55 protein-coding genes and 1 tRNA gene (2 of these 56 cut by a window edge) are annotated in these 55,130 nt (G+C 69.6%); 17 read left to right on the top strand and 39 right to left on the bottom strand.

The genetic code is table 11. The features are described from left to right. Window positions 1-945, bottom strand: partial view of a cyanophycinase gene (locus ACG0Z3_RS01035; RefSeq protein WP_394394575.1) — the 5' portion only. It extends 255 nt beyond the left edge of the window; 945 of the gene's 1,200 nt are visible here — the first part of the coding sequence; it begins with the start codon at window positions 943-945; its stop codon lies beyond the left edge, outside the window. Between the two features lie 124 nt (window positions 946-1,069). Next, complete coding sequence (locus tag ACG0Z3_RS01030) at window positions 1,070-2,545, bottom strand: cyanophycinase (protein ID WP_394394573.1); 1,476 nt, start codon at window positions 2,543-2,545, stop codon at window positions 1,070-1,072. A gap of 175 nt (window positions 2,546-2,720) precedes the next feature. Here ACG0Z3_RS01030 and ACG0Z3_RS01025 point away from each other — a divergent pair, with 175 nt between their 5' ends. The 3 genes from ACG0Z3_RS01025 to ACG0Z3_RS01015 all read left to right on the top strand — a co-directional run bounded on the left by ACG0Z3_RS01025 (window position 2,721) and on the right by ACG0Z3_RS01015 (window position 7,166). Continuing rightward, the gene (locus ACG0Z3_RS01025; protein WP_394394571.1) at window positions 2,721-5,474 is read left to right on the top strand and encodes a TonB-dependent receptor; all 2,754 of its coding nucleotides are present in this window, start codon (window positions 2,721-2,723) and stop codon (window positions 5,472-5,474) included. Window positions 5,475-5,603: 129 nt separating this feature from the next. Further along, window positions 5,604-6,221, top strand: coding sequence for a glutathione S-transferase family protein (locus tag ACG0Z3_RS01020; protein ID WP_394395359.1), 618 nt, complete (start codon window positions 5,604-5,606; stop codon window positions 6,219-6,221). A 3-nt stretch (window positions 6,222-6,224) separates the two neighbouring features. Further along, the gene (locus ACG0Z3_RS01015) at window positions 6,225-7,166 is read left to right on the top strand and encodes a pyridoxamine 5'-phosphate oxidase family protein (protein WP_394394570.1); all 942 of its coding nucleotides are present in this window, start codon (window positions 6,225-6,227) and stop codon (window positions 7,164-7,166) included. Here the strand turns inward: ACG0Z3_RS01015 and ACG0Z3_RS01010 are convergent. The 4 genes from ACG0Z3_RS01010 to ACG0Z3_RS00995 are packed head-to-tail and all read right to left on the bottom strand — an operon-like array spanning window position 7,141 to window position 9,900. Then, on the bottom strand, window positions 7,141-8,043 hold the full coding sequence (locus tag ACG0Z3_RS01010) for a LysR family transcriptional regulator (protein ID WP_394394569.1): 903 nt from the start codon (window positions 8,041-8,043) through the stop codon (window positions 7,141-7,143). The two genes, ACG0Z3_RS01015 and ACG0Z3_RS01010, sit on opposite strands and share 26 nt — an antisense overlap. Window positions 8,044-8,050: 7 nt before the next feature. Continuing rightward, window positions 8,051-8,470, bottom strand: a complete 420-nt coding sequence (locus ACG0Z3_RS01005; protein WP_394394568.1) for an acyl-CoA thioesterase — start codon at window positions 8,468-8,470, stop codon at window positions 8,051-8,053. Further along, a complete protein-coding gene (locus ACG0Z3_RS01000) occupies window positions 8,467-9,111 on the bottom strand; it encodes a YceH family protein (protein ID WP_394394567.1) in 645 nt (214 codons plus the stop codon). Before ACG0Z3_RS01000 ends, ACG0Z3_RS01005 begins: the two co-directional genes overlap by 4 nt. 6 nt (window positions 9,112-9,117) lie before the next feature. Continuing rightward, window positions 9,118-9,900 (bottom strand): SDR family oxidoreductase, encoded by a 783-nt coding sequence (locus ACG0Z3_RS00995; protein ID WP_394394566.1) that lies wholly within the window; start codon window positions 9,898-9,900, stop codon window positions 9,118-9,120. Between the two features lie 130 nt (window positions 9,901-10,030). On the opposite strand from ACG0Z3_RS00995, the gene ACG0Z3_RS00990 reads away from it, so the two are divergent. Further along, on the top strand, window positions 10,031-11,707 hold the full coding sequence (locus tag ACG0Z3_RS00990; RefSeq protein WP_394394565.1) for an electron transfer flavoprotein-ubiquinone oxidoreductase: 1,677 nt from the start codon (window positions 10,031-10,033) through the stop codon (window positions 11,705-11,707). A 98-nt stretch (window positions 11,708-11,805) separates the two neighbouring features. After that, window positions 11,806-12,393, top strand: coding sequence for a DUF72 domain-containing protein (locus ACG0Z3_RS00985; RefSeq protein ID WP_394394563.1), 588 nt, complete (start codon window positions 11,806-11,808; stop codon window positions 12,391-12,393). A 1-nt stretch (window position 12,394) separates the two neighbouring features. Here ACG0Z3_RS00985 and ACG0Z3_RS00980 read toward each other — a convergent pair whose 3' ends face one another. After that, window positions 12,395-15,274, bottom strand: a complete 2,880-nt coding sequence (locus tag ACG0Z3_RS00980) for a M16 family metallopeptidase (RefSeq protein WP_394394562.1) — start codon at window positions 15,272-15,274, stop codon at window positions 12,395-12,397. Window positions 15,275-15,389: 115 nt separating this feature from the next. Beyond that, window positions 15,390-16,007, bottom strand: a complete 618-nt coding sequence (locus ACG0Z3_RS00975; RefSeq protein ID WP_394394560.1) for an FMN-binding negative transcriptional regulator — start codon at window positions 16,005-16,007, stop codon at window positions 15,390-15,392. Window positions 16,008-16,077: 70 nt separating this feature from the next. Between ACG0Z3_RS00975 and fdhD the strand changes: the two genes are divergently transcribed. Next, a complete protein-coding gene (gene fdhD / locus ACG0Z3_RS00970) occupies window positions 16,078-16,839 on the top strand; it encodes a formate dehydrogenase accessory sulfurtransferase FdhD (RefSeq protein WP_394394558.1) in 762 nt (253 codons plus the stop codon). A 63-nt stretch (window positions 16,840-16,902) separates the two neighbouring features. Here the strand turns inward: fdhD and ACG0Z3_RS00965 are convergent. From ACG0Z3_RS00965 to cysS, 6 genes are all read right to left on the bottom strand, one after another. Continuing rightward, window positions 16,903-16,995 (bottom strand) — tRNA-Ser (locus tag ACG0Z3_RS00965). 48 nt (window positions 16,996-17,043) lie between these two features. Continuing rightward, complete coding sequence (locus ACG0Z3_RS00960; RefSeq protein ID WP_394394556.1) at window positions 17,044-18,318, bottom strand: aspartate kinase; 1,275 nt, start codon at window positions 18,316-18,318, stop codon at window positions 17,044-17,046. Window positions 18,319-18,377: 59 nt separating this feature from the next. Further along, the gene (tilS, locus tag ACG0Z3_RS00955) at window positions 18,378-19,682 is read right to left on the bottom strand and encodes a tRNA lysidine(34) synthetase TilS (protein ID WP_394394554.1); all 1,305 of its coding nucleotides are present in this window, start codon (window positions 19,680-19,682) and stop codon (window positions 18,378-18,380) included. After that, window positions 19,651-20,622 carry an acetyl-CoA carboxylase carboxyltransferase subunit alpha gene (locus ACG0Z3_RS00950; RefSeq protein ID WP_394394552.1) on the bottom strand — a complete coding sequence of 324 codons (972 nt, stop codon included), beginning with the start codon at window positions 20,620-20,622 and terminating at the stop codon, window positions 19,651-19,653. Before ACG0Z3_RS00950 ends, tilS begins: the two co-directional genes overlap by 32 nt. Continuing rightward, the gene (locus ACG0Z3_RS00945; RefSeq protein ID WP_394394550.1) at window positions 20,622-21,263 is read right to left on the bottom strand and encodes a DNA-3-methyladenine glycosylase family protein; all 642 of its coding nucleotides are present in this window, start codon (window positions 21,261-21,263) and stop codon (window positions 20,622-20,624) included. The genes ACG0Z3_RS00950 and ACG0Z3_RS00945 overlap by 1 nt, the downstream gene beginning before the upstream one ends. Next, a complete protein-coding gene (gene cysS, locus ACG0Z3_RS00940) occupies window positions 21,263-22,636 on the bottom strand; it encodes a cysteine--tRNA ligase (RefSeq protein WP_394394548.1) in 1,374 nt (457 codons plus the stop codon). Before cysS ends, ACG0Z3_RS00945 begins: the two co-directional genes overlap by 1 nt. A 133-nt stretch (window positions 22,637-22,769) precedes the next feature. Here cysS and ACG0Z3_RS00935 point away from each other — a divergent pair, with 133 nt between their 5' ends. The 5 genes from ACG0Z3_RS00935 to ACG0Z3_RS00915 are packed head-to-tail and all read left to right on the top strand — an operon-like array spanning window position 22,770 to window position 25,864. Further along, entirely contained in the window at window positions 22,770-23,285 is a 516-nt protein-coding gene (locus ACG0Z3_RS00935; RefSeq protein WP_394394546.1) for a tetratricopeptide repeat protein, read from the top strand. A gap of 8 nt (window positions 23,286-23,293) precedes the next feature. Continuing rightward, a complete protein-coding gene (locus ACG0Z3_RS00930) occupies window positions 23,294-23,854 on the top strand; it encodes a peptidylprolyl isomerase (protein ID WP_394394544.1) in 561 nt (186 codons plus the stop codon). Next, the gene (locus ACG0Z3_RS00925; protein ID WP_394394543.1) at window positions 23,851-24,348 is read left to right on the top strand and encodes a peptidylprolyl isomerase; all 498 of its coding nucleotides are present in this window, start codon (window positions 23,851-23,853) and stop codon (window positions 24,346-24,348) included. Before ACG0Z3_RS00930 ends, ACG0Z3_RS00925 begins: the two co-directional genes overlap by 4 nt. Then, entirely contained in the window at window positions 24,345-25,091 is a 747-nt protein-coding gene (locus ACG0Z3_RS00920; protein ID WP_394394541.1) for a UDP-2,3-diacylglucosamine diphosphatase, read from the top strand. The genes ACG0Z3_RS00925 and ACG0Z3_RS00920 overlap by 4 nt, the downstream gene beginning before the upstream one ends. Beyond that, entirely contained in the window at window positions 25,091-25,864 is a 774-nt protein-coding gene (locus tag ACG0Z3_RS00915; protein WP_394395357.1) for a M90 family metallopeptidase, read from the top strand. The genes ACG0Z3_RS00920 and ACG0Z3_RS00915 overlap by 1 nt, the downstream gene beginning before the upstream one ends. A gap of 50 nt (window positions 25,865-25,914) precedes the next feature. On the opposite strand, the gene clpA is transcribed toward ACG0Z3_RS00915, so the two are convergent. Both clpA and clpS read right to left on the bottom strand, forming a co-directional pair. Continuing rightward, window positions 25,915-28,239 (bottom strand): ATP-dependent Clp protease ATP-binding subunit ClpA, encoded by a 2,325-nt coding sequence (gene clpA, locus ACG0Z3_RS00910; RefSeq protein ID WP_394394540.1) that lies wholly within the window; start codon window positions 28,237-28,239, stop codon window positions 25,915-25,917. Further along, a complete protein-coding gene (gene clpS / locus ACG0Z3_RS00905) occupies window positions 28,236-28,616 on the bottom strand; it encodes an ATP-dependent Clp protease adapter ClpS (protein ID WP_394394539.1) in 381 nt (126 codons plus the stop codon). The genes clpA and clpS overlap by 4 nt, the downstream gene beginning before the upstream one ends. A gap of 182 nt (window positions 28,617-28,798) precedes the next feature. Here clpS and ACG0Z3_RS00900 point away from each other — a divergent pair, with 182 nt between their 5' ends. Further along, window positions 28,799-29,041, top strand: a complete 243-nt coding sequence (locus ACG0Z3_RS00900) for a cold shock domain-containing protein (RefSeq protein ID WP_268169059.1) — start codon at window positions 28,799-28,801, stop codon at window positions 29,039-29,041. Window positions 29,042-29,237: 196 nt separating this feature from the next. After that, window positions 29,238-31,475: an NADP-dependent isocitrate dehydrogenase gene (locus tag ACG0Z3_RS00895; protein WP_394394538.1), complete on the top strand. Its 2,238-nt coding sequence runs from the start codon at window positions 29,238-29,240 to the stop codon at window positions 31,473-31,475. Window positions 31,476-31,581: 106 nt separating this feature from the next. Here ACG0Z3_RS00895 and ACG0Z3_RS00890 read toward each other — a convergent pair whose 3' ends face one another. From ACG0Z3_RS00890 to ACG0Z3_RS00860, 7 genes are all read right to left on the bottom strand, one after another. After that, entirely contained in the window at window positions 31,582-32,298 is a 717-nt protein-coding gene (locus tag ACG0Z3_RS00890) for an anaerobic ribonucleoside-triphosphate reductase activating protein (protein ID WP_394394537.1), read from the bottom strand. Next, window positions 32,295-32,531: an anaerobic ribonucleoside-triphosphate reductase gene (gene nrdD, locus ACG0Z3_RS00885; protein ID WP_394394535.1), complete on the bottom strand. Its 237-nt coding sequence runs from the start codon at window positions 32,529-32,531 to the stop codon at window positions 32,295-32,297. Before nrdD ends, ACG0Z3_RS00890 begins: the two co-directional genes overlap by 4 nt. 11 nt (window positions 32,532-32,542) lie before the next feature. Then, complete coding sequence (locus ACG0Z3_RS00880; RefSeq protein WP_394394534.1) at window positions 32,543-34,546, bottom strand: ribonucleoside triphosphate reductase; 2,004 nt, start codon at window positions 34,544-34,546, stop codon at window positions 32,543-32,545. Window positions 34,547-34,637: 91 nt separating this feature from the next. Continuing rightward, a complete protein-coding gene (locus ACG0Z3_RS00875) occupies window positions 34,638-35,708 on the bottom strand; it encodes a hypothetical protein (protein ID WP_394394533.1) in 1,071 nt (356 codons plus the stop codon). A gap of 10 nt (window positions 35,709-35,718) precedes the next feature. Then, a complete protein-coding gene (locus ACG0Z3_RS00870) occupies window positions 35,719-36,060 on the bottom strand; it encodes a metal-sulfur cluster assembly factor (RefSeq protein ID WP_394394532.1) in 342 nt (113 codons plus the stop codon). Beyond that, window positions 36,053-36,358, bottom strand: coding sequence for a DUF2249 domain-containing protein (locus ACG0Z3_RS00865; RefSeq protein WP_394394531.1), 306 nt, complete (start codon window positions 36,356-36,358; stop codon window positions 36,053-36,055). Before ACG0Z3_RS00865 ends, ACG0Z3_RS00870 begins: the two co-directional genes overlap by 8 nt. Before the next feature lie 47 nt (window positions 36,359-36,405). Beyond that, a complete protein-coding gene (locus tag ACG0Z3_RS00860; RefSeq protein ID WP_394394529.1) occupies window positions 36,406-36,915 on the bottom strand; it encodes a hemerythrin domain-containing protein in 510 nt (169 codons plus the stop codon). A 200-nt stretch (window positions 36,916-37,115) separates the two neighbouring features. Here ACG0Z3_RS00860 and ACG0Z3_RS00855 point away from each other — a divergent pair, with 200 nt between their 5' ends. Continuing rightward, window positions 37,116-37,994, top strand: a complete 879-nt coding sequence (locus tag ACG0Z3_RS00855; RefSeq protein WP_394394528.1) for a hypothetical protein — start codon at window positions 37,116-37,118, stop codon at window positions 37,992-37,994. A 16-nt stretch (window positions 37,995-38,010) separates the two neighbouring features. Here the strand turns inward: ACG0Z3_RS00855 and ACG0Z3_RS00850 are convergent, their stop codons facing one another. The 6 genes from ACG0Z3_RS00850 to hemN all read right to left on the bottom strand — a co-directional run bounded on the left by ACG0Z3_RS00850 (window position 38,011) and on the right by hemN (window position 44,287). Continuing rightward, window positions 38,011-39,237, bottom strand: coding sequence for an NnrS family protein (locus tag ACG0Z3_RS00850; RefSeq protein ID WP_394394527.1), 1,227 nt, complete (start codon window positions 39,235-39,237; stop codon window positions 38,011-38,013). Further along, the gene (locus ACG0Z3_RS00845) at window positions 39,234-40,436 is read right to left on the bottom strand and encodes an NAD(P)H-dependent flavin oxidoreductase (RefSeq protein WP_394394526.1); all 1,203 of its coding nucleotides are present in this window, start codon (window positions 40,434-40,436) and stop codon (window positions 39,234-39,236) included. The genes ACG0Z3_RS00850 and ACG0Z3_RS00845 overlap by 4 nt, the downstream gene beginning before the upstream one ends. 119 nt (window positions 40,437-40,555) lie before the next feature. After that, window positions 40,556-40,924 carry a carboxymuconolactone decarboxylase family protein gene (locus tag ACG0Z3_RS00840; protein ID WP_394394524.1) on the bottom strand — a complete coding sequence of 123 codons (369 nt, stop codon included), beginning with the start codon at window positions 40,922-40,924 and terminating at the stop codon, window positions 40,556-40,558. Between the two features lie 31 nt (window positions 40,925-40,955). Next, window positions 40,956-42,212: an NADP-dependent isocitrate dehydrogenase gene (gene icd, locus ACG0Z3_RS00835; protein WP_394394523.1), complete on the bottom strand. Its 1,257-nt coding sequence runs from the start codon at window positions 42,210-42,212 to the stop codon at window positions 40,956-40,958. A 62-nt stretch (window positions 42,213-42,274) separates the two neighbouring features. Beyond that, window positions 42,275-42,895 (bottom strand): urease accessory protein UreH domain-containing protein, encoded by a 621-nt coding sequence (locus tag ACG0Z3_RS00830; protein WP_394394522.1) that lies wholly within the window; start codon window positions 42,893-42,895, stop codon window positions 42,275-42,277. Window positions 42,896-42,904: 9 nt separating this feature from the next. Next, window positions 42,905-44,287, bottom strand: coding sequence for an oxygen-independent coproporphyrinogen III oxidase (gene hemN, locus ACG0Z3_RS00825; RefSeq protein ID WP_394394521.1), 1,383 nt, complete (start codon window positions 44,285-44,287; stop codon window positions 42,905-42,907). A 116-nt stretch (window positions 44,288-44,403) separates the two neighbouring features. Between hemN and fnr the strand changes: the two genes are divergently transcribed. Beyond that, window positions 44,404-45,165: a fumarate/nitrate reduction transcriptional regulator Fnr gene (fnr, locus tag ACG0Z3_RS00820; protein ID WP_394395354.1), complete on the top strand. Its 762-nt coding sequence runs from the start codon at window positions 44,404-44,406 to the stop codon at window positions 45,163-45,165. A gap of 76 nt (window positions 45,166-45,241) precedes the next feature. Next, entirely contained in the window at window positions 45,242-46,597 is a 1,356-nt protein-coding gene (locus ACG0Z3_RS00815) for an NAD(P)/FAD-dependent oxidoreductase (protein WP_394394519.1), read from the top strand. Here ACG0Z3_RS00815 and ACG0Z3_RS00810 read toward each other — a convergent pair. Genes ACG0Z3_RS00810 through ACG0Z3_RS00770 form a run of 9 tightly spaced genes read right to left on the bottom strand, consistent with a single transcriptional unit; the run spans window position 46,539 to window position 54,092 of the window. Continuing rightward, window positions 46,539-46,832 carry a hypothetical protein gene (locus tag ACG0Z3_RS00810; RefSeq protein WP_394394518.1) on the bottom strand — a complete coding sequence of 98 codons (294 nt, stop codon included), beginning with the start codon at window positions 46,830-46,832 and terminating at the stop codon, window positions 46,539-46,541. The two genes, ACG0Z3_RS00815 and ACG0Z3_RS00810, sit on opposite strands and share 59 nt — an antisense overlap. Then, a complete protein-coding gene (locus ACG0Z3_RS00805; protein ID WP_394394517.1) occupies window positions 46,829-47,095 on the bottom strand; it encodes a hypothetical protein in 267 nt (88 codons plus the stop codon). The genes ACG0Z3_RS00810 and ACG0Z3_RS00805 overlap by 4 nt, the downstream gene beginning before the upstream one ends. A 16-nt stretch (window positions 47,096-47,111) precedes the next feature. Continuing rightward, complete coding sequence (gene ccoG, locus ACG0Z3_RS00800; RefSeq protein WP_394394516.1) at window positions 47,112-48,542, bottom strand: cytochrome c oxidase accessory protein CcoG; 1,431 nt, start codon at window positions 48,540-48,542, stop codon at window positions 47,112-47,114. 4 nt (window positions 48,543-48,546) lie between these two features. Further along, window positions 48,547-49,464, bottom strand: coding sequence for a cytochrome-c oxidase, cbb3-type subunit III (ccoP, locus tag ACG0Z3_RS00795; protein WP_394394515.1), 918 nt, complete (start codon window positions 49,462-49,464; stop codon window positions 48,547-48,549). Continuing rightward, window positions 49,461-49,592 (bottom strand): cbb3-type cytochrome oxidase subunit 3, encoded by a 132-nt coding sequence (locus tag ACG0Z3_RS00790; RefSeq protein ID WP_268169044.1) that lies wholly within the window; start codon window positions 49,590-49,592, stop codon window positions 49,461-49,463. Before ACG0Z3_RS00790 ends, ccoP begins: the two co-directional genes overlap by 4 nt. A 12-nt stretch (window positions 49,593-49,604) precedes the next feature. Continuing rightward, complete coding sequence (gene ccoO, locus ACG0Z3_RS00785; RefSeq protein ID WP_394394512.1) at window positions 49,605-50,228, bottom strand: cytochrome-c oxidase, cbb3-type subunit II; 624 nt, start codon at window positions 50,226-50,228, stop codon at window positions 49,605-49,607. A gap of 10 nt (window positions 50,229-50,238) precedes the next feature. After that, window positions 50,239-51,687, bottom strand: coding sequence for a cytochrome-c oxidase, cbb3-type subunit I (ccoN, locus tag ACG0Z3_RS00780; RefSeq protein WP_394394510.1), 1,449 nt, complete (start codon window positions 51,685-51,687; stop codon window positions 50,239-50,241). Window positions 51,688-51,733: 46 nt separating this feature from the next. Next, entirely contained in the window at window positions 51,734-51,883 is a 150-nt protein-coding gene (ccoS, locus tag ACG0Z3_RS00775) for a cbb3-type cytochrome oxidase assembly protein CcoS (RefSeq protein WP_268169041.1), read from the bottom strand. A 1-nt stretch (window position 51,884) separates the two neighbouring features. Then, the gene (locus ACG0Z3_RS00770) at window positions 51,885-54,092 is read right to left on the bottom strand and encodes a heavy metal translocating P-type ATPase (RefSeq protein WP_394394508.1); all 2,208 of its coding nucleotides are present in this window, start codon (window positions 54,090-54,092) and stop codon (window positions 51,885-51,887) included. 129 nt (window positions 54,093-54,221) lie between these two features. Between ACG0Z3_RS00770 and ACG0Z3_RS00765 the strand changes: the two genes are divergently transcribed. Next, entirely contained in the window at window positions 54,222-54,665 is a 444-nt protein-coding gene (locus ACG0Z3_RS00765; protein WP_394394506.1) for a cupin domain-containing protein, read from the top strand. Window positions 54,666-54,680: 15 nt separating this feature from the next. Here ACG0Z3_RS00765 and ACG0Z3_RS00760 read toward each other — a convergent pair whose 3' ends face one another. Next, on the bottom strand, window positions 54,681-55,130 hold the 3' portion of the coding sequence (locus tag ACG0Z3_RS00760) for a glutathione S-transferase family protein (RefSeq protein WP_394394504.1). It continues 273 nt past the right edge of the window; 450 of the gene's 723 nt are visible here — the last part of the coding sequence; its start codon lies beyond the right edge, outside the window; its stop codon occupies window positions 54,681-54,683.

The raw sequence follows: 55,130 nt of genomic DNA, 5'->3' as shown, positions 1-55,130 counted from the left end.
TGCCTCCCGCAGGCAGCCATCGCCGAGGATGTCGAGGAAGTAACGCCCGCTGCCCAGGCGCGGCGAAAAGTGCGCGGCGTGCGGCGCGATGCGCGGCACGCCGCGCTTGCGCGCAGCCGGCGTGGTGACGCCGCTGGCCAGGTCGTGGCAGTCACCGGCGCCCAGGTAGGAGAGGCGCGCCCCCCGCAGGTTGAACGCCGGCAGCGCGGCATCACGCGTGGCCTCGCCCATGTCCACCAGCACGGCGCCGCTACCGCCGATCACCTCCAGCACCGAGCCGCGGACCAGCACGGCCGCATCCTCGTCCACGCCCAGCCCGAGCCGGCAGCCCAGCGCCTGCAGCGCCGGCAGCATGCGCCCGATGCGGCCGCGTTTCAAGAAGTGCTGGTCCACCAGCAGCCCGGGCGGCAGCAGGCCCAGGCCGCGGTCGTACTCCTGGCCGGCCCGCCAACGCCCCCGCAGTACGGCGAGGTTGTCCATCGCGTCGCGGAACATCCACTGGCTCATCACCGCCGCGCCCGCGCTGGTGCCGGCCACCACGCCGCCGGCCGCGAAGACCGACTGCACCGCCTGCAGCATGGGCGTGGCCTGGCCCTGCGGCTGCAGGGTGTCGACGATGTACTCCTGAGCGCCACCGGAGAAGAACACCGCGCGGCTGGCCGCCACGCGGGCGATCAGCGCGGGGTCGTGCAGACGGGCATGCAGGTCCACGCCGGCCAGGTGGGGCGCGACAGGGATGACCTCGGGCCGCGCGCCGCAACGGCCCAGCGCCGCGACGATCTGCTCGGAGATACGCTCGGGCTCGTAGGCTGCGGTCGGGAACACGGCGACGGACGCGCCGGGGCCGCCCGCCTCGTCGACGAGGCGCTGCCAGACGGCATCGCTGCCGGCGCGCAGCGCGCCGCCGATGACGACGACCGTGCCGGCTTGGGAAGAGGTGTGCAAGATCAGCAGGCTAGCCCGGCACGGCAGCCGTGCGGGCGCAGATTCATGAAGACGACATGGTGGCAGGCCCCGGCGGGCGCCGGCAATGGGTCAAGCCCGCAACGGGCGGCGCGGGGAACGCGCGCTAGGGCGGCGGCACGCCTGCCGGCGCTGAGGCTGGCACTGCGGCCTTGGCCGGCCCGCTCCACCCGCCGTACAGCGGCATGGGCAGCCGCACAGGGCTGATGTCCAGGTAGAGGTTGGTCACCGTGAACTGCTCGCCGCCGAACTCCTCGGTGCTCCAGCCCAGCGAGTCCGAGCCCTTGTAGATGCGGAACAGGAAGCCCAGCTCCGCCAGCGGATCGTTGGTGCGGGGCAGCACATCGAAGGCCAGGCCCTTGACCTCCTTGCGCACGCTGTCGATGAGGCGGCTCATCGCGTTGGAGACGGTGGAGTCGCCCAGCATGTCGAGGTGGAACACGTCCTCGGTGTAGTAGGGCTTGAAGTTGGGCGACTCGGCGTCGTGCTGCTCGCCGCGCAGCTTGGGGGCCGAGGGCGTCGTCGAGCGCGCGCGCATGTGGTAACGGTCGCCATGCTCCAGGTAGGACAGCCGCGCGCCCTGCACGTTGAACGCGCCGAGCGTGGCATCGCTGCCGGCCTCGGTCAGGTCCACGATGAGGCAGCCCCGGTCGCCGATGACCTCGATCTCGTCGCCGCGGATGATGGCTGCCGTGTTCTCGTCCACGCCCAGGCCCAGCTTGTAGCCCTTGGCCATCATCAGCGGGATCATGCGGCCGAAGCGGCCGCGCTTCAGGAAGTGCTGGTCCACGAACAGGTGCGGGCCGACGAAGCCCAGGCCGCGGTCCACCTGCTTGCCATCGGCGAAGCGGCCCTTCAGCACGTTCATCACGCTGGGCGCGTCGCGGAACATGATGGTGCTCATGATGGCCGCGCCGGCCGAGGTGCCAGCCACGACACCGCCCTTGCGGTAGACGTCCCAGATGGCCTCCAGCATGGGCGTGCTCTGGCCGCCGGGCTGCAGCACGTCGACGATGCGCTCCTGCACGCCACCGGTGAAGAAGATGCCCTTGGCGGCCTTGACCTTGGCGATCAGCGCGGGGTCACGCACCACTTTGTTCAGGTCCACCCACAAGAACTTGGGCGCCACCGGTAGCGCCTCGGCCACCGCGCCGCGGCGCTGCAGCAGGTCCACCACCTGCTTGGCGCTGGCCTCGGGGTCTTCGCTGGCCGTGCCGAAGACGACGAAGCGCGCCCCCTTGCCGCCAGCCAGCTGCACGATGCGCTGCCAGACCTCGTCGTTGTCCGCCTTCAGCGCGCCGCCGATGGGCACCGCGTAGCCGCGAATGGGCGGCTCGGCCTCGACCGCCGCAGGCAGCGGCGCCAGGGCAGACGAAGGCGCGGGCGCAGACACTGCCGCCGGCGTGGCCCGGGCCGGCGCCGGCTGCGCCGCGCGCGGCGGCGTCGCGGCCGCGCGCTGCGTGCGCGCCGCCTGGGCCACCGTCACCGCAGCAGGCGCCTCGGCCGCCGCCTGCACGGCCGTCTGCGCGCTCGCGGCCGTCATCACCACCATTGCCCAACCCGCCGCTATCCATGCCCTCATGCGCGCAACCCTCCTTGGTCCAGGACGTGGATCATGACAGAGCCTCGTGGCGACTCCTGTCCCCCAAAACGCCAACGCCGGCGTGGCGTGCAAGAGACGTTTGACGTCCTGGGGAGGCTGGCCCTGCCGCCACCGTGCCTAGACTGCACCAGCACCCCGTACAGGAGAGACCCCGATGAACGCACCCCGCCCCTCCCGCCTCGCCGCAGCCGTGGCGCTGCTGGTTCTGTCCCAGATGGCTCAGTCGCAATCGCAGCTGCAGCGCGTCGAGGTCACCGGCACCGCCATCAAGCGCATCGAGGGCGAGACAGCGCTGCCGGTGCAGGTCATCACGCGGGACGAGATCGACAAGGCCGGCGTGACGACGGCGGCAGAGATCATTGCGCGGCTCAGCGCCGGCGCGAACAACCTGACCGACGGCGGCAGCGTTGCCTTCGGTGGCTTCCGCGACCAGATGGGCCTGAACGCCGCCAACCTGCGCGGGCTGGGCGTGTCGTCCACGCTCGTGCTGCTCAACGGCCGGCGCATGGCCAACTTCGCTTCACCCGGTGACGCCGCAGGCGTGGACCTGAACAGCATCCCCGCCGCCGCCATCCAGCGCGTGGAGGTGCTGCTGGACGGCGCCTCGTCGCTGTACGGCTCGGACGCCATCGGCGGCGTCATCAACTTCATCACCCGCAAGGACTTCGCCGGCGTGGACGTCAATGTGCTGGCCGGCAAGACCTCGGAAGGCGGAGGCGGTAAGCGCTCGGCCACGCTGGCCGGCGGCATTGGCGACTACGGCCGCGACGGCTTCAACATCATCGGCGTGCTGGACGTGCAGCACACCAGCAGCCTGAACGCCTCGCAACGCAAGTTCATCAAGGAGCTGGACATCCCCGGACGGCTGCCCGACCTGCTCTCCAGCGCCGGCTTTCCCGGCAACATCCTGCTCGACCAGAACCTGCCAGGCTCCGAGCAGCGCGACCTGTTGATCGCCGAGGGCTTCAAGGCAAACGGCAAGGACGTGATCAGCAAGTACACGATCAACCCCGCTGCAGCCACCGGCTGCAACGCGCCGGCCACGCTGTACCTGCCAGCCGGCATCGGCGGTGTGGACGGTTGCACCTTCGACTACATGCGCGACATCGAGCTGTACCCGAAGTCCAACAAGAGCAGCCTGTTCGGCCGGGGCTCGTTCAACCTGGGTGGCGGCCACCAGCTGTTTGTCGAAGCCTCGCTGGCCCGCGCCCGCACCTACTACACCGGCACGCCCAACCGCGTCGACGCCGAGATGGACGTCTCGCTGGTGCCGGCCCTCAAAGGCACCGGCATCGCCGCCTTCCCCGCCAACGACGAGCGCCGCATCATCGTCGTGCGCACCCGACTGCAGGAGGCCGGCCTGCGCACCAGCGAGCTGGTGTCGTCGACCAACCGCGTCGTCGTCGGCACCAACGGCCAACTGGCCGGCTGGGACTACGAGTGGGCACTGAACCACAGCACCAGCAAGGTCTCGGACCGCGACCACCAGGGCTACCTCGACGAGAAGAAGATCATGGACGGCTTCGCGGCCGGCACGCTCAATGCCTTCGGGCCCTCGGGCGCGGCCGGGCTGAAGCTGTACGAGGAGGCGCAGATCCGCGGCGAGGTGCGCCGCGCCACCGGCACCATGGACAGCCTGGACTTCCGCATGTCCCGTGGCCTGGCCCAGTTGCCCGGCGGCGAGCTGGCCCTGGCGCTTGGCGGCGAACTGCGCCGCGAGAAGCAGAACTACCGCCAGTCCGACGCGCTGAAGAACGACGAGATCCTGGGCGAATCCTCGCAAGGCCCGGACACCGACTTCAGCCGCTCGCGCCGCGTGGGCGCCACCTTCGCCGAGATCAGCGCGCCGGTCACCAAGCAGCTGGAGCTGCAGGCGGCGCTGCGCTACGAGCGCTACCAGGTCAGCGGCGGCGCAGCCAGCCCCAAGCTCGGGCTGAAGTACGTGCCCAGCCCGGAGCTGCTGCTGCGCGCCTCCGTGGGCAAAGGCTTCCGCGCGCCCAGCCTGACCGACCTGTACCGGCCGCTGAAGCAAGGTAAGTCCGCCACCGTGACCGACCCGCTGTGCCTGGCCGACGACCCGGACAACACCGTCACCGACTGCGCCGACCTCTGGACCACGCTGCACTACAGCAACCCCAAGCTCAAGCCCGAGAAGTCCAACCAGTTCTCGGCCGGCGTCGTGTTCGAGCCCAGCCGCGGGGTCACGCTGAACGCGGACTACTGGTACATCCAGAAGAGCAATCTGATCAGCACACTGGGCGTGGATGTCATCCTGTCCAACCCGACCAAGTACGGCGCGCTGGTGCACCGCTACTACGACACCACCAACCTGCCGGCCGACTGCGTCGAAGACTACGACCCTGATGACTACGGCATCTGCGCCATCGACCTCGTCAAGGAGAACCGCGGCAAGCAGCGCATCTCCGGCCTGGACCTGGGCGTCAGCCTGAGCGGCCTGAAGACCGGCTTCGGTGAGTTTGGCCTCAAGCTCAACGGCACGCTGACACTGAAGTCGCAGCAGCAGACGGGCGACGGCGACCCCTTCATCAGCAACCTCGGCCGCTTCGTCAACGATGGCGTCGTGCAGCGCTGGCGACACACGGTCAGCGTGGACTGGGCGCACGGCCCGTTCTCAGCCACGGTGTCCAACAACTTCCTGTCGGGCTACGACGACCACCACATCATCGGCAAGCCCGACCGCAAGGTCGGCGCCTATTCGCTGTGGAACCTGTCGGCCGGCTGGGAAGCCACCAAGTCGCTGACCGTGCGCGCCGGCGTGCAGAACCTCTTCGACAAGGCACCGCCGTTTTCGCAGCAGGCCTGGTTCTTCCTGAGCGGCTACGACCCGAGCTACACCGACCCGCGCGGCCGCTACGGCTACGTGAGCGCGAAGTACACGTTCCGCTGATCGCAGCGGCGTTGTTGCAGCCGCCGAAAGACTGACTTTCGGCCGGCGCGGATTCACGCGCCGGGGCGGGCTGGGCACAGTGAAGGCCTCACCTCACTGCCCTGCCCCGCCATGACAACGCGCCGCCCGATCAAGCTCTATCACCACCCCATCTCCGGCCACGCCCACCGCGCGCAGCTGGCGCTGAGCCTGCTGGGCCTGCCGCATGAGCTGATCCACGTCGACCTCGCCAACCGCGCGCACAAGGCGCCCGAGTTCATCGCGATGAACCCGTTCGGCCAGATCCCGGTGCTGGATGACGACGGCACCGTCGTGCCGGACAGCGGCGCCATCCTGGTCTACCTGGCCGAGCGCTACGACGCGGACGGCAAGTGGATTCCTCGCGACGCCGCGGGCCGCGCCCGCGTGCAGGCATGGCTGTCGGCTGCGGCCGGGCCCATCGCCTACGGCGTGTCGGCGGCGCGGCTCATCCACGTCGTGTCGGCCCGCTTCAACCCGGACGAGGTCATCCCGCGCGCCCACGCGCTGCTGACCGTCGTGGAGCGCGAGCTGCAACAACGGCCTTTCCTCATCGGCGACCAGCCCAGCTTCGCCGACGTGGCGGCCTACAGCTACATCGCCAACGCGCCGGAAGGCAACGTCGACTTGACCGACTACCCGGCGCTGCGCAGTTGGCTGGCCCGCATCGAGGCGCTGCCCGGCTTCGTTCCCTTTGCGCAGAGCCCCGTGGGCCTGCGCGCGGCCTGAGCCATGGGCGCATTCCACGCCGGCGAGCGGGCCATGCACGAACGGCTGGGCATTGCTCAGCGCATGGGCGAGATCGGTTCGCGCGTCATTCGCGACCACATGCCCGACCAGCACCGCCAGTTCTACGCGCAGCTGCCGTTCGTACTCGTCGGCTCGGTGGACGCCGCGCTGCGCCCCTGGGCTTCCCTGCTGGTGGGCCAGCCGGGCTTTCTCGGCACACCGGACGCGCTGCATCTCGCCAGCACGGCGCTGCCCCTCCCCGGCGACCCGCTGGCCCGCAACCTGGCGCCCGGTGCGGCGCTGGGCCTGCTGGGCATCGAGCTGCCCACGCGCCGGCGCAACCGCGTCAACGGCCACGTGGCGCACGTCGACTGCAGCGGCTGGCTGCTGGACGTGGAAGAGACGACCGGCAACTGCCCGCAGTACATCCAGCAGCGCGAGCTGACCTGGCGCCGCGCCCCGGCCGACCTGAATCCCCGCGCTGTGCAGCCGCTGACGGCGCTGGACACCGAGGCACAGGCGCTGATCACGGGTGCGGACACCTTGTTCGTCGCCAGCCACGCGCATGGCCGCAGCGACGTATCGCACCGCGGTGGCCGCGCCGGCTTCGTGCGCGTGGACGGCCCGCGGCGACTGCTGGTGCCCGACTTCAGCGGCAACCAGTTCTTCATGACGCTGGGCAACTTCGTCAGCCATCCGCGCGCCGGCCTGCTGTTCATCGACTTCGAGCGCGGCGACCTGCTGAGCCTGACCGGCCGCGTCGAGCTGGTGTTTGACGGCCCCGACGTCGAGCGGCTGGACGGCGCCGAGCGTGCCTGGCGTTTCATGCTGGACGAAGGGCTGCGGCTGCGCGACGCGCTGCCGCTGGGCTTCGACTTCAAGAGCTGGTCACCGCGCAGCCTGGCGGCCGGGTCGTGGACTACTGCAGCTCCGGGTCAGCCCTGAAGCGCTCTGCCGCCAGCTCGACGAAGGCACGCAGCTTGGCCGTCGCGTGTCGGCCCTCGTGGTGCACGAGGTGGATGGGCAGCGGCGCGGGTTCGAATCCTTGCAGCACGCGCACCAGCCGGCCGTCGCGCAGCAGCGGCGCGGCCTGGTAGCTGAGCAGCCGTGTGAGCCCCAGGCCAGCCTCGGCCGCGGTCATGGCCGCGCCCACCGTCGTCGAGCGCAGCCGCGCCGCGATGCGCTGCACCAGCGGCTTGCCACGCGGGCCGGCAAAGCGCCATTCCGGCGCCGGGCTGGCGCCGGTTGACGCAATCAGCAGGTGGCTGTCCAGCTCGGCCGGCGTGGCCGGCTCGCCATGCGCCTTCAGGTAGGCCGGCGATGCGACGACGACGCGCCGCACCTGGCCCACGCGGCGTGCCTGCAGTGACGAGTCGGGCAGCTCACCGATGCGCACAGCCACGTCCAACCCCTCCTCGACGAGATTGACGATGCGGTCGACGAACACGCAGTGCGCGTCCACCTCCGGGTGGTGCCTCAGGTAGTCCACCAGCACCGGCGTCACGTAGTACTGGCCGAACAGCACCGGCGCCGTCAGGCTCAGCGTGCCGCGCGGCTGCAGGTTCTGCGCGCCGGCCTCGGCTTCGGCGCGGGCGATGTCGGCCAGTATGCGGCGGCACTCGGCGGCGTAGCGCTCGCCGGCCTCGGTCACGCGCACGACGCGCGTGGTGCGCGTCAGCAGCCGCTGGCCGAGGTGCTGCTCCAGGTCCGCCACGGCGCGCGTGACGACCGGCGGCGACAGCGCGAGCTGGCGCGCCGCGCTGGCGAAGCCGCCGTGCTCCACCACGGCGACGAAGATGCCCATGGCCTGCAGCCGGTCCACGCGCCCCTCAGCTGACGAGTCCGCGCACCCGGTCCGGCAGCGCGATGGCCTTGTCGGTCTGCGCGTCGAACCACAGCGTCGTCGCACCACCCTCGGCATAGATGACACCAGGCTCGTCAACGCGCTCCAGCGTGATCCAGGTCTCGAAGCTGGTGCGGCCCGGGTCGCTGACGTAGTGCTTCGCCAGCACCTCGCCAGGGCACTTGAGCTGCCGGTAGAAGTTGCAGAACGCGTTGACGATGACCGGCCCCTGCCCACCCGGGTTGGGTGGCGCGCCGATGCTCGTCAGCCAGTCCACGCGCGCCATCTCCAGATAGCGGAAGTACAGCGTGTTGTTGACATGGCCCATCGCGTCCATGTCGCCCCAGCGCATCTGAATGCGCAACTCGAAGGTCAGCTTCTTGGTCGCCGGGACGGTGTATCTCATGGTTCGATGCCGAGCTCGGCGGCCATGCGATGGACGAGCTGGCGCAGTGATGCCACCTCGGCGCGCAGCGCGGCCAGTTCCGCCTTCTGCACGGCGACCTCCTCGTCGCGCGGCTGCGCGGCGGCCACGGCATGGTCCACCGACGCGACTGGCCCGCACAGCAGCTGCGCCCAGCGCGCCTCGCGGGCGCCCGGCGCCTTCGGCAACTTGATGGCGAAAGCCGGCTCGCGCTCGGCCAGTTCCTCCAGGAAGCCTTCCACCGACGACACGTCGGCAAAGCGGTGCAGTCGTTCCGTGTTCTGGCGCAGCTCGGCCGCAGTCTGCGGGCCGCGCAGCATCAGCTGCGTCAACAGGGCCATCGCCGCGCCGGGCACGCCCAGGCCGCGTGCGAAGTTGTGCTCGTAGCGCAGAACACGGCTGCCGCTGACGGTGTTGACCAGCGACAGCGTCTTCAGCTCCTCCACGGTGGCCAGCACCTCGGCCTCGGACACGTCCATGACCGGGTCACGCGCCGTCTTCTGGTTGCAACCCGCGGTCAGCGAGTTGGACGACAGCGGGTAGCTGTCCGGCACGGTGGATTCCTTCTCGACGAGGACGGCGAGGACGCGGGCTTCGAGTGGGGTCAGGTCACGTTTCAACATCGGCGCTCAGACTCCAAACCCATCATCGGCCTGAATGACGGCGCCATTGATGAAATGGCTCTCGTTGGCGCACAGCATCAGCAGCGCCGTGTCCAGGTCCTGGGGCTGGCCCACACGCTTGCGCGGCAGCAGGTCGATGAGCTTCTTGCCCTGCTCGGTGCTCCAGTGGTGATGGTTGATCTCGGTGTCGATGTAGCCGGGGCAGATCGCATTCACGTTGATGCCGTACTTGCCCCATTCCAGCGCCATTGCGCGCGTCATGTGGATGACGGCGGCCTTGCTCATCGCGTAGACGCCGATCTGGCCCAGCACACGCAGCCCCGCCATCGACGCCACATTGACGATGCGCCCGCCAACGAACGAGCCCGGCGCTGCGCCGCGCGCACGCGCCAGCATGCGCTTACCCACCTCCTGCGCGACGAAGAACGCGCCGCGCGTGTTGGTGTCCATCACGAAGTCGTAGTCGTTTTCGGTCACGTCGGTGAGCCGCTGCGTGGTGCTGACGCCGGAGTTGTTGATGAGGATGTCCAGCGTGCCGACCTCGGTCTCGGCGTGCGCCACGGCAGCCCTGATGCTGGCGACGTCGGTGACGTCCAGCTGCACGACGTGGGCGTCGCCGCCGTTGCCTTCGATCTCGGCGCGCAAATCCTTCAGCCGCTCGATGCGGCGACCGGCCAGCACGACGCAGGCGCCGGCCTGCGACAGCGTGCGCGCGAACTGCGCACCCAGCCCGCTGGACGCCCCGGTGACGAGGGCCACACGGCCTTCGAGATTGATGGAGTAACTCATGAGACTGCCTTGTGAGTGAGCTGCGGCCATCCTACCGGTCTAGAGATCGGCCACTAGAAAAGCACGACCGTTCTATTTTCAACTCCACCTCCTTAGAATCGCGCCCAATTTCAAAGTCCGGAGACTCGGCATGACCTCAGAAGAAATCCTCGCCCAGTTCGGCCCGCGCGAGTCCATGGAGTACGACGTTGTCGTCGTCGGTGGCGGCCCGGCCGGCCTGGCCACGGCCATCCGCCTCAAGCAGATCAAGCCCGACGCCAACATCGTCGTTCTCGAGAAGGGCTCGGAGCCCGGCGCCCACATCCTGTCAGGCGCCGTGATGGACCCGCGCGCCATCACCGAGCTGTTCCCGAACTGGCAGGAGCTGGGCGCCCCGCTGAACCAGCAGGTCACCGGCGACGATGTGCTGTTCCTCAGCGAGACCGGCAGCACGCGCACGCCCAACGCCCTGGTGCCGCGCAACTTCCACAACGACGGCTGCTACGTCATCAGCCTGAGCGACGTCGTCAAGTGGATGGCGCAGCAGGCCGAAAGCCTGGGCATCGAGATCTTCCCCGGCTTCGCTGCAGCCGAGGTGGTCTACGACGAGCAGGGCCGCGTGAAGGGCGTGGCCACGGGCAACATGGGCATCACCAAGGAAGGCGAGCCCGGCGACAACTTCCAGCTCGGCATGGAACTGCTGGGCAAGTACACCGTCTTCGCCGAAGGCGCGCGCGGCCACCTGGGCAAGCAGCTGCTGGCCAAGTACGACCTGACCGCGGGCAAGGACACGCAGACCTTTGCCATCGGCATCAAGGAACTGTGGGAGATCCCGGCTGACAAGGCGCAGCCCGGCAAGGTCGTGCACACGGCCGGCTGGCCGATGGAAGGCGACACCTTCGGCGGCGGCTTCCTGTACCACCTGGACGGCAACAAGGTCACGCTGGGCTTCGTCATCGGCCTGGACTACGACAACCCCTACCTGAGCCCCTTCGAGGAGATGCAGCGCTGGAAGACCCACCCGGCCATCCGCGCCCACATCGAAGGCGGCAAGCGCATCGGCTACGGTGCACGTGCCATCAACAACGGCACGCCGCAGGCCCTGCCCAAGACGGTGTTCCCAGGCGGCTGCCTGATCGGCTGCGACGCCGGCTACCTGAACGCCGCCCGCATCAAGGGCAGCCATGCAGCCATCAAGAGCGGCATGCTGGCCGCCGAAGCGCTGGCCCCGGCGCTGGACGCCGGTCGCGCGCAGGACGAGCTGACGGCCTACCCCGAAGCCTTCGAGAAGAGCTGGTTGAACGAGGAGCTGCAGCAGACCCGCAACTTCAAGCTCTGGTTCAAGAAGGGTCAGACGGTGGGCAAGCTGATGACCGGCATCGAGCAGTGGCTGCTGCCCAAGCTGGGCGTCGCCACGCCGCCATGGACGCTGCACAACCACAAGGCCGACCACCTGGCCCTGCGCCCCGCTGCCGAGTGCCAGCCCATCGCCTACCCCAAGCCGGACGGCAAACTGAGCTTCGACCGCCTGTCGTCGGTGTTCATCTCCAACACCAACCACGAGGAGAACCAGCCCGCCCACCTGACGCTGAAGAGCGACGCGGTGCCGGTGCAGATCAACCTCGCGAAGTTCGCCGGCCCGGAGAGCCGGTACTGCCCCGCCGGCGTGTACGAGTACGTGCCCAACGAAGGCGGCAGCGGCGAGCGCCTGCAGATCAACGCGCAGAACTGCGTGCACTGCAAGACCTGCGACATCAAAGACCCGACGCAGAACATCGTCTGGGTCACGCCCGAGGGCGGCGGCGGGCCGAACTACGCGGGTATGTAAGCCCCAATCTCGAAGCCGGCTCAACGCCGGCTTTTTTGTGTCACGCGGCAGCATGCCGATAAACTGGCTTTCCATACAGCCATCGGCGCGGAGGCAGCGTGAGCGAAGGAAAGATCCGGGTCGGCATCGGCGGCTGGAACTTCGAGCCCTGGCGCGACAACTTCTATCCCAAGGGCTGGCCGCAGGCGCGCGAGCTGGAGTACGCCAGCCGCCGGCTCACTGCCATCGAGATCAACAGCACCTACTACGGAGCGCAGAAGCCAGCCACTTTTGCCAAGTGGCGCCAGGAATCGCCCGACAGCTTCCAGTTCTCGCTGAAGGCGATCCGCTTCGCGACGCAGCGCCGCGTGCTGGCGCGGCAGCACCGGGTGGCAACGGTGTTCACGGAGTCCGACGACTACCCGGCCATCGCCGAGCCCACGGCCGACTTCGTCTACACCCGCATCATGCGCACGGTCTCCAACGAGCCGTTGGGCTGCCAGCCCGAGGTCTTCCCCGCGCTGGCCGCCGCAGCGCAAACCTGGGCGGCGGGTGGCGAGCCCGCGGGCCTGCCGCGCATCGAACTACCGGCACCGATGACAGCGCCACGCGACGTGTTCCTGTTCTTCATCAGCGGCGCCAAGGAACGCGCACCGCACGCCGCCATGGCTTTGCGGCGTGCGCTGGGCGAGGCGGTCCAGCCTTGAGCTAAGACCCGGCAGCGCGGGCGAGCACCTCGACGGGCGCGCGCGCCGCGATGTGATCCCGGAAGTAGGCCTGCACGCTGGCCGCCGTCACGGCACGCAGGCCTGCGACCTCGTCCTGCATCGCGGCCTTCATGCGCGGGTCGGCCTGGATACGGGCCAACCAGTTGACCCAGTACGCCGGGTTCTCGGGCTCTTTCAACGCGCTCTCCAGCCGGGGCTGCAACGCGCGTTGCAGCTCGTCGGCGCTAACAGGCTGGCTGGCCAGCTCCTGCAGTTGCGCGCGGAGCCAATCGCGCACAGCGTCAAACTTCTCGGGCGCCAATTCGAGGCTCACGAAAAAGCGCCCCGCGCCCGGCACGTCCATCGATGCAAAGCCCCCCGCCAGCGGCGAGTAGGTGAGGCCGAGTCGGGCGCGCACGCTGTCCGTCAGGCGGGCCCGCAGCAGCGCGCCGGCCACTTGGCCGGTGTAGGCGAGTGCCGGGTCGGCCCAGTGGTCCGGCATGGCCCAGTACCAGCCCAGCACCGCCTGGTCAGCCCGACCGCGATGCGTGACCACGTAGGGCGCGCCGCCGCCCGCCACGGGATCGGCCTTCAGCACGGCACGCGGCAGCCTCGGCCGCTCGTCGCCCGCGCCGAAGGTGGCCTGCACGGCGGCGATGGCGGCCTCTGCCGTCACGTCGCCGACGATGACGATGTCAGGGGCGCTGTCCAGCGCCGGCTTCAGCAGGGCGGGCAACTGGTCGGCCCGCGTGGCCCTCACATCGGCGGCGCGAGGCGAGAGGCCCAGACGCGCATCGCCCCGGTTCATGACGCGCGCCACCTCGCGCGCATGCACGGCGGCGGGCTGATCCTCCAGCGACGCCACCTGCGAGCCGCCGAGCGCGGCCAGCTTCTCACCAAACTCCGGCCGGAAGCCGGGCTCGCGCACATGCGCGGCCAGCAGCTGCAGCTGGCTCATCAGGTCAGCGGGGCGGGTCGTGCCCGACAGCGTGAAGGCGTGCTGCCCCACACCGGCGCTGAGTTCCGTGCGCTGGCCGCTGCGCTGCCGCCACTGCCGGATCTCCGCGGCCGACCGCTGCGCGGTGCCGCCCATGGGCAGCGCATAGCCCAGCGCCCAGATAGCGTGCCAATCCTTGGCCGCGATGCCGGCGCGCCCCTGGCCCAGCTGCACCCGCACGTCCACCCGGTCCTTATGCACCGAGCTGCTCTTGATGACCAGGCGCGTGCCGTTGGCGAACTGGACATGGGTCGTGCCCAGTTCGGCGTCCTGCGCGCGGGTCACGATGGCGCTGGGCGGGCCGAAGTCCGTGTAGGGCCAGTCCGCGACCGCGGCGAGCGCCGGTTCGGCGATCGGCCGCGTCATCGCCTCGGTCAGCCGCTGCGCCACCTTCTCCACCCCGAAGGCACCGGACTTGTCGCTGCGGAACAGCAGCGGCCCGGCGCCCCCGAAGCAGCGTTGCAGCGCGGCGGTCAGCTCCTCTGGCTGCAGCGTCACCAGCAGAGGCTCCGTCTCGGCCAGCGCCTGCTGCGCGCTCAGGTAGGGTACTTGCGGGTGGACCGCGTTGAGCAGCCGGTCCGCAATGGCCGCATGCGGCCGCGTCGGCTCCTGCGCCAGCCGGGTCTGCATCTGGCTGCGCAAGCCCGGCAGCAGGCGCTGCATGTCGGCCGCCGTCACGCCATGGGCCAGCAGTTGCCGCAACTCGGCCACGGCCGCGTCCAGCGCGTCAGTCCAGCGCCCCGGCTGGGCCCGCACCGACAGCTGGGCCAGACCCGTGACGCCGTAGACGGACGCCTGCACGCTGGCCACAGCACCGAGCAGCGGGCTGCCCGGCTGCTGCGCGCGATCGCTCAGGCGCTGGTTGAGCGCGCTGACGGCCAGCCCCTGCACGAGGAACTCGCGCGACACCGCCGGCGTGTGCGGCCGCACGTCCAGCGGCAGCAGCCAGCTGAGCGTGAGCGCACCAGGCGCGTCTGCGGCCACGTACTCGACGACGGGCCGCGTCGGCGTGGCCACGCCCAGGTCGGGCGCGTCGGGCGGCGTGGCGTTGCGCCAATCGGCAAAGTGCTCGCGGATCTGGCGCTCCACCGCGTCCACGTCGATGTTGCCCACGACGATCAACGTGGCGTTGTCGGGCCGGTAGTTGGCCGTGTAGTAGCGGCGCAGGCGCTCGGCGGTGGCCGCCTGGACGGTCTCGGTGCGGCCCATGGGCAGGCGCTGCGCCACGCGCGTGCCTTCTAACTGCTGCTGCGCTTGCGCGAGTGCTGCGCGGCGCATGGGCACGTCGCGCACCCGCTCCTCGGCCAGGATGACGCCCTTCTCCTGCTCGATGAGCTGCGGGTCCAGCGTCAGCCGGTCGCCGATCTCGCGGAACAGCATCAGCCCCGTCTCCAGCGCGGCGGCGTCGGCCTTGGGAAAGTTGAAGTGGTAGATCGTCTGGTCCAGCCCTGTGGAGGCGTTGGTGTCGGCCCCGAAACGCAGACCCTGGCGCTCCAGCTTGCGCACCACCTCGCCGTCCGGCACGAATGCACTGCCGCGAAAGGCCATGTGCTCCAGGAAGTGGGACAGCCCGCGCTCCTCGTCGCGCTCCTGCAGCGCGCCCGAGCCGATGCGCAGGCGCATGGCCACACCGTCCTTGGGCGTCTCGTTGTGCTGCAGGGCGTAGCGCAGCCCGTTAGGCAGGCGGCCGAAACGCACGGCCGGGTCGGGCGTGCGATGCGACAGCTCGAAGCCCCAGCGCGGCCCGGTGTCTGCCAGGGCGGCCGCCGGCGCAGCGACCGCGCCGGCGGCCCTCACAAACGGCACCGGCAAGGCCAGGGCCAGTGCGGCGGCCAGCACCAAGCTGCGGCAACGCAGGGCCTGTGGGCGGGCGGTCTCGTTCATGCGCGTTCTCGTTCGTCCTGCCAGATGGCGAGCGGACGGTAGCGCCCCGGCCGGCCAGCATCGGCTCAGGCCGCTGAGCGATTGCCGGGCACTATTCCCTCGGGCAGCTGCCGGCTCAGCCCGCCAGCCGCGCCATCCACTCGGCGACCCGCCTGTCGTCCGCAGACGCCGACGCCCCCAGCGCCTCGCGGATGCGCTGGCGCTCCGTGGCCGCGCGGTTCTGACTCATCTTCAGCTTCAGCTCCCAGCGCGTCACGCGGAGGCGAAAGCCCACGATGGCGCCCAGCAGCTGGTGCTGGTAGGCCTCGGGCAAGCCCCGCCACTGCTCGGCGTAGTCGGGCTCGAAGCGGGCGATCAGCCGCTTCAGCAGGGCGTCCTTGTCGGCAGCACCGTCGATCAACTCGATGTCGCCGTAAGCATGCAAAGCTGCGTAGTTCCATGTCGGCACATTCTTCAGTGCGTCGTAGTGACAGGGGCTCACGTAGGCGCTGGGGCCGCTGAACACGGCCAGCAGCGAGCGCTGCTGCGACAGCCAGCCCCAGTGCGGGTTGGCACGCGCCATGTGGCCCTCCAGCACCAGGCCGTCGTCGGCGGGCACGGCCACCAGCGGCAGATGGCTGCCAAAGCTCTCTCCCGCCGCATCCGGGCCGACGATCAGCGCCAGCGGGTGCTCCGCGACGAGGCGCAGCGCGTGATCGAGATCGGCAGAGGCGAAGTGCTGGGGTAGGTACACGGCGTCGAGCAGTCGGAGCGATGGGCCCGCCCATCATCGCAGCGCATCCGCGCCTCCTATCATGGCGGCCATGCACACCCCCGCCCTGCTCCGCCTGCGCCCCGCCGGCGCCGCGGACAACGAGGACGTGGCGGTGGAAATGCCCGTGGCACTGACGGTCAACGGCATCTCCCAGGCCGTCATGCTCGCCACACCGGCCGACCTGGAAGACTTCGCGCTGGGCTTCGGCATCGCCGAGGGCTGGTTCGCGTCGCGCCACGAGTTGCTGGAACTGGAGGTCAGCCCGCAGCCCGAGGGCCTCGAACTGGCGATGACCGTGACGGCAGCCTGCGAGCAGCGCCTGAAACAGCGCCGCCGCACCCTGGCGGGCCGCACCGGCTGCGGCCTGTGCGGCATAGAGAGCCTGGCGCAGCTGACTGCGGTGCGCCCCGGCCCGGTCACGCCACCGCTACTGGCTGACGACGCCCTCGCCCGCGCATGGGCTGCCCTGCCGGCGGCACAACCCCTGAACGCACGCTGCGGCGGCCTGCATGCGGCGGCCTGGTGCCTGCCGGATGGCGAAATGGTGCTGGCCCGCGAGGACATCGGCCGGCACAACGCGCTGGACAAGCTCTGCGGGGCGCTCGCCCGGCGCGGCGAGCCAGCACAGCGCGGCTTCGTGCTGACGTCCAGCCGCGCCAGCTTCGAGCTGGTGCACAAGGCCGCCATGGCGGGGATCGGGCTGCTGGCGTGCACATCGGCCCCGAGCAGCCTGGCCATCGAGACCGCCCGACGCTTGGGCCTGCAGCTGTGGGCCTTTGTTCGCGAAGGCCGCGCGACGCGCTACGCCTGAGGCCAGGCAGGAAAAGCCACCCGGAAAAGACAAAGCCCGTCACGAGGACGGGCTTTGGGGTTTTGGCGGAGTCGGAGGGATTCGAACCCTCGATGCAGGTTTTGCCCACATACTCCCTTAGCAGGGGAGCACCTTCGGCCACTCGGTCACGACTCCGGCGAAGCCCTGCATTCTATATCAGGATTTCGGGCTCGCTCGGAAAACTCAGGCGTTCGCCGCGTCCTGATCCAGATCGAAGGCCTTGTGCAGCGCGCGCACGGCGAGCTCCATGTACTTCTCGTCGATGACGACGCTGGTCTTGATCTCGCTGGTGGAGATCATCTGGATGTTGATGCCCTCCTCCGACAGCGCGCGGAACATCTTGCTGGCCACGCCGACATGCGAGCGCATGCCGATGCCGACGATGGAGACCTTGCAGATCTTCGGATCGCCCGCGACCTTGGCCGCGTTGGTCGCCGGGCCCACGGTGCCCTGCAGCAGCTCCATCGTGCGCGCGTAGTCGTTGCGGTGCACGGTGAACGAGAAGTCGGTCTTCCCGTCATGGGAGACGTTCTGGATGATGACGTCGATGTCGATGTTGGCCTCGGCCACGGGGCCCAGGATCTGGAAGGCGATGCCAGGCTTGTCGGGCACGCCCAGCAGCGTCACCTTGGCCTCGTCACGGTTGAAGGCAATGCCCGAAACGACGGCTTGTTCCATGTTCTCGTCCTCTTCGAAAGTGATCAGCGTGCCGGATGCGGCCTCTTCATTGATGTCGATATCCCAGGGCGTGAAGCTGGACAGCACGCGCAGCGGCACCTTGTACTTCCCGGCGAATTCCACCGAGCGGATCTGCAGGATCTTGGAGCCCAGCGAGGCCATTTCCAGCATTTCCTCGAACGTGATGGTGCTGAGGCGGCGCGCCTCGGGCACCACGCGCGGGTCGGTGGTGTAAACGCCGTCCACGTCGGTGTAGATCAGGCATTCGGCGGCCTTCATCGCCGCGGCGATCGCCACGGCCGACGTGTCGGAGCCGCCGCGGCCCAGCGTGGTGACGTTGCCTTCGGGGTCGATGCCCTGGAAGCCCGTGATGACGACGACCTTGCCCGCGGCCAGATCGGCACGCACGCGCTTGTCGTCGATGCTCTCGATACGGGCCTTGGTATAGGACGAATCGGTAGCCACTGGCACCTGCCAGCCGGCGTAACTCACCGATTCCAGACCCTCGGCCTGCAGCGCGATGGCCAACAGCCCGACGGACACCTGCTCGCCGGTCGCGGCGATCGCATCGAGCTCACGGGCCAGGGCCGGCGTGTGCTTGGCAGGCGACAGCTCCTTGGCCAGGCCCAGCAGTCGGTTTGTCTCGCCGCTCATGGCCGAGGGCACGACCACCATCTGGTGGCCGGCACGCACCCATTTGGCGACGCGCTTGGCGACGTTGCGGATGCGATCGGTGGACCCCATCGAGGTGCCGCCGTACTTGTGGACGATCAGAGCCATGTTTTTCGCGAAGGCTGAAGAAGGAGCGGCCGGGACGGCACACTCGCAAACCCCTGATTTTATGCGGCTGATTCGCGCACGCCTTCGCGCTGAGGCAAGGCGGAGTCGTCCAGCCAGCGTAGAGACAGCGCCGGCTCATCTTTTTCGGCGAAGGCACGCGCGTCCATGCCCAGCCCGGACACGGCGATGAGTTGCTCCGCCGTGTCAAACAGCAGCGGCCCTCCCCGCCGCCAGGGCGGCAGGCCGGCCTCCTGGCAGGCTTTCTTCAGGCTGCGCAACGCGGAGTCCGGCGCACGCTGGAACTGCTCGGCGCCTGCGCGCGCCCGCTGCGTCAACCGCGCCAGCCGCAGGGGCGCGATGCCCGGCTCGCCGGCCTGTACCAGCCAGGCGCCACCCCAGCCGGGCTGCGGATGCAGCCCCGGACGGCTCAGGTCCACAGTCCCAGGTGCCGGCGGCTGCGCGGTCGGGGTCGCCCAAAAAAGACCGTCTCGGTAGGCATGCAGCGCTCCGCCCGGGGCGGGCCAGGCCTGTGTCGCACCCGGCTGCCATTCGGCCAACAGGCGCTCGACCAGGCTCGCGGGCGCGTCCGTGTGCGTCGCGAGCCAGGCCCGCAACGCATTGCTGGCGCGGGCCGGCGACAGCTGGGCCAGCGCCGCCAGATCCAGCCTGTCGGCGCGGACCAGCCGCGCCAGATCCTCAGTGGCGATCTCGGCCACCAACGCGTTGGCCTGCTGGGCCCAGCGCGCGGCCTGGACCAGGCCCGCCTCCGCGGCCGGAAATGCCGGCCACACCGCCTGGCGCAAACGGTTGCGCGCAAAACGGCCGTCGTCGTTGCTGGGGTCCTCGATCCAGCGCAGCCCGTGGTGAGCGGCGTATGCATGGATCAGCGCGCGCGGCTGATCCAGCCACGGCCGCGCCCAGCACAGGCCGTCACGCCACTGCGCCCGGGGCATGCCCGCGAGGCCGGCAAGACCTGCCCCCCGCATGGCCTGCAGCAGAAAGGTCTCGGCCTGGTCCTGGCGATGGTGGGCGAGCAGCAGCAGGTCACCGCCGGCCTCGACGGTCATGTCATGCAGTGCGCGGTGTCGCCCGTCGCGGGCCCAGGCCTCGATGCTGTCGCCCACTGCGGGCGCGCCGCTCAACCGCATGCAGGCAAAGGCAGCCCCGAAATCACGCGCGACCTGCTCGCAATGCGCAACCCAGTGATCCGCCTGTGGCTGCAGGCTGTGGTGCACATGCAGCGCCAGCACGCGCGCCCCCGAGCGGGTGGCGGTGTGCAACAGAGCCGTGGAGTCGAGGCCGCCACTGAAGGCGACCGCGACGAGGTCGTTCTCAGCGATTCTTGGTGTCGCTGTAGCGGCCATAAGCCTGGACGCGCTCGTAGCGGCGGTCCAGCAGCTCGCGAGTCTTGAGGTCACTGACCTGACGCAGCGCATCACTGAGCGCGCGCTTCAGGTTGGACGCCATCTGCTTGCCGTCACGGTGGGCACCGCCAACCGGTTCGCTGACGATCTTGTCGATCAGGCCCATGGCCTTCAGGCGGTGGGCCGTGATGCCCAGGGCCTCGGCCGCGTCGGACGCACGCTCGCTGCTCTTCCACAGGATGGAGGCGCAGCCTTCGGGCGAGATGACGGAGTAGGCCGCGAACTGCAGCATCAGCACCTGGTCGGCCACGCCGATGGCCAGTGCACCGCCGGAGCCGCCCTCGCCGATGACGGTGGCGATGATAGGCACTTCCAGCTGCGCCATCTCGAGGATGTTGCGGCCGATCGCCTCGGACTGGCCGCGCTCCTCAGCACCGATGCCGGGATAGGCGCCCATGGTGTCGATAAACGTGAACACGGGCAGGCCGAACTTCTCGGCCAGCTTCATCAGGCGCAGCGCCTTGCGATAGCCCTCGGGGCGCGGCATGCCGAAGTTGCGCAGCGTGCGCTCCTTGGCGTCGCTGCCGCGCTGGTGGCCGATGACCATGCAGGCCTGGCCGTTGAAGCGCGCGATGCCGCCAACGATGGCGGCGTCGTCCGCGAAGTGCCGGTCGCCGTGCAGCTCCTGGAACTCGGTGAAGACCTCCGAGCAGTAATCCAGCGTCTGCGGGCGCTGCGGGTGGCGGGCGATCTGGTAGACCTGCCAGGGCGCGACGTTGGAGTAGACCTCCTTGGTCAGCTGCTGGCTTTTCTTGGAGAGGCGGTCGATCTCCTCGGAGATGTCGACGGCCGACTCGCTCTGCACATAGCGCAGTTCTTCGATCTTGGTCTCGAGTTCAGCGATGGGCTGCTCAAATTCCAGGAAGTGTTTTTTGCTCATCAGTAGTCCACAGGTAGCGGATCGAGGCTGCGCCAAATGTACCAAACGGCGACGGAACGGTAGGGCGCCCAGGCGTCCCCGACCTCGCGCGCCTCGGCCCGGGAGACAGGCTCTCCGGAGAAGTAATTTTCGCTGATGCCCTTCAGAAGGCCGACGTCGTCCAGCGGCATCACGTTGGGACGCATCAGGTGAAAGATGAGGAACATCTCGGCCGTCCAGCGGCCGATGCCACGGATGGCGACAAGTTCCTCGACGATGGCCTCGTCGTCCATCTGCGCCCACTGGCGCACATGGACCTGGCCCGAGCTGAAATGCTCCGCCAGGTCGCGCAGGTAGTCGACCTTGCGCGCCGACAGGCCGGCGCCGCGCTGCGCCTCGACGTCCAGCGCCAGCACGGCGGCCGGCTGCAGCCTGGGCATCAGGGCCGACCAGCGATGCCATACCGACTGCGCCGACTTGACCGAGATCTGCTGGCCGACGATGGAACGGGCCAGCGTCGCGAAGGCGTCGCCGCGGCTCTGCAGGCGGGCCTCGCCGAACTGCGGGATGAGTTTCTTCAAGACCCGGTCGCGCTTGACCAGGTGCTTGCAGGCCTCGTCCCAATAGTCGGGCGTGACCTCGGCGGGGGTCTTGGTGGCCATCAGCTCTTGACCCAGGTCGTGCCGCCGGCACCATCCTTCAACGTGATGCCCTTGGCCGACAGCTCGGCGCGGATGGCGTCGGCACCGGCAAAGTCCTTCGCGGCCTTGGCGGCGGCGCGCGCGGCGATGCGCTCGTCGATCCACGCCGTGTCATCGCCGCCGGACCCGCCCTGCAGATAGGCGCGCGGCGCCTGCTGCAGCACGCCCAGCACGCCGGCCAGCGCCTTCAGCAGCCCAGCCTTCTGCGGCGAGCGGTCGCGGTTGACCTCGTTGACGAGGTCGAACAGCACGGCCACGGCGCCCGGGGTACCGAAGTCCTCGTCCATCGCGGCCTTGAAGGTGGCAGCGCTGGGCTCGTTCCAGTCGATGACGACGTCGGCGGGCGGCACCGCGTCCAGCGCCGTGTACAGGCGCGTCAGCGCGGTGCGCGCGTCTTCCAGGTGCGAGTCGCTGAAGTTGAACGGCCGGCGGTAGTGCGTGCGCAGCATGAAGAAGCGCAGCGTCTCGCCGTCGAACTTATTCAGCACGTCGCGGATGGTGAAGAAATTGCCCAGACTCTTGGACATCTTCTCGCCGTCGACGTTCAGGAAGCCGTTGTGCAGCCAGTAGGTCGCGAAGCCGTAGCCAGCGCCCTCGCTCTGCGCGATCTCATTCTCGTGGTGCGGAAACTGCAGGTCAGCGCCGCCGCCATGGATGTCAAAGCTCTCGCCGAGCAGCGCGCAGCTCATTGCCGAGCACTCGATGTGCCAGCCCGGGCGGCCTTCGCCGAACGAGGCGGCCCACTTCGCGTCGGCCGGTTCCTCGGCCTTGGCGGCCTTCCACAGCACGAAGTCCAGAGGGTCCAGCTTCCCGTCGTCCACGGCCACACGCTCGCCGGCACGCAGGTCGTCGATGCTCTTGCCACTCAGCTTGCCGTAGCCGTCGAACTTGCGCACCGCGTAATTCACGTCGCCGCCTTCGGCGCGATAGGCCAGGCCTCGCTCCTCCAGACGCTCGATCAACGACAGCATCTGCGGCACGTACTCCGTCGCGCGCGGCTCATGGTCGGGGGCAGCCAAGCCAACGGCGGCGAAATCCTCGTGCATCGCGGCCGTCATCTCCTCGGTGAGCTGGCGGATGGTGATGCCGCGCTCGACCGCGCGCTTGATGATTTTGTCGTCGATGTCCGTCACGTTGCGCACATAAGTGACGGCATAGCCGCTGGCGCGCAGCCAGCGGTAGATGACGTCAAACGCCATGTTCATGCGCAGGTGCCCCATGTGGCACAAGTCGTAGACCGTGATGCCGCACACGTACATGCGCACCTGGCCAGGCACGAGCGGCTTGAAGTCTTCGAGAGTGCGGCTGAGGGAGTTGTGGACGCGCAGAGACATGAGACGGAAAACGAGGGGCGACCTCAAGAGCAAGCCACCAACAAGAAGCCCCGCACCGGGGCCGACCAGGCGGGGCTCATAGAATCGTTTCAGTATAGCGGCCACCCCTTTTGCCGCCTCCACCACAACCCTCATGCGCCTGACCCTTCACTCCCTGGTGCTGCTCGCCGCCCTGGCCGCAGCCCCCGCGCACGCCAACGATGTGGCGGCCGCTCAGCGTCTGTGGCTGGCCGGCCAGAAGACGCAGGCCGTCGAGCAGATCGAGCAAGCCCTGACGCGCACGCCGGACGACCTGCAACTGCGCTTCGCGCTCGGCGTCATGCGCATGGAACTGGGCGACAACGCCAAGGCCAAGTCGATCTTCACGCGGCTGACGCAGGACTTCCCCGACCTCGCCGACCCCTACAACAACCTGGCCGTGCTGCATGCAGCGGCCGGCGAGCTGGACCAGGCCCAGGCCGCGCTGGAGCAGGCGCTGCGCCTGCAGCCCGACCATGCGCAGGCCCAGGAGAATCTGGGCGACGTGCTGATGCGCCTGGCGCTGCGCGCCTACCAGCGCGCGCAGAAGCTGGCCCTCGCGCCCAGCGATGCGCTGGCCGGCAAGATCAGCGCTACGCTGGCGCTGACCACCTCCCACAAGACCCGCTGAACTCCCGCATGACCAAGACCGCCCTCCTCCTTGCCGCGCTGCTGGTCGCCGCCAGCGCCTCGGCCCAGACCGTCAAGCTGCAGACCAGCGAAGGCGACATCCGCATCGAGCTCAATGCCGAGAAGGCGCCCAAGTCGGTCGCAAACTTCCTGCAGTACGTGAAGGCCGGCCACTACAACGGCGTCATCTTCCACCGCGTCATTCCGAGCTTCATGGTGCAGACCGGCGGCTACGACGCCAAGCTGAACCAGCGCCCGACCAAGCCGCCCATCCCGCTGGAGGCGAGCAACGGCCTGTCCAACCTGCGCGGCAGCATCGCCATGGCCCGCACAGGCGACCCCAATTCCGCAACGTCGCAGTTCTTCATCAACGTCGTCGACAACCCCTACCTCGACGCCGACCCGGCCAATCCGCGCAGCGGCTACGCGGTGTTCGGCCAGGTGGTCGAGGGCATGGACGTCGTCGACAAGATTCGCACAGCTGAAACAGCGGCCCGCGGCATCCACGAAAATCTGCCCCTCAAGCCCATCTTCATCACCAAGGCTCTCGTCGAGCCTGTCAAAAAATGAGCCAAGTCAAACTCACCACCAACCACGGCGACATCCTCATCGAGCTGGACGCCGAGAAGGCGCCGCTGTCCGTCGCCAACTTCCTGCAGTACGTGCGCGCCGGCCACTACGACGGCACGGTGTTCCACCGCGTCATCAAGGGCTTCATGATCCAGGGCGGCGGCTTCGAGCAGGGCATGAAGCAAAAGCCCACCGAGGCTCCCATCCAGAACGAGGCCAACAACGGCCTGAAGAACGCCCACTACACGCTGGCCATGGCGCGCACCAACGCGCCGCACTCGGCCACGGCGCAGTTCTTCATCAACACGACGAACAACGGCTTCCTGGACTTCAAGTCCGAGAGCCCGTCGGGCTGGGGCTATGCCGTGTTCGGCAAGGTCGTCGAGGGCCAGGACATCGTCGACAAGATCGAGAAGGTCAAGACTGGCCGCTCCGGCTTCCATGATGACGTGCCGGTCGAGGCCGTGGTCATCGAGAAGGCCGTCGAGGTTTGATCCACACGCTGACGGCGCCGGTGCAGTGGCAGCAGGTGGACCTGCTGTCCGACCTGCACCTGGGGCCGGACACGCCGGGCACGCTGGCCCGGCTGGAGGCGCACCTCACCCGGACCACGGCCGATGCCGTGCTGCTGCTGGGCGACATTTTCGAGGTCTGGGTGGGCGATGACGCCCGCCACGACCCCTTTGAGGCCGGTGTCGTGACGATGCTGCGCGCGGCATCGCAGCGGCGGGACCTGTTCTTCATGGCTGGCAACCGCGACTTCCTGGTCGGCACCGAGCTGCTGGCCGACGCCGGCATGACCGCCCTGCCCGACCCCACCGTACTGATCGCCTTCGGCCAGCGCTGGCTGCTGGCGCACGGCGACGCACAGTGCCTGGCTGACGCCGGCTACCAAGCCTGGCGCGCGACGAGCCGCTCGGCCGCCTGGCAAGCGGGCTTTCTCGCCAAGCCGCTGACCGAGCGCCAGGCCTTCGGCCGCCACGCGCGCGAACAGAGCCGGGCTTCGCAGACCACCCAGCTGATGGCCACCGACCTCGATGCCGACGCCTGCCGCGCGCTGCTGCGCGAGGCGGGCGCCACGACGCTGATCCACGGCCACACACACCGCCCGGCCGAGCACGACCTGGGCGACGAGCTGCGCCGCGTCGTGCTGTCGGACTGGGACTTCGAGGCCACGCCGCCTCGCGGCGACGTGATCCGCCTGTCCGCTGCTGGCCTGCAACGGCTGCCGCTGTGATCCTGCGGGTCATCAGGAACTGGCGCGAGCAACGCGCCGTCCAGCGCCATGCCATTCCCGAGGCGCTGTGGCAGCTGACGCTGCTGCGCTATCCCTTCCTGACTCGGCGCAGCGCGAACGATCTCGCCGAGCTGCGTCGGCTGTGCAGCCTGTTCCTTGCGACCAAGGAGTTCCACGGCGTCGACGGCTTCGAGGTCACCGACGAAGTGGCCGTCGCCGTCGCGGCGCAGGCCTGCCTGCCGGTGCTGCGGCTGGGGCTGTCCTGGTACGACGGCTTTGTTGGCATCGTCATGCATGCCGGCGAGGTCGTCGCGCAGCGCAGCTTTCAGGATGAGGACGGCGTCGTCCACGAGTACGACGAGGAACTGGCCGGCGAGGCGATGGAAGGCGGCCCGCTGATGCTCGCCTGGCAGGCCATCGCCGTCAGCGACGACCCCGCCCAGTTCGGGGCTGACGCGGTGTTCAACGTCGTCATCCACGAGTTCGCCCACGTCATCGACATGCGCGACGGCGTGGCCGACGGCGTGCCGCCGCTGGACTCCGCGGCGCGCGAGCGCTGGATCGACGTCATCGACGCCGAGTGGGAGAAGTTCTGTGCCCGCCTCGACGCGGGCGAGGAAACGCTGATCGACCCCTACGGCGGCGAGGCGGTCGAGGAGTTCTTCGCCGTGGCTGTCGAGGCTTTCTTCGTCGCCCCGGCCGCCATGCGCGCCGAGGCGCCGGCGATGTACCGGCTGCTGGCGGACTTCTTCGGGCAGGACCCGGCCGCCTGACAACAAAAGACAAGGACGCCGCGGCGTCCTTTACTTTTGCGCCCCCGGGCTCAGGCCGTGGCCGGCTCTGCCTTGGGCTTGCCGTCCTTGCTGGGCTTGGGCGGCGTGGGCTGGATGTCCAGCACCGTGTCGCCCTGCTCGTTCACGTCCACGCTGAGGCGGCCGCCATCCACCAGCTTGCCAAACAGCAGCTCGTCGGCCAGCGCCCGGCGGATGGTGTCCTGGATGAGGCGCTGCATCGGCCGCGCGCCCATCAGCGGGTCGAAGCCCTTCTTGGCGAGCTGCTTGCGCAGCGCGTCCGAGAAGCTGACCTCGACCTTCTTCTCCTGCAGCTGGCTTTCCAGCTGCAGCAGGAACTTGTCGACCACGCGCAGGATGATTTCCTCGTCCAGCGGGCGGAAGGACACGATGGCGTCCAACCGGTTGCGGAACTCGGGCGTGAACAGGCGCTTGATGTCGGCCATCTCGTCGCCCTGCTGGCGCGAGTTGGTGAAGCCGATGGTGGCCTTGTTCATGATCTCGGCGCCCGCGTTCGTCGTCATGATGATGATGACGTTGCGGAAGTCGGCCTTGCGCCCGTTGTTGTCGGTCAGCGTGCCGTGGTCCATCACCTGCAGCAGCACGTTGAAGACGTCGGGGTGGGCCTTCTCGATCTCGTCGAGCAGCAGCACCGCGTGCGGCTTCTTCGTGACGGCCTCGGTCAGCAGGCCACCCTGGTCGAAGCCGACATAGCCCGGAGGCGCGCCGATCAGGCGGCTGACGGCGTGACGCTCCATGTACTCGGACATGTCGAAGCGGATCAGCTCGATGCCCAGGATGTAGGCGAGCTGCTTGGCCACTTCGGTCTTGCCGACGCCCGTGGGGCCGCTGAACAGGAAGGAGCCGACCGGCTTGTCGGGCCGTCCCAGGCCCGAGCGCGCCATTTTGATGGCGGCAGCCAGCGCGTCGACGGCAGGGTCTTGGCCAAACACGACGCTCTTCAAATCGCGATCCAGCGTCTTGAGCTTGCTGCGGTCGTCGCTGTTGACCGACGCAGGCGGGATGCGCGCGATCTTGGCGACGATGTCCTCCACCTCGGCGCGCGTGATGGTCTTCTTCTGCTTGCTCTTGGGCAGGATGCGCTGCGCGGCACCGGCCTCGTCGATGACGTCGATGGCCTTGTCAGGCAGATGGCGGTCGTTGATGTACTTGGCCGACAGTTCGGCCGCCGCCTGCAGCGCGCCCAGCGCGTACTTGACCGAGTGGTGTTCCTCGAAGCGGCTCTTCAGGCCCTTCAGGATCTCCACGGTCTGCTCGACCGAGGGCTCGGCCACGTCCACCTTCTGGAAGCGCCGGCTCAGCGCCGCGTCCTTCTCGAAGATGCCGCGGTACTCCGTGAAGGTCGTCGCGCCGATGCACTTCATCTGGCCCGACGACAGTGCCGGCTTCAGCAGGTTGCTGGCGTCCAGCGTGCCGCCCGACGCCGCGCCGGCGCCGATCAGCGTGTGGATCTCGTCGATGAACAGCACGGCATGCGGCTGGTCCTTGAGCGCCTTCAGCACGGCCTTCAGGCGTTGCTCGAAGTCGCCACGGTACTTGGTGCCCGCCAGCAGCGCGCCCATGTCCAGCGAGTAGACGATGGCGTCGGCCAGCACCTCCGGCACTTCGCCTTCGGTGATGCGCCAGGCCAGGCCCTCGGCGATGGCGGTCTTGCCCACGCCGGCCTCGCCCACCAGCAGCGGGTTGTTCTTGCGGCGGCGGCACAGCACCTGGACCACGCGCTCGACCTCGCTCTCGCGGCCGATCAGCGGGTCGATCTTGCCGTCCTTGGCCTGCTGGTTGAGGTTCTGCGTGAACTGCTCCAGCGGCGACGCCTTGGCCGCGCCGCCCTCGCCTTCCTCACGCTCCCCCTCTTGCCCCTGTTGCTGGCCTTCCGGCGCCTTGGGCGGCTCGGGGTCGGTCTTCTTGATGCCGTGGGCAATGAAGTTGACGACGTCCAGCCGCGTCACGCCCTGCTGGTGCAGGTAGTAGACGGCGTGCGAGTCCTTCTCGCCGAAGATGGCGACGAGCACGTTGGCGCCGGTCACTTCCTTCTTGCCGCTGCCTGTGCTCTGCACATGCATGATGGCGCGCTGGATGACGCGCTGGAACCCGAGCGTTGGCTGGGTGTCCACCTCGTCGGTGCCGCCCACCATGGGCGTGTTTTCCTTGATGAACTGCGTCAGGCTCTTGCGCAGGTCATCGAGATTGGCAGCGCACGCACGCAGCACCTCGGCGGCGCTGGGGTTATCCAGCAGCGCGAGCAGCAGGTGCTCGACGGTGATGAATTCGTGCCGCTGCTGGCGTGCCTCGACGAACGCCATGTGCAAACTGACTTCAAGCTCTTGCGCAATCATGCGGCCTCCATAGTGCACTGCAGGGGGTGGCCGGCGCGCCGGGAGGCGGCCAGCACCAGCTCCACCTTGGTGGCTGCAACATCCTTGGTGAACACACCGCAGACCCCGCGACCCTCGTGGTGGATTTTGAGCATGATCTGCGTCGCCGTATCCAGGTCATGCCGGAAAAATTCCTGCAGAACCATGACTACAAACTCCATCGGGGTGAAGTCGTCGTTCAGCAGCAGCACCTGGTAGAGCCGGGGTGGCTCGGTCTTCTGCGTCTGGCGCTCGACGACGACCGCCCCGTCGCCCTCGTCCTTGCCCGGCCTGATCGGAGGCACGGGCGGCGGCGGGGCCGACTGGTTCAGCGGTGAAAAAACGGGGAGCACAGGCATGACTCGATTCTATCGACGGGGGTATTTCCCCGAGGATGGCCGGCAGTTGGCGCCATCGCCGCGGAATGCAAGCGCCCTCGGGTGAACCCGGCCGGGAAGGTCCCGAATTGACGCCATTTGTCGCGCTACCAGAATCCGTGTCCGCCTCCCTGGGAGGTGCCTCAAAGAACGGAGACAAGATGATGGCGCTGGGCAAAGTCAAGTGGTTCAACGACGCCAAGGGCTTTGGGTTCATCGAGCCGGAGGCCGGCGGCGATGACGTGTTCGCCCATTTCTCGGCCATCCAGATGGAAGGCTTTCGCACGCTGAAGCAGGGTAGCCAGGTGCAGTTCGATCTGGTCCAGGGCCCCAAGGGCCAGCTGGCGCAGAACATCACGCCGATGGAAGCGGCCCGCAACGGCGCGGAGCAGCTGCAGGCCTCCTGAGCCCGGCGCCAGGCGCCCCGAACGACAAGCCCCGCGGCCCGCAAGCCGGCGGGGCTTTTGCGTTGCAGCCACCCGCGCGACGCCTCGACGAAGGCTGCTTGCGCGCCGACGCGAGACAGCTTGCTAGAGTTCGGGCCTTGCGCGCAGCCGCGTGGCCGCCGCGCTGCCGAGATTCGACATTCACCGGAATACCCTCATGACCGCCGAAACGCCCAAGATTGTCTACACCCTGACCGATGAAGCCCCCCGCCTGGCGACCGCCTCGCTGCTGCCGGTCGTCCAGCGCTTTGCCGCTCAGGCGGGCATCGACGTCGTCACCAGCGACATCTCGGTGGCCGGCCGCATCCTGGGCCAGTTCCCGGAGCTGCTGACCGAGGCGCAGCGCGCTCCCGACAACCTAGCCGCCCTGGGCAAGCTGACGCTCAAGCCCGAGGCCAACATCATCAAGTTGCCCAACATCAGCGCCTCGGTGGCCCAGCTCAAGGCCGCCATCAAGGAACTGCAGGACAAGGGCTACGCGATCCCCAACTTCCCCGAGAAGCCCGAAACGGCCGAAGAGAAGGACATCCGCGCGCGCTACAACAAGTGCATCGGATCGGCCGTGAACCCGGTGCTTCGCGAAGGCAACTCCGACCGCCGCGCGCCCAAGGCCGTCAAGGAATACGCCCGCAAGAACCCGCACCGCATGGACGAGTGGAGCCAGGCGTCGCGCTCGCACGTCTCGCACATGCACGACGGCGACTTCTATCACGGTGAAAAGTCTCTGACGCTGGATCGCGCCCGCAGCGTGAAGATGGAACTGCTCACCAAGAGCGGCAAGACCATCGTCCTGAAGCCCAAGGTCGACCTGCTGGACCGTGAGGTCATCGACTCCATGTTCATGAGCAAGAAGGCCCTGCTGGCCTTCTACGAGCGCGAGATCGAGGACGCCCGCAAGACCGGCGTCATGTTCTCGCTGCACGTGAAGGCCACCATGATGAAGGTGAGCCACCCCATCGTGTTCGGCCACTGCGTGAAGATCTTCTACAAAGAAGCCTTCGAAAAGCACGGCAAGCTCTTCGACGAGCTGGGCGTGAACGTCAACAACGGCATGGTCGACCTGTACACCAAGATCGCCACGCTGCCGGCCAGCAAGCAAGAAGAGATCAAGCGCGACCTGCACGCCTGCCACGAGCACCGCCCCGAGCTGGCGATGGTGGACTCGGCCAAGGGCATCACCAACTTCCACTCGCCCAACGACATCATCGTGGACGCCTCCATGCCGGCCATGATCCGCAGCGGCGGCAAGATGTACGGCGCCGACGGCCGCCTGAAGGACGTGAAGGCCGTGATGCCCGAATCGACCTTCGCCCGCATCTACCAGGAGATCATCAACTTCTGCAAGTGGCACGGCGCCTTCGACCCCAAGACCATGGGCACGGTGCCCAACGTCGGCCTGATGGCCCAGCAAGCCGAGGAATACGGCTCGCACGACAAGACCTTCGAGATCACCGAAGACGGCGTTGCCAACATCACCGACCTCGAAACGGGCGAGGTACTGCTCAGCGAGAACGTCGAGCAGGGTGACATCTGGCGCATGTGCCAGTGCAAGGACGCCGCCATCCGCGACTGGGTCAAGCTGGCCGTCAACCGCGCGCGCAACTCCGGCATGCCGGTGGTCTTCTGGCTGGACAGCTACCGCCCGCACGAGGCGCAGCTGATCCGCAAGGTCAAGATGTACCTGCACGAGCACGACACCACCGGCCTGGACATCCAGATCATGAGCCAGGTTCGCGCGATGCGTTACACGCTGGAGCGCGTCATCCGCGGCCTGGACACCATCAGCGCCACCGGCAACATCCTGCGCGACTACCTGACTGACCTGTTCCCCATCATGGAGCTGGGCACCTCGGCCAAGATGCTGTCCATCGTGCCGCTGATGGCCGGTGGCGGCATGTACGAGACGGGCGCCGGCGGCTCCGCGCCGAAGCACGTGCAGCAGCTGGTGGAAGAGAACCACCTGCGCTGGGACTCGCTGGGCGAGTTCCTGGCCCTGGCCGTCAGCCTGGAAGACCTGGGCCTGAAGAACAAGAACGCCAAGGCCAAGGTGCTGGCCAAGACGCTGGATGCAGCCACCGGCAAGCTGCTGGACAACGGCAAGGGCCCCAGCCCCAAGACCGGCGAGCTGGACAACCGCGGCAGCCACTTCTACCTGACGCTGTACTGGGCGCAGGAGCTGGCCGCGCAGACCGAGGACGCCGACCTGGCCGCGCGCTTCAAGCCGGTGGCCGAGGCGCTGACGGCCAACGAGGCCAAGATCGCCGAAGAGCTGAAGGCCGTGCAGGGCAAGCCGGTGGACATCGGCGGCTACTTCCTGCCGGACGCCGCCAAGCTCGACGTCGTGATGCGCCCCAGCGCCACGTTCAACGCCGCGCTGGACAAGCTGTCGGCCTGACCCGGCACATGACCCGCGGGGCGGCCTTGCCGGCCCGCGGCTCACTGAAACATGGCCTCCCCTGCGGAGGCCATTTGCATGGCGGCGCTGGCCGGCCGCCGCCTTGTCAGGCGCGGACCTGCAGCCCCGGGCGCAGGGCCCGGGCGGCCGCCAGCAGGGCCGCCGAGGGATAGCCCGGCGGCAGCTGCGGCCGGCCATCGGGGCCGGGCAGACGAGCGACCTGCAGCACGTGGTGGGACGCATCGCGCAGCGCTTCGACGAGGCGCAGCACGTCAGCATCGCGGAACCATTGCGGGTGCACGGTGCTGCGCAGCTCGTACGCCACGCCGCTGGCCTGCAGCAGCGCCAAAGATTCGCGCACCCGGCGCGCCCCGCCCGGGGCGCCCGTCAGGCGCTCGTGCAGCGCCGCGTCAGCGGGCGCAGCCTTCACATCCAGGCCAACCCAGTCCAGCAGCGGCAGCAGCCGCGCCAGCCGCCCGGGGGCCAGCCCGGCGCTGTGCAGGCCCAGGCGATAGCCCATCGCGCGCAGCTCGGCGAGGGCGGCGGGCAGTGCCGGGTCGGTACTGGGCTCGCCGCCGCTGAAGACCACGCCGTCCAGCCGCCCGGCCCGGCCTTGCAGCCACGCCCGCAGCGCCGGCCAGCGTGGCCCGTCGCCAGGCCCGCGGGCCTGCAGTTCCGGGTTGTGGCAGTAGGCGCAGCGCCAGGGGCACCCCTGCAGGAACACGACGGCCGCCAGCTGGCCAGGGAAGTCCACCGTGCTGAAGGGCTGCAGGCCCGCCACCGCCAGCTGCGCCGCCGGCACGCCCGGGGCTAGGCGGCTCAAGCCGGCTGGCATGACCGGCGCGCCGGGAGATCGGCGGGTAGGCTGGCCGGGCCGACCGCCGGGCGGGCCGACTCCTCGAACGGCAGGCGCTCGGCGACCTCGCCCTGCTTGCCGATGTTGAACGACGCGACGGGCCGGTGGTAGCCCATCACCCGGGTCCAGACCTCGCAGCGCTGGCGTTCCTCGTCGCGCAGCGTGAGGGGTTCTTGGGGGCGTTCGATGACAGCGATCATGGGGTGCTCCTTTAGGCGGTAGGCAGGGCATGGTGCTTGCGGGCGAGGCGTTCCTCGTCGCAATGCGGGCAAAACTCGTGCGACCCGGCCAGGTAGCCGTGCGTCGGGCAGATCGAGAACGTCGGGGTGACGGTGATGTAGGGCAGGCGATGGTGCGTGAGCGCGCGCCGCACCAGCTCTCGGCAGGCCTGGCTGCTGCTGATGCGCTCGCTCATGTAGAGGTGCAGCACGGTGCCGCCGGTGTACTTGCGCTGCAATTCCTCCTGGCGCTCCAGCGCCTCGAAGGGGTCGTCGGTGAAGCCGACCGGCAGCTGCGAGCTGTTGGTGTAGTACGGGTTGGCCTCGGTACCGGCCTGCAGGATGTCCGGCCAGCGGCGCCGGTCTTCCTTGGCGAAGCGGTAGGTCGTGCCCTCGGCCGGCGTGGCCTCCAGGTTGTAGAGGTGGCCGGTGTGCTCCTGGAACTCCACCATGCGGGCGCGCACGTGGTCCAGCAGTCGCACCGCGAGCGCATGGCCGGCGGGCGCGGTGATGTCGTATTCGCCGCACGTGAAGTTGCGGACCATCTCGTTGATGCCATTCACGCCCAGCGTGGAGAAGTGGTTGCGCAGCGTGCGCAGATAGCGCCGTGTGTAGGGGAACAGGCCCTGGTCGATCAGGCGCTGGATCAGCTTGCGCTTGATCTCCAGGCTGTCACGGCCCAGCACCAGCAGCTCGTCCAGCCGCGCCAGCAGCGCGGGCTCGTCGCCGGCGTGCAGGTAGCCCAGGCGTGCGCAGTTCACCGTGACCACCCCCACCGAGCCGGTCTGCTCCGCCGAGCCGAACAGCCCGTTGCCCCGCTTGAGCAGCTCGCGCAGGTCCAACTGCAGGCGGCAGCACATCGAACGCACCATCTGCGGCTCGAGGTCAGAGTTCAGGAAGTTCTGGAAGTACGGCAGGCCGTACTTCGCCGTCATCTCGAACAGAGCCTCGGTGTTGGGGTTGGCCCAGTCGAAGTCCGGCGTGATGTTGTAGGTCGGGATGGGGAAGGTGAACACCCGGCCACGGGCGTCGCCGGCCGTCATCACCTCGATGTAGGCGCGGTTGATCAGGTCCATCTCGGCCTGCAGCTCGCCATAGGTGAAGGGCTGTTCCTCGCCCGCGATCACCGGCACCTGCTCGCGCAGGTCGGCCGGGCAGCGCCAGTCGAAGGTCAGGTTGGTGAACGGCGTCTGCGTGCCCCAGCGTGAGGGCACGTTGAGGTTGTAGATCAGTTCCTGGATGGACTGACGCACCTGCTCGTAGCTCAGCCGGTCCTTGCGCACATACGGCGCCAGATAGGTGTCGAAGCTGGAGAAGGCCTGCGCGCCGGCCCACTCGTTTTGCAACGTGCCCAGGAAGTTGACGATCTGCCCCACGGCGCTGGACAAGTGCTTGGGCGGCCCGGCCTCGACCTTGCCCGGCACACCGTTCAGGCCCTCGTGCAGCAGCGTGCGCAGGCTCCAGCCGGCGCAATAGCCACTCAGCATGTCGAGGTCGTGGATGTGCAGGTCGGCCTCGCGGTGTGCCTGGCCGACGGCCGGCGGGTAGACGTGATCCAGCCAGTAATTGGCCACCACCTTGCCCGACACGTTCAGGATGAGCCCGCCCAGGCTCCAGCCCTGGTTGGCATTGGCGTTGATGCGCCAATCACGCTGCTGCAGGTATTCGTCCATCGTGGCCTGCACATCCACCAGCGTCTGGCGCGCATCGCGCAGCCGGCGATGCTGTTCGCGGTAGACGGTGTAGGCGCGCAGCGTGCGCCGCCAGCCAGCGTCAAACAGGCTGGCCTCCACCGCGTCCTGGATCTGCTCGATGCCCGGCAGCGGCAGCGCCCGCAGGCGCGGCAGCACGGCGGCCTGCGTCAGCCGCTGCGCCTCGTCGGCACCGAACTCGCCACTGGCCCGCCCGGCGGCGGCCAGGGCCTGCACAATCTTCGAGGCCTCGAAGGCCTGCACGCGGCCGTCGCGCTTCAACACCTGCTGGGGAATGTCCGTCATGACCTACCTGTAGTGTTTGCAGCCCCTGAATGGCGCTACATCTAGTGGTAGGCAGTGTGAGCAGCCGATGCAGCGGCGTCTTTGAACCAGATCAAGGACGCCGCACGCGCAGGCCCAGCGCCAGCATCAGCCCCAGAAAGCCGGCCAGCGCCAGCGCCGATCCCAGCCCCGCGGCGCGCCGCCAGTCGGCCGCCCCGAGCAGCAGCGCCGCATCACGCAGCAACAGGCTGGTATGCAGCAGCGCCAACGGCGCATACAGCAGCGGGCTGAAGACCGGGCGGATGCGCAGCAGGGCCGGTGCGATCAGCGGTGCATGTCCCAGCACCATCGAGAACACGAAGCCCAGCCCCAGCGCATGCAGCGCCGCATCGTGGCTGGCATGCCCAGGCCGCAGGCCGAAGCCCAGCAGCAGCGCGCCAGCCACCAGCAGCTGCCCATAGCCCGCCAGCAGCGCCACGGCGACGAAACGCGTCAGCCCCGGCTGGCGCACGCTGCGCCGCGCCAGATCCCAGGCCAGCAGCCAGCCCGCCAAGGCCAGCAGCCCGGCGCCAAACAGCCGCGCGCCCCATGGCGGCGGCAGCACCAGGGCCGCCAGCAGCAGCGCCAGCACCAGCACAAACAGCGGCGCAGCCACACGGGGGCGCGGCACATAACGCGACAACTCCAGGCGCTCGCCGGCCACGGTCAGCACCAGAAAGCCCAGCAGCGGCAACAACGCATGCGGCACCGGCGCACCCAGCGCCAACTGCACATTGCCCAACAGGCCGGCCGCCGCACCCAGCACCAGCACGCCCAGGAAGGCCTCGGGCTGGCGGCGCGCCGCCGCCAGCGTGGCCAGCAGCAGCACCGCGCTGCCCAGCGCGTAGCCGGCAAAGCCCGCCACCGGCAGGCCGGCCAGCAGCAGGCCCGTGCCGGCGCCGGCCACCAGCGGCGCGGCGAACGCCCAGGGGTGGCCGACCGCCACCGCCCGCTCCAGCCCGATGACGACGACGAACAGGCCGCTCAGCATCAGCGGCCCGTGCCAGGCGACAGCGGCGGGCACGGGCAGCAGCCAGGGCCAGCCGATGCGCACCAGGCCGCCGGCCAGCCCGCCGGCCAGTGCGGCCAGGCCCGGCAGCAACAGCAGCAGGCGCAGCCAGACCGGCGCGGGCGGGGGCCTCACGGCGATGGCCTCATGCGCCCGGTGCCCACCCCAGCTGTGCGCGCGCGGCCGGGCTCATGCGCGCCGGTGTCCAGGCGGGCGTGAACACCAGCGTCAGCGCCGGCGCGAGCGGCGGCGTCAGCAGCGCCTGCAAGGCCTGCTCGATATCGTCCAGCAGCAGCTCGGCCATTGGGCAGGCAGCACTGGTGAGCGTCATGCGCACGCACAGGCCGGGCTCCCGCACCTCGATGGCCTCGATCAGCCCCAGGTCCACGACGTTCACGCCCAGCTCAGGGTCGACGATCCCGCGCAGCGCCGCCCAGGCCTGGGCGAGCAGCGCCTCGTCCTGCGGCGCGGCGGGAGCCTCAGCCACGACCGCCACAGCTGCAGCCGCAGCAGCCCGGCTCCGCCGCCGCGGGCGCCCGCACGCGCGCATCGGCCGCCAGGCGGGCGATGCGAATGTGCCAGGCGCCGTCAGCGGCCTGCGTGGCCTGCCAGTCGAAGCGATCCGGTCGCTGCTCGATGAACTGCAGCAGCAGGCCGCGCGGTTCGTGGTCGTTGAGCAGCTCGAAGGACTCGCCCGCGCCGAGGGCATCGAAGGCCTGGAAAGCCAGGGCATGGCGCTGCGCAGGCTGCAGCGGGCGCAAGTCGTAGACGGTGGTGGTCAGCATGATGGCGCCAGCCTAGGGGCGATGCCGCCGCCGCACCTTGAACTGGATCAAGCCGTGCGCCTTCGCGCCGCCATCTCGGCGCCCATCGCCGCCAGCGCCTGCATGCCCTCGGCGGCCGCGGCGGGCGGGTAGACCTGAGACTCCTCCAGCACGATGTGCTCGCGGTACAGCGCGACAAAGGCCGGCCAAGCCGCCACCACCGGCACCTGCCCATCCTCGGCCAACGCCTGCAGGCCCGGGCGGATCTGCGCGTACGACGCCGCCATCTGCTGGTGCTCGGCCAGCACGCGGTCTGCCAGCGCAGCCTGGCCCAGCGCCCGCAGCCTGGGCAGCACATGGCGCTCCTCGTCCAGGTGGTGGTGAGGGGCGGCAAGATCGAAGTAGCGCAGCACGTCGCGCGCCGCATCGCGCGCCTGGTCATCGGCACCATGCGCCGCGAGGTGGGCCTGCAGTCGCAGCAGCAGCTCCAGCGTGCGCAGCACGCGTTCGTGGCAGGCATGGAGCATCTCGTAGGGCGCCTCGAAGCCCACCGCCGGCGCTGTGTGCAACGGCGTCATGCCAGCCCCCGGCATCGCGCGTGCGGCGGTCGGGGCGCGGCAAGCGCCGCAGGTAGGGGCTGGTGCGAGCAAGGCGTATCCATGGGCCGGCAGCATGCCTCAGGGCGTGGCCGGAGGCGCTTGCGCAAGGTCAATGCCACGGCAAGCAAGCTTGAAGCAGATCAAGGTCTGCCGCGCGCCGTCGTCGCAGCATCAGCACCATGCTCAGGGTTCAAGCTTCCAGCTGCTGCGCCGGCCTGCGCCCCACCCTCACCCAGGGCTGGCGCCAGGGCCTGCCGCTCGCACCATCGCCGTTCCGGCACATGGCGGCGCACAGCGGCAGCACGCAGCAGGAGCTGCTGCGCGCCTGCGCGGAGCTCGTGGCCCGCGGAGCCCTCCAGCCCATCCACGCCCACTGGGGCCCGGCGCTGGGCACCGAGCGCTGGCGCCTGTTCTTCGAACAGGGCGACGCGGCCCTGGTGGCGGCCCTCACCGCCCTGCCAGGCTGCCTGCGGCTGGAGCGCTGTGCCGACGACGCCGGCCCGGCCTGGCTCTGGGCTGAGCTGGAAACACTGGACGAAGTGGCGCTGACCGCACAAATGGCTGGGCTGCCCACGCCCCCCGCCGCGCGCCTGCGCGTGCCACAGGCGCAGCCCGTCTGTGCTGCCAGCGACGCGGCCGACGGCCCGCGCGCTGACCCGGCGCTGGCGGCCAGGCTGGAAGCCGGCCTGCCGCTGTGCGCCCACCCCTTCGCCGACTGCGCCCGACAACTGGGCCGCAGCGAGCGCTGCGTGCTGAGCCGGCTGCTGCGCTGGCAGCAGCGCGGCGAGCTGGGCGGGCTGGTGCTGACACCGCCCCCCGCCCGGCAACCCCGGCCCGGGTGGATCGCGCTGTGGCGGCAGCCCCCCGGGGCGCTCGACACCCACGGCGCGGATCTCGTGCGCGACTGCCCCACGCCATCCCACCACGGCTGGCCCTGGGCTCTGACGCTGGTGACCGCCGGCCTCACGCCGCCCCCGGGCCTGGCCGGCGCGCAATGCCTGCGCGTGCAGGTGCTGGAGCCGCGCGAGCAGGCGCTGTTCTTTCAGGCGCCGGCCTGATGCCCGGCGCCGCGCCTCAACCCGGCCGGCCGTCCACGCGCGGCCGCCCCAACCAGCCGCCGTAGCGCCAGGCCCAGAAGCCGGTGACCACCGCCCAGGCCACGGCCGCAGGCAGCAGGCTGTCCAGCCCCAGCGCGGCCCCGAGGCGGGCCAACACACCCAGTTGCAGCAGGCCGTAGATAGCCCAGGTACCGCGGTCCACAGTCAGCGGCCGGCCGCTGTGGCCGGCGGCCACTCGGGTGATCATTGCGATCAGCGTGCAGCCCAGGTAGCCCAGCGTCAGCGCATGCAGCGGGGCCAATCCCAGGCCCGGCCGGCCAAGCGCCTGCAACGCCTGTGAGACTGCCTGCAACAGCAGCGCCACGCCCAGCCACAGGAAGCCGCCGTGCAGCATGGCCAGCAGCCGCAGCGACTCGCCGCGCAGGCTGCGCAGCAGCCCCCAGCGCAGCGCCACGGTCAGCAGCGCGAGCGCCGCCAGCGCCAGCAACGGCGCCAGCAGCACGGCCGGCAACAGCCCCAGCTCAGCGCACCCGCCCAGCCACAGCCCGCCCACCAGCGGCAGCAGCAGCGCATGGGGCCGCCACGCGTCCAGCTGCGGCAGGGCCGCCGCGCTGAAGAACGGCACCATGCGATGCGAGACGACGGCATACACCGGCGCCACGAAGCCCCACAGCCCCAGCTGGATGGCCGCATGCAGCAGCGCCGCATCGCCCCACAGCAGCGCGGCGCTGGCCAGCGCCATGGCCAGCACACCAACGACGCAGGCCAGCAGCACGGCCTTGGCATGCAGGCGGTCCTCGGCGCGGCTGGCCCGCACCAGCGCGGCAAAGCGCAGCGTCAGGCGCAGCCATGCGGCCGCAGCCAATGCGGCACCCACTGCCGCCAGCCAGGCCGATGCGTGGCTGCCCGTCATCACCAGCAGCCAGCCACCGCCCAGCTGCAGCAGCGGCGTCAGCAGCGGCCCGGCCTCGACACCGGGCACGCCCAGCCAGCGCGGCCCCGCCGTGAACAGGAAGCCCACAATGAACGCCGGCATGAAGCCCAGCGTGAACAGCAGCCCGTGCGCCAGCGTCGGCGCGACGGCCCAAGGCAGCGCGAGACCGGCGCGGGATGCGGCCAGGCCCGCCAGCCACCACAGCGACAGCACGGCCATCAGCGCCGCGCCGCAGGCGAAACCCAGGCGGTGCGGCGCGCTGAGCAGGCGCTGCAACTGCCAGGCCTGCGGGGCGCGCACGGCGCTCATGCCGGCGTGCCCAGTGGCACGCCCGGCGTCAGCAGCCGCTCCAGCAGCTGGCGCACGCTGGCGATCTGGCCGCCGAACGGCAACGCGCCGCGGCCGCGGAAGAACAGGCCCTTGGCCATGTCGCCGCGCAACGCGGCGGCCAGGCGCTGGTCGATGCAGAACTGGCCCCAGCCCTTGAGCCCGTCACGCAGCCCGCACTGTGCCAAGCAGTCGAAGGCCATGGTGCAGTGCTGCTTGAGCTGGGCGACGGCCTGCAGGCGCGGCTCGGCCTTCAGGTAGCGTTCCAGCCAGGGCGTGCGCACCGCGCGGGCCGGCAGCCCGGCTACGCTGGTGAACTCGATCAACTCGTCGTCACGCGCGCCTGCCAGCACCTGCTTGAAGTCGGGATGGGCGTCACATTCGGTGGTGGCCGCGAAGGCCGTGCCCAGCTGGGCGGCATCGGCACCCAGCGACTGCAGGCGCTGGATGTCCTCGCAGCGGCGAACGCCGCCGGCCGCGACCAGCGGCACCTGGCCCTCGACGCCGGCGTCACGGATGAGCTGGCGCACGGCCGGCAGCACCGTCTCAAACGAGAAGCGCTCGTCGTTGACGTCGGCCACGCGGGCCGCGCCGAGGTGGCCGGCCGCGTGGGCCGGGTGCTCGATGACGATGGCGCTGGGCAGGCGGCCCTTGCGCTCCCACTTCTTCCACAACAGCGCGACGCCGCGCGCGTCGGACAAGATGGGCACCAGCGCGGTCTGCGGGTGGTCCTGCGCCAGCTCGGGCAGGTCCAGCGGCAGGCCGGCGCCCACCACCAGCGCGTCCACGCCCTCGGCCAGCGCCGTGCGCACCGAGGCGGCGTAGTCGCTGACGGCGCGCATCACATTGACCGCCAGCAGGCCCTGCCCGCCCGCGATCTGCCGCGCGGCCTGGATCTCGCGGGCCAGCGCCTCCTGGTTGGCCTGCTGGATGGCAGCCTTCTTGGCCTCGCCGTCGGACAGGCCCTCGCTGCGCGCCATCAGGTCGGGGTGGTGGCGCCGCAGGTCCACCGAGGCGATGGTGCCCCAGGCGCCCTGCGCCGCGACGTTACCGGCCAGGCGGTGGGCAGAGATGCCCACGCCCATGCCGCCCTGCACGATGGGCAGCAACGAGCGACCGGCCAGTCGCAGCGGGCGAAGGCCGGCGACGCCGACGCGGTCGAACAGAGAGGAACTGGTCATGGCAGCCTGGATCCGATGAGAAATCGGGGATGCTCAGGCCGCGCCCTGCGGCTGTCTTTGACCTGGTGCAAGGTCGGGCGAGATCGCGGCGCGCGGCCTCCCGGCCGGCGCCGCCGGGGTCAGGCCTTGCTGTCCACCACCTCAGCAGCGGCCCGGAAGGCGTCCACGGCCGCAGGGAAACCGCAGTAGACGCTGGCGTGCAGGAAGATCTCCTGCAGCTCCTGCAGCGTGACGCCGTTGTTAAGCGCCCCGCGCACATGAGTCTTGAGCTCGTGCATGCGGCCCAGCGCCACCAGCATGGCCACGGTGGCGATGCTGCGCGTGCGCAGATCCAGGCCCGGGCGCTGCCACGTGTTGCCCCAGGCATGGCGCGTCACCAGCTCCTGTAGCGGTTCGGTGAACGGCGTGGCGGCGGCCAGCGCCGCGTCCACGTAGGCGTCGCCCAGCACCGCGCGGCGGGTGGCAAGGCCCTGGCTGTCCAGATCCATGGCGGTTCCTCCTGTGCCGGCCTGCTCGCCGTCAGACCATCTGGTCGATCATGACCTGGCCGAAGCCCGAGCACGACACCTGCGTCGCGCCGTCCATCAGCCGCGCGAAGTCGTACGTGACCTTCTTGCTCTGGATGGCCAGCTCCATGGCGCGGATGATGAGGTCGGCCGCCTCGGTCCAGCCCATGTGGCGCAGCATCATTTCTGCCGACAGGATGGAGGAGCCAGGGTTGACGTAGTCCTTGCCGGCGTACTTGGGCGCCGTGCCATGCGTGGCCTCGAACACCGCAATGGAGTCGCTCATGTTGGCACCCGGCGCGATGCCGATGCCGCCCACCTGCGCGGCCAGCGCGTCGGAGATGTAGTCGCCGTTGAGGTTGAGCGTGGCGATGACGCTGTACTCGGCCGGGCGCAGGATGATCTGCTGCAGGAACGCATCGGCGATGACGTCCTTGACCGTGATGATCTTGCCCGTGCGCGGGTTGGTGAGCCGGCACCACGGGCCACCGTCGATGGGCTGGGCGCCGAACTCCCGCTGCGCCAGCGCATAGCCCCAGTCGCGGAAGGCACCTTCCGTGAACTTCATGATGTTGCCCTTGTGCACCAGCGTGACCGAGGGCTTGTCGTGGTCGATGGCGTACTGAATGGCCTTGCGCACCAGGCGCTCCGTGCCCTCGCGCGACACCGGCTTGAGGCCCAGCGCCGAGGTCTCGGGGAAGCGTAGCTTCTTGGCGCCCAGCTCGTCGCGCAGAAAGGCAATCAGCTTCTTGGCGGCGTCGCTGCCGGCCTCGTACTCGATGCCGGCGTAGATGTCCTCCGAGTTCTCCCGGAAGATGGCCATGTTGACCTTGTGCGGCTCCTTCACCGGACTGGGCACGCCCTTGAAGTAGCGCACCGGGCGCAGGCAGACGTAGAGATCCAGTTCCTGCCGCAGCGTGACGTTGAGCGAGCGGATGCCGCCGCCCACCGGCGTGGTCAGCGGGCCCTTGATGGCCACCAGGCAGTCCTTGAGGGCTTGCACCGTCTCGGCCGGCAGCCAGGTGTCGGCGCCGTACAGCCGCGTGCTCTTCTCGCCAGCGTACACCTCCATCCAGTGGATCTGGCGTGCGCCGCCATAGGCCTTGGCGACGGCGGCATCCACCACCTTGAGCATCACCGGCGTGACGTCCGCGCCGACGCCGTCGCCCTCGATGAAGGGAATGATGGGCTGGTCGGGGACGTTCAGCGTGCGGTCGGCGTTGGCGGTGATCTTCTGCCCGCCGGCGGGCACCTGGATGTGTGTGGACATGGCGTGGACGGGCGCGGCAAGGCGCATCGGAAAAACGAAACCGCGCGAGTTTATGGCTGGCGTCAGCAGGCCAGCGCCACGCGCTGCCACACGCCATGCGCCAAGCCCCAGCCGGCGCCGATGGCCAGCGTCAGCCCGGCCAGGCGCAGCGCCAGCACATCGCCGTCAGCGCCACGCTTGAGCAGCCGGGCCCGCCACAGCGGCCCCAGCAGCAGGCCCGGCGTGCTGGCCAGCGCGAAGCCGGCCATCGCAACACCGCCACTCAGCGCCGAGCCGGTGAGGCTGGCCATCAGCAGCGCGCCCTGCAGCAGGCCGCAGGGCATCAGCACCCAGGCCACGCCGGTCACGAGGGCATGGCGCGGCTGCGGCCGCCAACGGATGCTGCCCAGCCAGGCTGGCATGCGGCCACGCACCAGCAGCAGCAGCCCGAACAGCAGCAGCGCCGCCTGCAGCAGCGCCCAGGCAGGCTGCAGCAGCGTGATGCCTTGCGTGGCCTGGGCCAGCAACTGGGCCGAGGCCGCCGCCGCCGCGCCGCCGGCCGCATAGCCCAGCACGCGCCCGGCCAGCAGCTTGAACGGGCGGCGTCCGCCCGCCAGCGCGCACGGCGCGCTGCACATGGCGGCGCAATGCGGCATGCCCGCCAGCCCGAGCAGCGCGACGGACAGGATGAGGGCGAGGTCCACGGGGGTGAATCAGATGATCTTTGAGAAGCGCTCGCGGCTCGCGTCGGCCTGCAGGTGGCGGTCGAACACGGCCGCCACGGCGCGCACGAAGTACCAGCCCAGCGGCGTGACCTGGATGGCACCAGGCTCCAGCGACACCAGGCCCTGTGCGGCCATCGGCGCGAGCCGCGCCAGCTCGGACGCGAAGTAGCTCGGCACGTCAACGAGGTAGGACGCCGCGATGGACTCGAACTCCACGCGCCCCTGGCACATCAGCGCCATGATGACGGCGCGGCGCAGCAGGTCGTCGCGGTTCAGCGCCAAGCCGCGCTGCACGGGCAGCTGCTGCTGGTTCAGCGCGTCCTCGTACTCCTCCAGCGTCTTGGCGTTCTGCGCATAGGTCGCACCCACGCGGCTGATGGACGACACGCCCAGGCCCACGAGGTCGCAGTCCGGCTGCGTGGAGTAGCCCTGGAAGCCGCGGTGCAGCAGGCCCTGGCGCTTGGCGACGGCCAGCGGATCGTCGGGCAGCGCGAAGTGATCCATGCCGATGTAGTCGTAGCCCTCGCCCAGCAGCGCGCTGATGGCGCCGGACAGCATGGCCAGCTTGTCGCCGGCCGGCGGCAGCAGCTCGGCCACGATGCGGCGCTGCGGCTTGAAGCGCTGCGGCAGGTGGGCGTAGGCGTACATCGCGATGCGGTCAGGCCGCAGCTCGGCCACCTGCGCGATGGTGCGGGCGAAGCTGGCCGGCGTCTGCAGCGGCAGGCCGTAGATCAGGTCCACGTTGGTGGACGAGAAGCCCAGCTCGCGGGCATGCTGCATCAGCGCGGCCACCTGTTCCAGCGGCTGCACGCGGTGCACGGCCTTCTGCACGGCGGTGTCGAAGTCCTGCACGCCGAAGGACAGCCGGTTGAAGCCCAGCCCGCGCAGGTGGGTCAGCCGGGTCAGGTCGACGGTGCGCGGATCCACCTCGATGGACAGCTCCGCGCCGGGCAGCAGCTTGAAGCGCTGGCGCAGCCGCGCCATCAGCTCGGTGAGCTCGGCGTCAGACAGGAAGGTCGGCGAGCCGCCGCCAAGGTGCAGCTGCGACACCGGCGCGGGGCCGCCCAGCGCGCCGGCGACGAGATCCATCTCGCGCGTCAGCGTGTCCAGGTAAGGCGCGGCACGCTCGTGGTGCTTGGTGATGATCTTGTTGCAGGCGCAGTAGTAGCAGAGCTGCTCGCAGAACGGGATGTGCACGTACACCGACAGCGGCTGGGCCGTGCCGCGCTGGCGCAGCGCCTGCAGATGCTGGGCACCCTGGTAGGCCTCGACAAAGCGGTCGGCGGTCGGGTAGGACGTGTAGCGCGGGCCTGAGACGTCGTGGCGGCGCAGCAGGTCGGCAAGCTCGAGTTGGGGGGGGCGTTCAGTCACAGCAGCCATGCCGCCACTGTGCCGATGCCGGCGTGCCCGGGCCTTGACGCAGGTCAAGGCCCACGCCGGTGGCGTAGCAAAGAATGCCAGCCATGTTGACGACCCTCCCCCGCCCGATGAGCGTGAATCTCAACGCCGCGCCGTCGGCACCCGCCGCCAACGCATCCCTCGAACCCTTGAAGGTCGCCTGCGCCAGCTGCAACCTGCGCGAGCTGTGTCTGCCGGTGGGCCTGAATTCGGGCGAGCTGCAAAAGCTCGACGGCTTGGTAGCCCAGCGCCGCACGGTACCGCGCGGCGAGCACCTGTTCCACAACGGCGAGCGCTTCGAGGCGCTGTACGCAGTGCGCACCGGTTTCTTCAAAACCTGCGTGGGCAGCGAGGACGGGCGCGACCAGGTGACCGGCTTCCAGATGGCCGGCGAGCTGCTAGGCCTGGACGGCATCAGCAGCGACCGCCACAGCTGCGATGCAGTGGCGCTGGAGGACTCGTCCGTCTGCGTGATCCCCTACACGCAGCTGGAAGGGCTTTCGCGCGAGTTCAGCGTGCTGCAGCACCAGTTCCACAAGATCATGAGCCGCGAGATCGTGCGCGACCACGGCGTGATGCTGCTGCTGGGCAATATGCGCGCCGAGGAACGACTGGCCGCCTTCTTGCTGAACCTGACGCAGCGCCTGCATGCCCGCGGCTTTTCCAGCTCCAGCCTGGTGCTGCGCATGACACGCGAGGAGATCGGCAGCTACCTGGGCCTGAAACTGGAGACGGTGAGCCGCACCTTCTCGCGCTTCCAGGACGAGGGGCTGATGGAGGTCAAGCAGCGCCAGCTGCGCATCCTCGACCTGGCCGGCCTGCAGGCGCTGGTGAACAACAGCCCCTGCTGAGCGCAGCGTCCCAGCGCCACGCTGGGCCATCGCACGCCGGCGACGTGCCTTGCGGCCGGCCGCCTAGGATGGCGGCATGCGTTCTCACGTGCTCATCGTCGGCTGCGGCTTCGGCGGCCTGGAGGCGGCCCGCGCCCTGCGCGGCGCCGATGTCGACATCACCGTCGTCGACAAGACCAACCACCACCTTTTCCAGCCCTTGCTCTACCAGGTAGCGACGGCCGGGCTGTCAGCGCCGTCGATCGCGGCGCCCATCCGCCAGCTGTTCCGCCGCCAGCCCGAGGTCACCACGCTGCTGGGCGAGGTCGTCGCGGTGGACGCTGCCGCGCAGACGGTCACGCTGAGGGACGGCGCCCGACTGCGCTGGGATCACCTCATCGTCGCCGCCGGCGCCACGCACAGCTACTTCGGACGTGATGACTGGGCGCCGCATGCGCCGGGGCTGAAGACGTTGGACGATGCGTTCGAGATCCGCCGCCGCGTGCTGATGGCCTTCGAGGCGGCCGAGCGCGAGGACGACCCGGCGCGGCGCGCGGCCTGGCTGCAGTTCGTCGTCGTCGGCGCCGGGCCCACGGGCGTGGAGCTGGCCGGCACGCTGGCCGAGATCGCCCGCCACACGCTGCCCGGCGAGTTCCGCCGCATCGACCCGCGCCAGGCCCGCATCCTGCTCGTGGAAGGCGGCCCGCGCGTGCTGGCCAGCATGCCCGAGACCCTCAGCGAGCGCGCCCGCGAGCAGTTGGCGGCGCTGGGCGTGGAGGTGCGGCTGTCCACGCGCGTGACCGGCATCGATGAGCAGGGGCTGGACCTGGGCACCGCCGACGGGCCACTGCGCCTGCCCAGCCGCTGCGTGCTGTGGGCGGCCGGTGTGGCGGCGTCTCCGCTAGGCCGGGTGCTGGCCGGCGCCACCGGCTGCGCGCTGGACCGAGCCGGGCGCGTCGTCGTCGAACCCGACCTGAGCGTGCCAGGCCACCCGCGCATCCAGGTCATTGGCGACCTGGCCGCCGCGCACAGCCACGCGCCGGGGCGCGAGCCGCGGCCGGTGCCGGGGGTGTCGCCCGGCGCCAAGCAGATGGGGCGCTGTGCGGCAGCCAACATCCGCCGGCAGCTGCGCGGCGCGGCCACGCAGGCCTTCCGCTACGCGGACTACGGCAACCTCGCCACCATCGGCCGCCACAGCGCCGTGGTGGATCTGGGCACGCCGGCCGGCGCGCTGCGCTTCTCAGGCTACTTCGCGTGGCTGTTCTGGCTGTTCGCCCACGTGTACTTCCTGATTGGCTTCCGCAACCGCTTCGTCGTGCTGCTGGACTGGGCCTGGGCCTACTGGACCTACGACCGCGGTGCGCGCGTCGTGCCCGGCGGCACGCCAGCCGGGCTCAGTGTGGCCAACCCGGTGCGTGACGCGGCACGCGACGACCATCGTCCGGCAGGTTGACCAGCAGCAGCGCGAGGCTGGCGCCGACGGCGATGACGCCCCAGAAGATCAGGAAGCTCAGCGTGTAGACGGCCTGGGGCGACAGATCCACCGGTGCGCCGCCAAACCAGCGCAGGTCCTGCGGGTCGACGACGGAGAACACCAGCGCCTCCATCACACCGGCCGCCAGGAAGGACGCCCAGGCCACGGCCATCGCGAACCGCGCGATACGCGACGGCCCGGGAGCGCCCGTCACCGCGAGGCTCCGGGGGCGCCGGTGGCGGCGTGGTTGCGGCCCATCATGGCAGGCACGGGGTCACCGGCGTTGGCGCGCGGGTCGGCAGCGTCGCTGCCCTCGGCCGCTGCCGGGGCGGTGACGTGCAGCTGCAGCGGCGGGTCGGGGTGGCGGATGGCCAGCGCCAGCGTGATGAAACTGGCCACGACGACCGCGGCCGGACCGCCGGCCACCAGCCAGACCATGGGCTCACGCCAGGCGGATGCGGAGTTGGATGCAGACATCAGGGTCTCCCTGCCGTCAACGCGGCACGACGAAAGTGGATTTCTCGCTCACGGACTCGGCCGCATCGCCGAGGCGCACGATGCGCCAGCGCACCGGGTGCGCGCCGGACTTCAGGCCCTGGGCGATCTCGGGCGGCACACGCAGCCCGACGGCCACCCAGCGCGCATCGGCCGGGCCGATGTCCACCGTGGTGGCCTGGCTCAGCACCAGGCCGGGCAGGCCGTCGGCCTCCAGGCGGTAGCGCTGCGGCGCCTCGGTGGCGTTCATGATCTGCAGGCGGTAGACGTTCTCGACCCAGCCGTCTTCCACCAGCCGCGCCAGCGCGGCACGGTCGCGGACGATGTCGACCCGGAAGCTGTGGCGCGACAGCAGGCTCCACAGCAGCGCAACGCTGATCAGCAGCAGCACGCCGCCATAGATCAGTACGCGCGGCCGCAGCACGCGGCGCCAGCGCTGCGCGCCTTCCAGCCGCTGCTCCAGGCCGTTCTCGGTGTCGTAGCGCACCAGGCCGCGCGGCGTGCCCATCTTGTCCATCACGCCGTTGCACACATCCACACAGGCGGCGCAGCCGATGCATTCGTACTGCAGGCCGTCGCGGATGTCGATGCCGGTGGGGCAGACCTGCACGCACAGGCCGCAGTCGATGCAGTCGCCCAGCGCTGCCGTGCGCTCCTCGCCCTTCTTGCGCTTGGCGTTGTTGCCACGCGGCTCGCCGCGCACGGGGTCGTAGCTGACGATGAGCGTGTCGCGGTCGAACATGGCGCTCTGGAAGCGCGCATACGGGCACATGTACTTGCAGACCTGCTCGCGCATGTAGCCGGCATTGCCGTAAGTGGCAAAGCCGTAGAACAGCACCCAGAACGTCTCCCACGGCCCCAGGCCCAGCGCCAGCACCTCGGCGCCCAGCGTGCGGATGGGCGTGAAGTAGCCGACGAAGGTGAAGCCGGTCCACAGCCCGATGGCGATCCACACGACCTGCTTGCCGCTCTTGCGCCACAGCTTGTTGACGGACCAGGGCGCCTTGTCGAGTTTGAGCCGCGCGTTGCGGTCGCCCTCGAACCAGCGCTCCACCTTCATGAAGATCTCGGTGTAGACCGTCTGCGGGCAGGCGTAGCCGCACCACAGCCGGCCGGCCACGGCGGTGAACAGGAACAGCGCGTAGGCCGAGATCATCAGCAGGGCCGTGAGGTACACGAAGTCCTGCGGATAGAGCACCAGCGCGAAGACGTAGAAACGCCGCGCGTCCAGGTCGAAGAGCACGGCGGGCCGGTCACCCCAGCCCAGCCAGGGCAGACCGTAGAACACCAGCTGCGTCAGCGCGACGATGGCCCAGCGCCAGCGCGCGTAGAAGCCATCCACCGAACGCGGCTGGATCTTGTCCTCCGACCGGTAGAGTCGGATGACCTGCGTGGCATCGCCCGGGCCGGGCGCGGCGGGAGAGGTCATGGGCTCAGCGGGCGGCAGCGACGCCCTGCGACTGCGACAGGCTCCAGACGTAGGCCGCCAGCACGCGGATCTGCTCTGGCGTCAGACGCTCGCCGTGGGCGGGCATCACGTTGTGCTTGCCGTTGTTGACCATCGCGACGATGGCCGCCTCGCCCCAGCCATGCAGCCAGACCTTGTCAGACAGGTTGGGTGCGCCCAGCGCCGGGTTGCCCTTGCCACCCATGCCGTGGCAGGCCGCGCAGGCCGTGAACTTGGGCTTCCCCAACTGCGCATACAGCGGGTTGTGGGCGCTGCCGGACAGCGACATCACGTAGTGCGCGACGTTGCGCACGTCCTCACTGGTGCCCACCGCGGCGGCCATGGGCGGCATCATGCCGTTGCGGCCCTGAGCGATGGTCTGCGTGATGGCCTCAACCTCGCCGCCCCACAGCCAGTCGCTGTCGGTCAGGTTGGGGAAGCCCTTGCTGCCCTTGGCGTCCGCACCGTGGCATTGCGCGCAGTTGTTGGCGAACAGGCGCTCGCCGATGCCGTGGGCCTGCGGGTCCTTCGCCAGTTGCTCGGGCGTCTTGTCGGCAAAGGCGGCATAGACCGGCGCCATCGTGGCGCGGGACTGGGCCGTGTCGGCCGCGTGCTCGCCCAGGCTGGTCCAGCCGAGCTTGCCGGCTTCGCTGCCCAGGCCCGGGTAGAGCGCCAGGTAGATGCCGGAGAACACGATGGTCAGCACGAACAGACCCATCCACCACAGCGGCAGCGGGTTGTTCAGTTCGCGAAGGTCCTCGTCCCACACATGGCCGGTGGTGTTGTCGTTTGCCATCACCTGGCGGCGGCTGGCGATGATGAGCAGCACCACGCAGGCGATCAGGCCGCCCACGGTCGCGGCGGCGATGAAGATCGACCAGCCGCTGCTGAAGAAATCACTCATTGCTCCCCCCCTTCAAACGGCAGACGGGATGCAGCATCGAAGCGGCCACGCCAGGCCCAGACCACGATGCCGATGAAGACGGCCAGCGACACCAGGGTCACGGCCACACGGAGTTCGTTGATGCCCATGATCGGGCTCCTTCACTTCTTGGAGGTGCCAAGCACCTGCAGATAGGCCACCAGCGCGTCCAGCTCGGTCTTGCCGGCCACATCCTTGGACGAGGCCTGCACCTCGGCGTCGGTATAGGGCACGCCCAGCAGCTTCATTGCCGACAGGCGGGCCGGCATGCCGGCGGCATCGACCGGGGCCGTCGCCAGCCACGGGTAGGCGGGCATGTTGGACTCGGGCACCAGGTCACGCGGGTTGATCAAGTGGATGCGGTGCCAGTCGTCGCTGTACTTGCCGCCCACGCGATGCAGGTCGGGGCCGGTGCGCTTGCTGCCCCACTGGAAGGGGTGGTCCCAGACGAATTCGCCCGCGGTGGAGTAGTGGCCATACCGCAGCGTCTCAGCGGCAAGCGGGCGAATCATCTGCGAGTGGCAGTTGTAGCAGCCCTCGCGCAGATAGACGTCACGCCCGGCCAGCTGCAGGGCCGTGTAGGGCTTGAGCCCATCGGCCGGCTGCGTGGTGGAACGCTGGAAGAACAGCGGCACGATCTCGACGATGCCGCCGACCAGCACGGTCAGCAGCACCAGCACGATCATCAGCAGGTTGCTGGTTTCGATGCGCTGATGGCCGGTGACAGCTTGTTGGTGATTGCTCATGTGAATTCCTTCAGGCGTGGGCCAGTTCGACGCTGGGGATGCGCACCGGCTGCGGACGACCGGCCTGCACGGTCTTGATGACGTTCCAGCCCATCAGCACCATGCCCGCGAGGTACATCAGCCCGCCGACGAGACGGATCACGTAGAACGGCCAGGTGGCCTTGACGCTCTCGACGAAGGTGTAGACCAGCGTGCCGTCGGGGTTGACCGCGCGCCACATCAGGCCCTGCATGACGCCGGCAATCCACATCGCGGCGATGTAGAGCACGATGCCCAGCGTCGCAATCCAGAAGTGCAGCTCGATGGCGCTCTTGGAGTACATCTGCGTGCGGCCGTACATGCGCGGGATCAGGTGGTACAGGCAGCCCATGGAGATCAGGCCAACCCAGCCCAGCGCACCGCTGTGCACGTGGCCCACCGTCCAGTCGGTGTAGTGAGACAGCGCGTTGACCGTCTTGATGGACATCATCGGGCCCTCGAAGGTGGACATGCCGTAGAACGACAGCGCCACGATGAGGAACTTCAGGATGGGGTCGTCACGCAGCTTGTGCCAGGCACCCGACAGCGTCATGACGCCGTTGATCATGCCGCCCCAACTGGGTGCCAGCAGCACCAGGCTGAAGATCATGCCCACGCTCTGTGCCCAGTCGGGCAGCGCGGTGTAGTGCAGGTGGTGCGGGCCCGCCCACATGTAGGTGAAGATCAGCGCCCAGAAGTGGACGATGGACAGCCGGTAGCTGTAGACCGGGCGCTCGGCCTGCTTGGGGATGTAGTAGTACATCATCCCCAGGAAGCCGGCGGTCAGGAAGAAGCCGACCGCGTTATGGCCGTACCACCACTGCACCATTGCGTCCTGCACGCCAGCGTAGGCCGAGTAACTCTTGGTCAGGCTCACCGGAATGGCGGCGCTGTTGACGATGTGCAGCAGCGCCACGGCCAGGATGAAGGCGCCGAAGAACCAGTTGGCCACGTAGATGTGACGGATCTTGCGGGTGCCCACCGTGCCGAAGAAGACGACCGCGTAGGCCACCCAGACGACGGCGATCAGCAGGTCGATGGGCCACTCCAGCTCGGCATACTCCTTGCCGCTGGTGAGGCCCAGCGGCAGCGTGATGGCCGCCAGCAGAATGACCAGCTGCCAGCCCCAGAACGTGAACCACGCCAGCTTGGGCAGGAACAGCCGGGCCTGGCCGGTGCGCTGCACCACGTGATAAGACGTGGCGAACAGCGTGCAGCCGCCGAACGCGAAGATCACCGCGTTGGTGTGCAGCGGCCGCAGCCGCCCGTAGCTGAGCCACGGAATGCCGAAGTTCAACTCCGGCCAGGCCAGCTGCGCGGCGATGAACACGCCGACCGCCATGCCCACCACACCCCACAGCACGGCCGCCAGCGCGAAAGCGCGTACCGGTCCGTCCTCATATGTCGCCCCGACTGCTGCCGGGACCTTGTCGTTCGCCATCGCGACTCCTTAAGTCTGATGCGAAACATTCTTCTCGGACGGGCAGCTAGGTGCCTTGATCCTCATCAAGCAGGATGCGTTCGGCCTCGTGTTCGAACCCATCGAGTTGCCCGCTGTGCACAGCCCAGCCGAACACGGCCACGATGAGCAGCACCAACACGACCGAGAAGGGGATGAGCAGGTAGAGGATGTCCATGTCAGCGGGCCAGCCGTTGCGCGTTCAGCACGACCAGCAGGGAACTGGCCGCCATGCCGATGCCGGCCGCCAGCGGCGGCAGCAGGCCGGCCAGCGCCAGCGGCACACAGGCCAGGTTGTAGAGGGCCGACCAGGCGAGGTTCTGGCGCAGCACGCGGCGCGTGCGCAGCGCCAGCGCCAGCGCTAGCGGCAGCGCCGACAGGCGGTTGGAAACCAGCAGCGCATCCGCCGCGCTGCGCGCGAGCATGGCGCCCTGCCCCATCGCGATGCGCACGTCGGCCGCAGCCAGCACGGGCGCGTCGTTGATGCCGTCACCCACCATCAGCACACGCTCGCCATCGGCCTGCCAGCCACGCACGGCGGCCAGCTTGGACGCTGGCGTCGCGCCGGCCGTCCAGTCGGCCATGCCCAACATGTCGGCCATGCGCGCGACGGCGGCCGGCTGATCACCAGACAGCAGACGCACCCGCAGGCCCTGGGCCTGCAAGGCCGCCACGGCCTCGGCGGCATCAGCGCGCGTCACCTCGGCCAGATCCAGCCACAGCATGCAGGCCTCGCCGTCCGGGCCGAACGCCAGACGGGCCTCGGGGTCAGGGCTTGCGCTGACCCAGCCCGGCGCGCCCAGCCGCCACAGCTGGCCGGCCGCGTCGCGCGCCTCCACGCCCCGGCCGGCCACCTCGCGCACGTCGTGCCAGTTGCCAGCCGACGCGCCGTCGGCAATGGCCTGCGCGTGCGGATGGCGCGACAGCGCGGCCAAGCTGCGCGCCACCGGCAGCAGCGCATCGGCATCGGCGCCACGCGCCCAGTGGCGGCGCAGCAGCAGGCGGTCCTCGCTGAGCGTGCCGGTCTTGTCGAACACGACGGTACCGACCTCGCACAGCCGCTCCAGCGCCGACAGGTCGGCCAGCAGCAGGCCACGCCGCGCCAGCGCGCCGCTGGCCGTCAGCCAGGCGGCCGGCGCGGCGAGCGTCAGCGCGCAGGGGCAGGTGACGATCAGCACAGCCACCGCCACCGCGACGGCCCGCGAGGGCTCGATCCACCACCAGGCCAGGCCCGCCCCCAGCGCCAGCAGCAGCACCACGGCCGTGAAGCGGGCCGCCACACGATCGAGCACGCCGCCGGCAAGCGGGCGCTGACTCTGGGCCTGCTGCATGAGACGCACGATGCCCTGGGCGGTCGTGTCGGCGCCAACGCGCTGCACGGACACCACCAGCGACCCGTCCAGGTTGATGCTGCCTGCCACCACCGCATCGCCCGGCGCCTTGGGCACGGGGGCCGACTCGCCGGTCAGCAGGGCCTCGTTGACCAGGCCCTGACCGGCCAGCACCTGGCCGTCCGCCGCGAACGCCTCGCCTGCAGCGACGCGAATGCGGTCCCCCACGCGCAGCGCCTCGGGCGGCACGCGCTCACTGCGGCCGTCGTCCAGCAGGCGCTCGGCCGCACCGGGGAGCGCGCCCGCCACAGCCTCCAGCGCCTCAGCGGCCCGGTGCCGGGCCCCAAGCTCGAACCAGCGCGCCAGCAGCAGCAGCGCGACGAACATGGTCAGCGAGTCGAAATAGACCTCGTGGCCGAGCAGGCCCGCCGGGTCGAACAGCGCGCCGGTGCTGGCGACGAAGGTGACCGCGATGCCCAGCGCCACCGGTACGTCCATGCCCAGACGGCGCGCCTGGAGCTGGCGCCAGGCGCCGCTGAAGAACGGCCCGGCCGCGAATGCCATCACCGGCAGCGTCAGCACCCAGCTGCCCCAGCGCAACAGGCGGTCCAGGTCGGCGGACAGCTCGCCCGCCTCAGCCACGTAGGCTGGCGTGGCCAGCATCATGACCTGCATCATCAGGAAGCCGGCGACGAACAGCCGCCACAGGGCCTGGCGCCGCTCGCGGCGCCGCAACTCGCGCGCCGGGGCGGCGACGTCGGGCGTGACCTCGTAGCCGATGGCACGCAGCGCCGCCAACACGTCGGCCAGCGCCAGCTGAGCCGGCCGCCAGCGCAGCGACAGGCGGGCCGAGGCGGGGTTGACGCTGGCCTGCGCAACACCCGGCAGCTTCAGCAGCGCCGCCTCGATCAGCCCCGAGCAGGCCGCGCAGTGCATACCGGCCACCTGGAACTGCGACAGCGCCGCGCCACCGGTGCCGTCGGGCCAGGTGGTGAAGGGGGCAAGGGCTTGCGCGTCGGCTTGCGCCGCCTGCAGGCCTGGGGGAGGCACGCTCACGGTGCAGATGCTCGCCGCAACGAGCGGTGCAGGCCATGACTTGTGTCAAGCCCGCTGCAATCTCCGCGCCGGGCGGGAATGCGTCTTGCATGAGGCAGGCTCTCCTTCATTCGCCCAGGAGGGCATGCCATGTCGGACCTGTCAGACCCCATCGGCGCTGCGGCCACGCAGTTCTCCCATGTGAAGCCAGGCGACACGCCCTGGCGCAGCGACGGGCTGAGGGACTTCTTCCTCTACCGCGATCTCGGCGTCGCCGCCGCCACCCACGGCCGCGTCATCGCGCACCTGGTGAAGGCGAACCAGGCCCCGGAAAAGGGCACGGGCTGGCACCGCCATGAGGCGGATTTCCAGATCGTGCTGATGACCAAGGGCTGGGCCAAGTTCATGTACGAGGACAAGGTCACGTTGGTGGAAGCCGGCGACTGCGTGCACCAGCGGCCGGGCATCGTGCACTACCTGTTCGATTACTCGCCAGACATGGAATACCTGGAGATCGTGTCGCCCGCCGCCTTCGGCACGGTGGACGCGCCGGCAGCCACCGGGCACGTGCCCCCGCCCACGCCCTGGGCCTAGGAGCCTGTCGGGCTCCTAGAAGTCCATATCCAGGAGCTCGATCTCCTCGGGCTCCAGCTTGGCATCAGCCGTCCAGGCCTGCATCTCCGGCATCGCAAGGACGGTGTTGCAGTAGGCCGCGCAGGATGGGGGCAGTGGCACGTCGTAGGTCATGAAGCGGGTCGCCACCGGCGCGAAGAAGGCATCGGCCGCGCCGCGCTTGGCACCGAACAGGTAGGGCCCGCCGTAGGTTGCCAGGCAGTCGCTCCAGATGTCGACGATGCGCTCGATGTCCGGCTTGGCGCCAGCCCAGATCTTGTGCTTGGGGAAGCGCCCCTTCAGGTTCATCGGCAGCGCAGAGCGCAGATTGGCGAAGCCCGAGTTCATCTCGCCGCAGACGGCCCGCGCGTGGGCCCGCGCGACGCGATCCGCGGGCCACAGGCCGGCCTTGGGGAAGCTCTCGTTCAGGTACTCGGCGATCGCCAT

The sequence above is a fragment of the Pelomonas margarita genome, assembly GCF_043555875.1.
Classification (GTDB): domain Bacteria; phylum Pseudomonadota; class Gammaproteobacteria; order Burkholderiales; family Burkholderiaceae_C; genus Pelomonas; species Pelomonas margarita.
This window is presented reverse-complemented; position numbering and strand designations above follow the sequence as displayed.

Bases quoted from the DNA above. Each gene is read 5' to 3' on its own strand.
- clpS (WP_394394539.1), bottom strand. From the start codon at position 28,616: ATGCCTGTGCTCCCCGTTTTTTCACCGCTGAACCAGTCGGCCCCGCCG.
- ACG0Z3_RS00845 (WP_394394526.1), bottom strand. From the start codon at position 40,436: ATGACCAGTTCCTCTCTGTTCGACCGCGTCGGCGTCGCCGGCCTTCGC.
- ACG0Z3_RS00860 (WP_394394529.1), bottom strand. From the start codon at position 36,915: ATGACGCCGTTGCACACAGCGCCGGCGGTGGGCTTCGAGGCGCCCTAC.
- icd (WP_394394523.1), bottom strand. From the start codon at position 42,212: ATGTCCACACACATCCAGGTGCCCGCCGGCGGGCAGAAGATCACCGCC.
- ACG0Z3_RS00935 (WP_394394546.1), top strand. From the start codon at position 22,770: ATGCGCCTGACCCTTCACTCCCTGGTGCTGCTCGCCGCCCTGGCCGCA.
- ACG0Z3_RS01030 (WP_394394573.1), bottom strand. From the start codon at position 2,545: ATGAGGGCATGGATAGCGGCGGGTTGGGCAATGGTGGTGATGACGGCC.
- ACG0Z3_RS00805 (WP_394394517.1), bottom strand. From the start codon at position 47,095: ATGTCTGCATCCAACTCCGCATCCGCCTGGCGTGAGCCCATGGTCTGG.
- ccoN (WP_394394510.1), bottom strand. From the start codon at position 51,687: ATGGCGAACGACAAGGTCCCGGCAGCAGTCGGGGCGACATATGAGGAC.
- ACG0Z3_RS00990 (WP_394394565.1), top strand. From the start codon at position 10,031: ATGACCTCAGAAGAAATCCTCGCCCAGTTCGGCCCGCGCGAGTCCATG.
- ACG0Z3_RS00995 (WP_394394566.1), bottom strand. From the start codon at position 9,900: ATGAGTTACTCCATCAATCTCGAAGGCCGTGTGGCCCTCGTCACCGGG.
- ACG0Z3_RS00900 (WP_268169059.1), top strand. From the start codon at position 28,799: ATGGCGCTGGGCAAAGTCAAGTGGTTCAACGACGCCAAGGGCTTTGGG.
- ACG0Z3_RS00930 (WP_394394544.1), top strand. From the start codon at position 23,294: ATGACCAAGACCGCCCTCCTCCTTGCCGCGCTGCTGGTCGCCGCCAGC.
- ACG0Z3_RS00980 (WP_394394562.1), bottom strand. From the start codon at position 15,274: ATGAACGAGACCGCCCGCCCACAGGCCCTGCGTTGCCGCAGCTTGGTG.
- ACG0Z3_RS00850 (WP_394394527.1), bottom strand. From the start codon at position 39,237: ATGAGCGCCGTGCGCGCCCCGCAGGCCTGGCAGTTGCAGCGCCTGCTC.
- ccoO (WP_394394512.1), bottom strand. From the start codon at position 50,228: ATGAGCAATCACCAACAAGCTGTCACCGGCCATCAGCGCATCGAAACC.
- fdhD (WP_394394558.1), top strand. From the start codon at position 16,078: ATGCACACCCCCGCCCTGCTCCGCCTGCGCCCCGCCGGCGCCGCGGAC.
- ACG0Z3_RS00950 (WP_394394552.1), bottom strand. From the start codon at position 20,622: ATGAGCAAAAAACACTTCCTGGAATTTGAGCAGCCCATCGCTGAACTC.
- ACG0Z3_RS00790 (WP_268169044.1), bottom strand. From the start codon at position 49,592: ATGGGCATCAACGAACTCCGTGTGGCCGTGACCCTGGTGTCGCTGGCC.
- ACG0Z3_RS00765 (WP_394394506.1), top strand. From the start codon at position 54,222: ATGTCGGACCTGTCAGACCCCATCGGCGCTGCGGCCACGCAGTTCTCC.
- ACG0Z3_RS00840 (WP_394394524.1), bottom strand. From the start codon at position 40,924: ATGGATCTGGACAGCCAGGGCCTTGCCACCCGCCGCGCGGTGCTGGGC.
- tilS (WP_394394554.1), bottom strand. From the start codon at position 19,682: ATGGCCGCTACAGCGACACCAAGAATCGCTGAGAACGACCTCGTCGCG.
- ACG0Z3_RS01025 (WP_394394571.1), top strand. From the start codon at position 2,721: ATGAACGCACCCCGCCCCTCCCGCCTCGCCGCAGCCGTGGCGCTGCTG.
- ACG0Z3_RS00895 (WP_394394538.1), top strand. From the start codon at position 29,238: ATGACCGCCGAAACGCCCAAGATTGTCTACACCCTGACCGATGAAGCC.
- ACG0Z3_RS00855 (WP_394394528.1), top strand. From the start codon at position 37,116: ATGCTCAGGGTTCAAGCTTCCAGCTGCTGCGCCGGCCTGCGCCCCACC.
- ACG0Z3_RS01000 (WP_394394567.1), bottom strand. From the start codon at position 9,111: ATGTTGAAACGTGACCTGACCCCACTCGAAGCCCGCGTCCTCGCCGTC.
- ACG0Z3_RS00880 (WP_394394534.1), bottom strand. From the start codon at position 34,546: ATGACGGACATTCCCCAGCAGGTGTTGAAGCGCGACGGCCGCGTGCAG.
- ACG0Z3_RS00925 (WP_394394543.1), top strand. From the start codon at position 23,851: ATGAGCCAAGTCAAACTCACCACCAACCACGGCGACATCCTCATCGAG.
- ccoS (WP_268169041.1), bottom strand. From the start codon at position 51,883: ATGGACATCCTCTACCTGCTCATCCCCTTCTCGGTCGTGTTGGTGCTG.
- ACG0Z3_RS00960 (WP_394394556.1), bottom strand. From the start codon at position 18,318: ATGGCTCTGATCGTCCACAAGTACGGCGGCACCTCGATGGGGTCCACC.
- ACG0Z3_RS00815 (WP_394394519.1), top strand. From the start codon at position 45,242: ATGCGTTCTCACGTGCTCATCGTCGGCTGCGGCTTCGGCGGCCTGGAG.
- nrdD (WP_394394535.1), bottom strand. From the start codon at position 32,531: ATGATCGCTGTCATCGAACGCCCCCAAGAACCCCTCACGCTGCGCGAC.
- ACG0Z3_RS01015 (WP_394394570.1), top strand. From the start codon at position 6,225: ATGGGCGCATTCCACGCCGGCGAGCGGGCCATGCACGAACGGCTGGGC.
- cysS (WP_394394548.1), bottom strand. From the start codon at position 22,636: ATGTCTCTGCGCGTCCACAACTCCCTCAGCCGCACTCTCGAAGACTTC.
- ACG0Z3_RS00865 (WP_394394531.1), bottom strand. From the start codon at position 36,358: ATGCTGACCACCACCGTCTACGACTTGCGCCCGCTGCAGCCTGCGCAG.
- ccoP (WP_394394515.1), bottom strand. From the start codon at position 49,464: ATGAGTGATTTCTTCAGCAGCGGCTGGTCGATCTTCATCGCCGCCGCG.
- ACG0Z3_RS01005 (WP_394394568.1), bottom strand. From the start codon at position 8,470: ATGAGATACACCGTCCCGGCGACCAAGAAGCTGACCTTCGAGTTGCGC.
- fnr (WP_394395354.1), top strand. From the start codon at position 44,404: ATGAGCGTGAATCTCAACGCCGCGCCGTCGGCACCCGCCGCCAACGCA.
- ACG0Z3_RS00945 (WP_394394550.1), bottom strand. From the start codon at position 21,263: ATGGCCACCAAGACCCCCGCCGAGGTCACGCCCGACTATTGGGACGAG.
- ccoG (WP_394394516.1), bottom strand. From the start codon at position 48,542: ATGACCTCTCCCGCCGCGCCCGGCCCGGGCGATGCCACGCAGGTCATC.
- clpA (WP_394394540.1), bottom strand. From the start codon at position 28,239: ATGATTGCGCAAGAGCTTGAAGTCAGTTTGCACATGGCGTTCGTCGAG.